The organism is Paenibacillus xylanexedens (assembly GCF_017874615.1).
GTDB classification, from domain to species: domain Bacteria; phylum Bacillota; class Bacilli; order Paenibacillales; family Paenibacillaceae; genus Paenibacillus; species Paenibacillus xylanexedens.
Genome location: NZ_JAGIKV010000014.1, coordinates 55,175 through 112,845 on the forward strand (window position 1 = coordinate 55,175; position 57,671 = coordinate 112,845).

At 43.3% G+C, this 57,671-nt stretch carries 49 protein-coding genes and 7 pseudogenes (2 of these 56 running past the window's edge); 9 read left to right on the forward strand and 47 right to left on the reverse strand.

Annotation, left to right across the window (positions count from 1 at the left end):
• The 10 genes and pseudogenes from J2Z28_RS18595 to J2Z28_RS18630 all read right to left on the reverse strand — a co-directional run.
• Positions 1-538, reverse strand: partial view of a GntR family transcriptional regulator gene (locus tag J2Z28_RS18595; protein ID WP_211083617.1) — the 5' portion only. 128 nt of this gene lie to the left of the window's left edge; the window shows 538 of its 666 coding nt (coding positions 1-538); its start codon is at positions 536-538; its stop codon lies beyond the left edge, outside the window.
• A 521-nt stretch (positions 539-1,059) separates the two neighbouring features.
• Positions 1,060-1,764, reverse strand: a pseudogene (locus J2Z28_RS18600) (formylglycine-generating enzyme family protein).
• 290 nt (positions 1,765-2,054) lie between these two features.
• Positions 2,055-2,627, reverse strand: coding sequence for a histidine phosphatase family protein (locus J2Z28_RS18605; protein WP_211083618.1), 573 nt, complete (start codon positions 2,625-2,627; stop codon positions 2,055-2,057).
• 520 nt (positions 2,628-3,147) lie between these two features.
• Entirely contained in the window at positions 3,148-5,124 is a 1,977-nt protein-coding gene (locus J2Z28_RS18610; RefSeq protein ID WP_211083619.1) for a sigma-70 family RNA polymerase sigma factor, read from the reverse strand.
• 219 nt (positions 5,125-5,343) lie between these two features.
• Positions 5,344-5,526: a hypothetical protein gene (locus tag J2Z28_RS31285; protein ID WP_244988387.1), complete on the reverse strand. Its 183-nt coding sequence runs from the start codon at positions 5,524-5,526 to the stop codon at positions 5,344-5,346.
• Between the two features lie 24 nt (positions 5,527-5,550).
• Positions 5,551-5,793, reverse strand: a complete 243-nt coding sequence (locus tag J2Z28_RS31290) for a hypothetical protein (RefSeq protein ID WP_244988388.1) — start codon at positions 5,791-5,793, stop codon at positions 5,551-5,553.
• Between the two features lie 62 nt (positions 5,794-5,855).
• Positions 5,856-6,020, reverse strand: coding sequence for a DUF2239 family protein (locus J2Z28_RS31700; RefSeq protein WP_342357520.1), 165 nt, complete (start codon positions 6,018-6,020; stop codon positions 5,856-5,858).
• A complete protein-coding gene (locus tag J2Z28_RS18620; RefSeq protein WP_342357521.1) occupies positions 5,986-6,468 on the reverse strand; it encodes a DUF2239 family protein in 483 nt (160 codons plus the stop codon). Before J2Z28_RS18620 ends, J2Z28_RS31700 begins: the two co-directional genes overlap by 35 nt.
• Positions 6,469-7,023: 555 nt before the next feature.
• Positions 7,024-7,224 (reverse strand): hypothetical protein, encoded by a 201-nt coding sequence (locus J2Z28_RS18625; RefSeq protein WP_211083620.1) that lies wholly within the window; start codon positions 7,222-7,224, stop codon positions 7,024-7,026.
• Between the two features lie 9 nt (positions 7,225-7,233).
• Entirely contained in the window at positions 7,234-7,938 is a 705-nt protein-coding gene (locus tag J2Z28_RS18630) for a hypothetical protein (protein ID WP_211083621.1), read from the reverse strand.
• A 525-nt stretch (positions 7,939-8,463) separates the two neighbouring features.
• Between J2Z28_RS18630 and J2Z28_RS18635 the strand changes: the two are divergent.
• Positions 8,464-9,434, forward strand: a pseudogene (locus J2Z28_RS18635) (IS110 family RNA-guided transposase); the annotation flags it as partial.
• 686 nt (positions 9,435-10,120) lie between these two features.
• Here J2Z28_RS18635 and J2Z28_RS18640 read toward each other — a convergent pair.
• From J2Z28_RS18640 to J2Z28_RS18655, 4 genes and pseudogenes are all read right to left on the reverse strand, one after another.
• Positions 10,121-11,108: pseudogene (locus J2Z28_RS18640) on the reverse strand (glycoside hydrolase family 43 protein).
• A 28-nt stretch (positions 11,109-11,136) separates the two neighbouring features.
• Positions 11,137-11,955, reverse strand: a complete 819-nt coding sequence (locus J2Z28_RS18645; protein WP_415841495.1) for a carbohydrate ABC transporter permease — start codon at positions 11,953-11,955, stop codon at positions 11,137-11,139.
• A gap of 31 nt (positions 11,956-11,986) precedes the next feature.
• On the reverse strand, positions 11,987-12,883 hold the full coding sequence (locus J2Z28_RS18650; RefSeq protein WP_105408707.1) for a carbohydrate ABC transporter permease: 897 nt from the start codon (positions 12,881-12,883) through the stop codon (positions 11,987-11,989).
• Positions 12,884-12,967: 84 nt separating this feature from the next.
• Positions 12,968-14,305 (reverse strand): ABC transporter substrate-binding protein, encoded by a 1,338-nt coding sequence (locus J2Z28_RS18655; protein WP_211083622.1) that lies wholly within the window; start codon positions 14,303-14,305, stop codon positions 12,968-12,970.
• Positions 14,306-14,565: 260 nt separating this feature from the next.
• Here J2Z28_RS18655 and J2Z28_RS18660 point away from each other — a divergent pair, with 260 nt between their 5' ends.
• A complete protein-coding gene (locus J2Z28_RS18660; protein ID WP_211083623.1) occupies positions 14,566-15,630 on the forward strand; it encodes a GntR family transcriptional regulator in 1,065 nt (354 codons plus the stop codon).
• A gap of 198 nt (positions 15,631-15,828) precedes the next feature.
• Here J2Z28_RS18660 and J2Z28_RS18665 read toward each other — a convergent pair whose 3' ends face one another.
• Positions 15,829-16,653, reverse strand: a complete 825-nt coding sequence (locus tag J2Z28_RS18665; RefSeq protein WP_211083624.1) for a class I SAM-dependent methyltransferase — start codon at positions 16,651-16,653, stop codon at positions 15,829-15,831.
• 126 nt (positions 16,654-16,779) lie between these two features.
• Here J2Z28_RS18665 and J2Z28_RS31825 point away from each other — a divergent pair, with 126 nt between their 5' ends.
• Positions 16,780-16,968: a cupin domain-containing protein gene (locus J2Z28_RS31825; RefSeq protein WP_415841496.1), complete on the forward strand. Its 189-nt coding sequence runs from the start codon at positions 16,780-16,782 to the stop codon at positions 16,966-16,968.
• Positions 16,969-17,014: 46 nt separating this feature from the next.
• Positions 17,015-17,230 (forward strand): hypothetical protein, encoded by a 216-nt coding sequence (locus J2Z28_RS18675; RefSeq protein ID WP_211083626.1) that lies wholly within the window; start codon positions 17,015-17,017, stop codon positions 17,228-17,230.
• A gap of 3 nt (positions 17,231-17,233) precedes the next feature.
• Here J2Z28_RS18675 and J2Z28_RS18680 read toward each other — a convergent pair whose 3' ends face one another.
• The 9 genes from J2Z28_RS18680 to J2Z28_RS18725 form a co-directional block, all read right to left on the reverse strand.
• Complete coding sequence (locus J2Z28_RS18680) at positions 17,234-17,371, reverse strand: paeninodin family lasso peptide (protein ID WP_211083627.1); 138 nt, start codon at positions 17,369-17,371, stop codon at positions 17,234-17,236.
• 393 nt (positions 17,372-17,764) lie between these two features.
• Positions 17,765-18,511, reverse strand: a complete 747-nt coding sequence (locus J2Z28_RS18685) for an SDR family NAD(P)-dependent oxidoreductase (protein WP_211083628.1) — start codon at positions 18,509-18,511, stop codon at positions 17,765-17,767.
• A gap of 278 nt (positions 18,512-18,789) precedes the next feature.
• A complete protein-coding gene (locus tag J2Z28_RS18690) occupies positions 18,790-19,137 on the reverse strand; it encodes a winged helix-turn-helix transcriptional regulator (protein ID WP_244988390.1) in 348 nt (115 codons plus the stop codon).
• Positions 19,138-19,500: 363 nt separating this feature from the next.
• Positions 19,501-19,776: a hypothetical protein gene (locus J2Z28_RS18695; RefSeq protein WP_211083629.1), complete on the reverse strand. Its 276-nt coding sequence runs from the start codon at positions 19,774-19,776 to the stop codon at positions 19,501-19,503.
• Complete coding sequence (locus tag J2Z28_RS18700) at positions 19,751-20,251, reverse strand: response regulator (RefSeq protein WP_211083630.1); 501 nt, start codon at positions 20,249-20,251, stop codon at positions 19,751-19,753. The genes J2Z28_RS18695 and J2Z28_RS18700 overlap by 26 nt, the downstream gene beginning before the upstream one ends.
• A gap of 845 nt (positions 20,252-21,096) precedes the next feature.
• On the reverse strand, positions 21,097-22,092 hold the full coding sequence (locus J2Z28_RS18705; protein ID WP_211083631.1) for a glycoside hydrolase family 43 protein: 996 nt from the start codon (positions 22,090-22,092) through the stop codon (positions 21,097-21,099).
• A gap of 362 nt (positions 22,093-22,454) precedes the next feature.
• Positions 22,455-22,808, reverse strand: a complete 354-nt coding sequence (locus tag J2Z28_RS18715; RefSeq protein ID WP_211083632.1) for a hypothetical protein — start codon at positions 22,806-22,808, stop codon at positions 22,455-22,457.
• A gap of 517 nt (positions 22,809-23,325) precedes the next feature.
• The gene (gene tnpA, locus J2Z28_RS18720) at positions 23,326-23,799 is read right to left on the reverse strand and encodes an IS200/IS605 family transposase (protein WP_211083633.1); all 474 of its coding nucleotides are present in this window, start codon (positions 23,797-23,799) and stop codon (positions 23,326-23,328) included.
• A 279-nt stretch (positions 23,800-24,078) separates the two neighbouring features.
• Positions 24,079-24,768, reverse strand: a complete 690-nt coding sequence (locus J2Z28_RS18725; RefSeq protein WP_211083634.1) for an SDR family NAD(P)-dependent oxidoreductase — start codon at positions 24,766-24,768, stop codon at positions 24,079-24,081.
• Positions 24,769-24,925: 157 nt separating this feature from the next.
• On the opposite strand from J2Z28_RS18725, the gene J2Z28_RS18730 reads away from it, so the two are divergent.
• Positions 24,926-25,510, forward strand: coding sequence for a TetR/AcrR family transcriptional regulator (locus J2Z28_RS18730; protein ID WP_211083635.1), 585 nt, complete (start codon positions 24,926-24,928; stop codon positions 25,508-25,510).
• Positions 25,511-26,272: 762 nt separating this feature from the next.
• Here the strand turns inward: J2Z28_RS18730 and J2Z28_RS18740 are convergent.
• From J2Z28_RS18740 to J2Z28_RS18760, 5 genes and pseudogenes are all read right to left on the reverse strand, one after another.
• Positions 26,273-27,232: an NAD-dependent epimerase/dehydratase family protein gene (locus J2Z28_RS18740; protein ID WP_211083637.1), complete on the reverse strand. Its 960-nt coding sequence runs from the start codon at positions 27,230-27,232 to the stop codon at positions 26,273-26,275.
• Between the two features lie 36 nt (positions 27,233-27,268).
• Positions 27,269-28,459, reverse strand: coding sequence for a glycine C-acetyltransferase (locus J2Z28_RS18745; protein WP_211083638.1), 1,191 nt, complete (start codon positions 28,457-28,459; stop codon positions 27,269-27,271).
• Between the two features lie 349 nt (positions 28,460-28,808).
• A pseudogene (locus tag J2Z28_RS18750) lies at positions 28,809-28,949 on the reverse strand (GNAT family N-acetyltransferase); the annotation flags it as partial.
• A 135-nt stretch (positions 28,950-29,084) separates the two neighbouring features.
• A complete protein-coding gene (locus J2Z28_RS18755; RefSeq protein ID WP_211083639.1) occupies positions 29,085-30,248 on the reverse strand; it encodes a WxL domain-containing protein in 1,164 nt (387 codons plus the stop codon).
• Positions 30,214-31,257 (reverse strand): COG1470 family protein, encoded by a 1,044-nt coding sequence (locus tag J2Z28_RS18760; RefSeq protein WP_211083640.1) that lies wholly within the window; start codon positions 31,255-31,257, stop codon positions 30,214-30,216. The genes J2Z28_RS18755 and J2Z28_RS18760 overlap by 35 nt, the downstream gene beginning before the upstream one ends.
• A 922-nt stretch (positions 31,258-32,179) precedes the next feature.
• Between J2Z28_RS18760 and J2Z28_RS18765 the strand changes: the two genes are divergently transcribed.
• Positions 32,180-32,632, forward strand: coding sequence for a hypothetical protein (locus J2Z28_RS18765; protein WP_211083641.1), 453 nt, complete (start codon positions 32,180-32,182; stop codon positions 32,630-32,632).
• On the opposite strand, the gene J2Z28_RS18770 is transcribed toward J2Z28_RS18765, so the two are convergent.
• From J2Z28_RS18770 to J2Z28_RS18785, 4 genes are all read right to left on the reverse strand, one after another.
• On the reverse strand, positions 32,605-34,653 hold the full coding sequence (locus J2Z28_RS18770; RefSeq protein ID WP_244988391.1) for a glycoside hydrolase family 16 protein: 2,049 nt from the start codon (positions 34,651-34,653) through the stop codon (positions 32,605-32,607). The two genes, J2Z28_RS18765 and J2Z28_RS18770, sit on opposite strands and share 28 nt — an antisense overlap.
• Before the next feature lie 153 nt (positions 34,654-34,806).
• Positions 34,807-36,348 (reverse strand): response regulator, encoded by a 1,542-nt coding sequence (locus tag J2Z28_RS18775; RefSeq protein ID WP_211083642.1) that lies wholly within the window; start codon positions 36,346-36,348, stop codon positions 34,807-34,809.
• Positions 36,349-36,351: 3 nt separating this feature from the next.
• Positions 36,352-38,190, reverse strand: a complete 1,839-nt coding sequence (locus J2Z28_RS18780; protein ID WP_211083643.1) for a sensor histidine kinase — start codon at positions 38,188-38,190, stop codon at positions 36,352-36,354.
• Between the two features lie 73 nt (positions 38,191-38,263).
• A complete protein-coding gene (locus tag J2Z28_RS18785; protein ID WP_244988406.1) occupies positions 38,264-39,916 on the reverse strand; it encodes an extracellular solute-binding protein in 1,653 nt (550 codons plus the stop codon).
• Positions 39,917-40,114: 198 nt separating this feature from the next.
• Here J2Z28_RS18785 and J2Z28_RS18790 point away from each other — a divergent pair, with 198 nt between their 5' ends.
• Positions 40,115-40,372: a GlsB/YeaQ/YmgE family stress response membrane protein gene (locus tag J2Z28_RS18790; protein WP_036613911.1), complete on the forward strand. Its 258-nt coding sequence runs from the start codon at positions 40,115-40,117 to the stop codon at positions 40,370-40,372.
• Between the two features lie 159 nt (positions 40,373-40,531).
• On the opposite strand, the gene J2Z28_RS18795 is transcribed toward J2Z28_RS18790, so the two are convergent.
• Positions 40,532-41,323 carry an SDR family oxidoreductase gene (locus J2Z28_RS18795; protein WP_211083646.1) on the reverse strand — a complete coding sequence of 264 codons (792 nt, stop codon included), beginning with the start codon at positions 41,321-41,323 and terminating at the stop codon, positions 40,532-40,534.
• Positions 41,324-41,792: 469 nt separating this feature from the next.
• Here J2Z28_RS18795 and J2Z28_RS18800 point away from each other — a divergent pair.
• Positions 41,793-42,014, forward strand: a pseudogene (locus J2Z28_RS18800) (amidohydrolase family protein); the annotation flags it as partial.
• Between the two features lie 71 nt (positions 42,015-42,085).
• On the opposite strand, the gene J2Z28_RS18805 reads toward J2Z28_RS18800, so the two are convergent.
• Genes J2Z28_RS18805 through J2Z28_RS18830 form a run of 6 tightly spaced genes read right to left on the reverse strand, consistent with a single transcriptional unit; the run spans position 42,086 to position 46,529 of the window.
• Positions 42,086-42,505, reverse strand: a complete 420-nt coding sequence (locus J2Z28_RS18805) for an ester cyclase (RefSeq protein ID WP_211083648.1) — start codon at positions 42,503-42,505, stop codon at positions 42,086-42,088.
• A gap of 41 nt (positions 42,506-42,546) precedes the next feature.
• Positions 42,547-43,545: a zinc-binding alcohol dehydrogenase family protein gene (locus J2Z28_RS18810; RefSeq protein ID WP_211083650.1), complete on the reverse strand. Its 999-nt coding sequence runs from the start codon at positions 43,543-43,545 to the stop codon at positions 42,547-42,549.
• Between the two features lie 3 nt (positions 43,546-43,548).
• The gene (locus J2Z28_RS18815; protein WP_211083651.1) at positions 43,549-44,175 is read right to left on the reverse strand and encodes an ABC transporter permease; all 627 of its coding nucleotides are present in this window, start codon (positions 44,173-44,175) and stop codon (positions 43,549-43,551) included.
• The gene (locus J2Z28_RS18820; protein ID WP_211083653.1) at positions 44,172-44,942 is read right to left on the reverse strand and encodes an ABC transporter ATP-binding protein; all 771 of its coding nucleotides are present in this window, start codon (positions 44,940-44,942) and stop codon (positions 44,172-44,174) included. Before J2Z28_RS18820 ends, J2Z28_RS18815 begins: the two co-directional genes overlap by 4 nt.
• A gap of 13 nt (positions 44,943-44,955) precedes the next feature.
• The gene (locus tag J2Z28_RS18825; protein WP_342357522.1) at positions 44,956-45,861 is read right to left on the reverse strand and encodes a glycine betaine ABC transporter substrate-binding protein; all 906 of its coding nucleotides are present in this window, start codon (positions 45,859-45,861) and stop codon (positions 44,956-44,958) included.
• A gap of 11 nt (positions 45,862-45,872) precedes the next feature.
• A complete protein-coding gene (locus J2Z28_RS18830; protein ID WP_211083655.1) occupies positions 45,873-46,529 on the reverse strand; it encodes an ABC transporter permease in 657 nt (218 codons plus the stop codon).
• Between the two features lie 137 nt (positions 46,530-46,666).
• Between J2Z28_RS18830 and J2Z28_RS18835 the strand changes: the two genes are divergently transcribed.
• Positions 46,667-47,023 carry a winged helix-turn-helix transcriptional regulator gene (locus tag J2Z28_RS18835; RefSeq protein ID WP_036673628.1) on the forward strand — a complete coding sequence of 119 codons (357 nt, stop codon included), beginning with the start codon at positions 46,667-46,669 and terminating at the stop codon, positions 47,021-47,023.
• Between the two features lie 197 nt (positions 47,024-47,220).
• Here J2Z28_RS18835 and J2Z28_RS18840 read toward each other — a convergent pair whose 3' ends face one another.
• The 7 genes and pseudogenes from J2Z28_RS18840 to J2Z28_RS18860 all read right to left on the reverse strand — a co-directional run.
• Positions 47,221-48,054, reverse strand: a complete 834-nt coding sequence (locus J2Z28_RS18840; protein WP_211083657.1) for an SPL family radical SAM protein — start codon at positions 48,052-48,054, stop codon at positions 47,221-47,223.
• Between the two features lie 634 nt (positions 48,055-48,688).
• On the reverse strand, positions 48,689-49,216 hold the full coding sequence (gene loaP, locus J2Z28_RS18845; RefSeq protein WP_211083659.1) for an antiterminator LoaP: 528 nt from the start codon (positions 49,214-49,216) through the stop codon (positions 48,689-48,691).
• Between the two features lie 145 nt (positions 49,217-49,361).
• Entirely contained in the window at positions 49,362-50,561 is a 1,200-nt protein-coding gene (locus tag J2Z28_RS18850) for a cytochrome P450 (RefSeq protein WP_211083661.1), read from the reverse strand.
• A 53-nt stretch (positions 50,562-50,614) separates the two neighbouring features.
• A complete protein-coding gene (locus tag J2Z28_RS18855) occupies positions 50,615-51,130 on the reverse strand; it encodes an isoprenylcysteine carboxylmethyltransferase family protein (protein WP_211083662.1) in 516 nt (171 codons plus the stop codon).
• Between the two features lie 103 nt (positions 51,131-51,233).
• Positions 51,234-51,602 (reverse strand): phosphopantetheine-binding protein, encoded by a 369-nt coding sequence (locus J2Z28_RS31830; protein ID WP_425325414.1) that lies wholly within the window; start codon positions 51,600-51,602, stop codon positions 51,234-51,236.
• A 309-nt stretch (positions 51,603-51,911) separates the two neighbouring features.
• Positions 51,912-53,510, reverse strand: a pseudogene (locus tag J2Z28_RS31835) (type I polyketide synthase); the annotation flags it as partial.
• Between the two features lie 246 nt (positions 53,511-53,756).
• Positions 53,757-57,671: pseudogene (locus tag J2Z28_RS18860) on the reverse strand (SDR family NAD(P)-dependent oxidoreductase) (its annotated part continues 1,113 nt past the right edge of the window); the annotation flags it as partial.

The window sequence follows — 57,671 nt, forward strand, 5'->3', positions numbered from 1 at the left end:
TAGCCGTAATAGGTTGTTTTAAAAATACGTATTTAAATCGCCTAATGTGAATCTGAAGAGATGTATTGAATGTAGCTACATAAGGATTATCTGAGAGCTCCACAATATAATTATGAAATTGCTCATCCACCTCCATAGCCTGATAAACTTGTCCATTTTTAATAGAACTTGCGAATTCCAAATTTATGGATCTTAGTTTCTCGATCTGTTCTGGAACAATAGTTTGGGCGGTGATTTCAGCAGCTAAGGCCTGAAGAGCAGCCATCGTTGAATACATCTTAAAAATATCGTTTTTCTCAATATTCGTTACTTTTGTTTCTTTTCCTGGATGCATGGACACGAGGCCTTGAACTTCGAGTAACTGAAATGCCTCCCGAATCGGTGTCCGGCTGACTCCAAGCGATTCAGCCATTTCCGCATCAATAAGCTTTTCACCTGGTTGCAGTGTTCCATCAATAATCCATCGTTGAATCTGAGAAAAGGCTCTTTCTTTTGCGGACATACGGACTGGTAAGGAAAAATCTTTAGGTATTGGCATTGTTTTCATCCTCATTACAATTATTCTTATATGCAATATATCGCATACACGATCGAGAAGCAATTATTATTTCATTTACTCGTTCAATTAAGTTTATCCAGATAACTACCTGTTTTTATTGAGAGTCTGAGACAAAAAAGAGAACTATAATTTAAGAGTCTTTCTTTGAGAAATGTTACATAAGTAATATATTTTAAAGTGAATGTTCTTATATAAAATATTTGGTACTAATGAGGGCTTATGTACTTTTTACTTAAGTACACATCTAATCGGCAATCGGACGCTGTTCTTGTCTATTACGGTAATCGGTACAAGTTCTTGTCCTTGGCTTGGGACAAGAACTTGGTTCCTTAAATCAAAAAAGCCGCTATAATAGCGACTTTGAATGGAACAATGTTTGTGTCTCGCGACATTTGGTGATTCTATAATCTTGCCTTCTGGTCATCAGTAAGTTATATTTTCGGATAGTTGAACACCTACCGTCAGCTCAACGACTTGAGCATACTCGATGTGTCGTTTTCTCAAGGATTTGTAAGTGCTATTCTAAAACCAAGATCATCTATTTTAAAATTGGGCATGCTTTTCCTTCTACTCGTAGAACCATAATTGTTCTCCACTTCAGCCTAACTGCCTCCCCTGAAAACTCTATAGTTCCCATATCGTTCAGCATCATATAGATCCCAGCACCATTCCCAGACGTTACCGATCAAGTCATAAAGTCCCCATGGATTAGGAAGCAACTGTCCTACTTTATGAACAGATCCATTGGAATTTCCTTGATACCATGCAATATGATCAATTCTTGCATACCGATATCCCGTTGATCCTGCTTTACACGCATACTGCCATTCAGCGTCTGACAGTAATCGAAATCCATTCGCTATTTTGTTAAATATTGTGTTCTCACTTTCGTTTGTAACTGTGTAACATTCCATCCTGCCAAGCTTTCTCGATAACTCATTACAGAAAGTAATAGCATCCATCCACGAAACTTCCGTAATTGGCAGCTTACTCACAATCGGCTCTATTTCTTCTTCATGCATGACAAAATGATATAACTGCTGTGTTACTGGATACTTCATTACATGGAATGGCTCTATAGCTTCAGTCCACGTTATAGTCTTTTTACTACTTCCTGGGTTAGATAAAGCGTAATCAGTGCTAAGCCATTTATCTGTATTAAGAAAATCGCGTAGTTCAATTGATCCGCCTTCTATGGGTACCATCAAATCCATTATTTCTTTTAGAAAACGTGCCTTGTCACTTCCGTACTTTTCCAGATCTTATCCCCCCCCCCATTCTAACTTACCGCCAACCAAATTCGACCCAGAAACTGTATTATCCTGCTTAATAGTTGCTAACGACGATAAACTCGTCGATACTTTTAGTGTAGTTCACCGCGTCTAATCTTGAAAGTATCCTATCCGTTAGTTGAATAAAGCAACCAATCACAATGATCGGCTGCTTTTTTTTGTTTTATTGAGCTAACGTTTCCCGTTAGCTTAGTCCACAATAGCTAAAGGTGTTTGGAACAGTTATATAATTGGCATGCGCACTTGTTGTTAGTGTGTGTAAGAATGGTTATAGAAGTATTATCTATATACGTTTTTTGGAAATGTTGCGGCAAAAGATGTTGTAATGACAGCCCAATCCATGCTCCATGACTTATAACTAATATTCTTTTATCAACATATTCTTTAATCAGTTTCTCGAGAAAAGTTAGACCTCGCTTTGCGACCACTTTGAAATCTTCCATACCAAGATTTTGCTCACGCCAATTTGCTCCCCAACGAGTGATACGCTCTTCCTCGGTGGTGCCCTCAATTAGCCCGCAATTAATCTCTCTAATACGTTCATCATTGAATACGGGTACTCCTAAACATTGCTGAATAATTTCGGCAGTTTGCCTAGCTCTCGTAAGATTACTGGAGAATATAACATCCCACTCTTCGCTTGAAAATCTTTTTGCCAGTGCAGTTGCTTGCTCTATTCCTTCTTCGTTTAGCGGTATATCAGATATTCCTTGAGCCTTGCTAAGAGTATTCCATTCAGTAACCCCATGTCTAATAAGACCTATTGTGGTCGCCATACCTCCCCCCTTAATGACTACAATTTCCCCATCATTGCCTAAACAAATAGTACCACATATTGGAACTATACTGCCCGTTAGTTTAATGAATTGAAGGGCAAGATGACGATTAGATACAGGCCTAATCGGTAATCGGACTATATTCTTGTCCTTTCCGACAATCGGTACAAGTTCTTGTCCTTGGCTCGGGACAAGAACTTGTACCGATAAAATAAAAAGCCGCTAAAATAGCGACTTCAATGAGACCATGTTCTTGTCCCTCGACAGCAATATTACGGTTAAACGCAAAGACCGCTTCTCTGGCTTTCTCAAAAACTCCATCGCTCTTCCTGCATGATCTCGCTCGATGACCTTGTATACACGGGACGGTGGATAGGAAGAAAGGATGGGATCGTCCTTCCATAAGGAACCATCGATGGGCATTCTGGAATGGACACCAACCTCCTTCCAATGCTGTTCTACGTCCGCAGGCTTTTGAATGCCTTCCAGCCCTTAGTTTCGGGCTAGATGTTTTTGTTTGTCAGTAAAAAGTATTTTCGTATAACTTCCCCGTATGCGCATCAAGCACTTCGGGCGTCCGCTCGTGCTCGCTACCAATCATTCGATACACTAGTTCGTACGGGGCCTCTTCCGGCCGAGCATTGTGCATCCGTTCCCATTGCAGACGCAGCTTGGCCTGTGCTGTCCATCGGAGGATGGCTGTCTGGTAATCAAATGAAGGCACGGTCTCCAGCTTCTTTAACTGTTCTGGCCTTATGGAGGGGGACATCAAACTTTTGACCCTCCCATTAGAGCGGTCAACAGCTAGTTGATAGCATTCATCCCTGACAGATACGTCTTGAACATATACACCAAAGCGAATGATTTCCAAACGATCTTCGTCGTCAGTCTCTTCAGTTAGAAGCTTGAGATACGGCAACATTTCGGCTGCTAGTCCTCGGACATAGTCCATAGCTACTTCTATACATGCGTCTCGATCCCAGGTTAATGGAGCTAGTTGATCTGGCTTACCATGCGAAACAAAGTCAATCAGTTGTCCGGTTTGGCTGTCTACTCGCGCCTTGACCGTTCCCTCCATCTGATCAGCCCAATAGGCCTTCCAAGACCGGTCATTCTTGGCTGGACGCTCTTCATTCTGTTGCTTCCACACCATCAACTTGGTGTTCGAGCCAATATTTTCGTCTTGTACTAACTGAAATTGGTCGTTGTCTACGCTAATCCACTCTTCTAGGCTTCGTGCGGGCGGGAACTCACCTGGCCACTCGTCCAGAGTTCTTGGGTCAGAGGGGACAGCTTCTGCCCTATAGGCTGTCGGAACTTCCTCCTGTGATGATGCAGTATAGATTAGTCCTCTACTTCGGGGGGCGTAAACAAGATGGACCTGATCGTCACCATCCGTGTACACGGCTTTGTCCAATACGCAATATTCCACATGTAGCAAAAAATTCGCCTTCATACACGCCATCTGTTCCTCTTCTGGTGCGATCATGGTTGGGAGTGCTGGCCCTGGAACGGTTCCGAGGTACCTAAATCCGACCACGCGACCGCTGGGGTGAACCATAATCAGGCATCCCGTCTCAGGAAGCGGCAGCCCCATCGCCTTCTGCTGTCGTGTGTACCCAAACATCCCTTCCATCCACTCCATCTCACAATACGGAAAATCACGCAGTGCGCCGGGATAATGATCTTCCAGGAATTGCTCTGCCTGCTGTTTGAGCTCCTCCTCAGATATCCGTGTCTCGTTGTCCAATGAGGCCCAGGAAATGGCATAGTCTAGCAAGTTGCCGTCCCTGGAGAGTGTGGCAGAAACGGCGTCATCACTCCCCGTTTTAACCCATAAGAATCCCGCTTCTCCCTTCCCTGTTCCCCTCATGGTGTTCTCTTGATAGTCATTGACGATCAGATCATAATCCGGTGAAACGGCAAACTGGTGCTCTGCCTGTTGTCTTAACTGCAGGCGTAATGTATCCAGGTCTCGTTCGAGAAAATCTTGAGCCATTTCGTTGCGCAAATGTTCCAGCCCCTTCCGTAATTGTGTTTTTACAGTACCTAATGGCATATCCAGGAGATGGGCGATTTGCTGCTGGGTCAGGTCCTTCTTATATTTTAAGAACAGGAGCTGACGCAGCTTCGGATTCAGACTGGCCAATGCACGCTCCAGATCCAGGGTTTGATCGATATCATTAACGACCAATGGCTCTTGCGCCTGCGGGTCTTCGCTCAGGTGAATACGCTTGGATTTCTCCAAATGATTGAGCGCCCGGTTCACCACAATTCTGGTAAGCCAGCTCTCAAACGCTTCGGCTTGCTGCAGCGTTTGCGGTGACTCATAAGCCTTAACCAGGGCATCCTGAACGATATCCTCCGCATCTTTGGACTCCCGTACATAATGGCGAGCCACTCGGTGCAGCTTATCCGTTCGATCCTTTATAAGAGAAACGAAGGCATCGTGATCTCCGTTTTGTGCGGCGTTGATTTGTTGCTGTGCATCGATCATTGTCGTTCACCTCCTGTTATATAGACAGCTAACTCGGGGGTTTGGATTTAATTAATGTAACATTATTCTTATAGTTGTTCCCGAATAAGTGCATATGCTGATTATTTAGATATACACCTAATCGGCAATCGGTCTATGTTCTTGTCCATTTCGGTAATCGGTACAAGTTCTTGTCCTTAGCTTGGGACAAGAACTTGTACCGATAAAATAAAAAAGCCGCTAAAATAGCGACTTCAATGGGAATATGTTCTTGTCCCTCGACAACAGGTGTCCAGTCCCTTCCAAGTAAGATACATGATTCGAAAAGGCCAGGAACGACTCTATGCTGCTCTGACGAACTAACATGACAAAATCCCAATGTTCAGCTTCTGGAGCAATCAGGTATTCTCCGCCTTTGCCCATAAAAACAATCTCGCCCCCACTTTCTTATAGGAACGGGAGCGTGTGTTGAATATAACACTGGAAAGCTTCTTCCCCGCTAATGGTTTGGTTAGGGGCGAGTTCAGGGTGAGATGTTTGGTTAGGGGCGAGTTCAGGGTGAGATGTATAGTCTGCGATTTTACGAAAACGCAACAGATTCAACATGAATATACTGCCTTTGATGTTTCGCCGCACAAGTTTCATGCCACTGTTTTGAGTCGGTTCAATGTAACCAGATGATTCAGTCACGTTCCATACCCCACCCCACTTTCCTTCTTTATCTGCTGTTGTGCACATCGTTTACGTGGCTATTAACTCTCTTCCTGTATGAATGCACCCTTGGCTAAAGTCTTAATATAGTCTCTAATATCGGGTGTCCAATCATCAATTAATCCGTAAAAGTGATCTTTATTCCCGGCATACAGTGCTCTCAAAACCTCCTCATATTGAGGGGAATCGCCCGCCATTGCAGTCATAAAATGATAACTTGCTGTGCTGTGCGAACTTTACTTTCGTTTCCCCCCCCGAGCGGCGAGCTTCATCTATCAATCTTCGCAGCGTTACGGAGGCTCCTCCAGGTTGAGCTTTAAGCCAGTCCCAATGTCGAGGAAGCAAAGTAACTTCACCAGACACCACTCCTAGCTTGGGACGGCCAACCCTGCGAGCAGGTTGTTCATGTTCTTTCGTATCCGGTATATATCCAGCTTGGCTGTTTAACCGCTCAAGCACCTCAGCTGTGTTTCCACGGAAATCAATATCTATTGGTTTACCCGTCAAATCATTAAAAGTAAGCAATTGTACAAATTTACTGTCCTCCAAATTCTCTTTCACGGTGATAACAACATGCTGTAATGTACCTTTGGCGAAACAATCTCTTTCTACAAAGGCAGTGCAGCTTATTGAAGTATTAGGTGAAACCTGCATGCAATTCCTGCTCTTTCGTTCCCTTATCAATAATCTGGCCATGAGTCTAAAGTGTCTTAAAAACCGAACATTACAGTTCCCATCCTAAATGTCTATGTAATTCGCTTGGATCAAAAAGATACCGATCCCGTCTTAACAGTTCTACAATAGCTGCTGCTTCCCCGGCTAACAGAGACTTATACTCGTCAAACGTCTCGCCGCCGCTCTCCCAAACCCTTGTCACAAAAACGGCTGGTCCACAAACACTTACAGGAGTAGATCCGAAAGCAAGGGTAAAGTTAACCGGCTTGCCGGTGAGGGCTGCTGAAAATTTGAGGTTAGGGCTGGACACAGCTCAATAGAAATAAACTATATATATTATAAAACAGAAGATTCTATTTTCTGGCATGGGTGTTTGTAGGGGAGAATGCACGTTGGAGGAGATATATTTCATTATTTTCTGAAGATAAGCAGAAAAAAACATCTCCTGGAGGAGATGCTTTTTTCTTGAGTAGAAACATTTGTTAGGATTGCTACTGGGAATCTTTCGTCCTAAAGTGAGGAAGTATAAATATATTACTCTCTTTTTTCAACATCTAATCGCCGACGAAATACCAAAGCCGAGACAGCAAATACAATAAACGATGCTGCTGAAGCAGCGGTAACCATCTTCAACACATTGCCTATTGGAGAGTTAAACAACAGAGCAACTGAGATGATTAAAACAGCACCAGTTAAACCCATCCCCAAAACCGAGATCGCTAAAATCTTGTTCATCAAATCACCTCACAGGTAATTGAAACAAGCTACTGCCCCAGCGATAGCACCACCACCAAGAAGTGCATATGCACCAATACATGCAGCACATATCGGAGCAGTCACTGGTGTCGGTACTGCACACGATCCCCCACACGCGACCGCAATAATATAAGCCGCCGTACCACCAATTCCAAGTACTGCTCCAAGACAAGTTGCTACTGCGCCTACACTATTTGGTTGCACTCCAGAGTTAACTGGCTCTTCTGCAAGCATTTCTTCATCTGTGATATAAGGTCTGTCAGTGTCCACGGATTTAACAACTGATCCATTCAAATACGTCTCAACTCGGAAGTTTCCTGCCTCATTCTTGGTCACCAGCATTTCATTTGTCTGCAATACGGTATTATCCTCATCGAAGAATACTGTTACGTTACTAGGAAGGCTGTAATCCCCATGCAAAGGAACTGTAACAACCGTAACTCCACCGCCAACCGTGTACACACTCGATTTTTCCAAATCAAAAGCAGAGACAGGGGCGATATTCTCAATTTCACCTGCTTCTACTCCATGTAGCGTTGCATCGATCAATTCCTTGGCTTCATTACCTATAACTACAGCAAAATCTTGGCTGTTATCCGCTTGTGCTGTAACACTCAAATTTGGAGATAAACTTAAACAGAAAATAGACAAAATCATTAATACTGGCAAAAAGATTTTTTTCGCCTTTAACATAATAAAAAACCTCCTATTTTTTAATATTTCGTCACAACATTTCCTCTTCAAGATTGATACCATCTGTATGCAATTGCTTAGATACCAGTTCGATAGCATCTGCATGTTCAATGAGGGCTTTTTCTTTCTCGTTGTCCGACGCACCTGGGAGTGTTTTATAGAACTGAATGCTGCTAGGCCTGGATTTGGATTTCTTTTCCTGACCCGAGTTGGTCTCCTGTCACGTTGCCCATTAAGCTGAAGCTTAGGCCAAACGTACCCGCAATTAACCAAGTCTTCTTAAATTTCAATAACATTCACGCTCCTTATAACCAGTTTTGAGGATTTCCCTCACATATATAGACACCTAAAAAGGAAAATAGTTTCCTTTTATTCATTATTTTGTAACAGAGTCCAAAAAAAGTTAGAATAAGCGCCTATATGGACGACACACCGTAGAAACAAATTCCACATACTAAGTAAGAAAATTCGTCTCTAAAGGTATACCTTTACAAACAAAAAAATAAAATTCAAATAAATTGAGAATTATTCTTAAATTCGCTCATTTCCAATCGGTTTCGAAAAACGAATCTCCGTAAAGTGAAAACGGCTGCTGCTGACGCATATCTTTTGGGCGAGCTGTACTATAGAGAGGAATTCGAACCATTCAAAAAAGAGGCGTGCAACTTCTTAATATACGTTACCTGACGCGACAACACGAGTCCTTCTCTAAGATGTGTGTGCAGACAAAGTTGCAATTCCAAGCTGTTCTGGATCAGGTCTTCCCAGCGTATAAAGGTGTTTTTGGGGCTATGTACTCTAACGTATCTCTTCGCTTCTTGCATGAGTTTCCGACCTCATCCTATGTTTTAAAAGTCAGTGAAGAGACACTTAAAATGACAATCAACGCACTGCTATCTTCAAAACGTGGGCGATCAGAGAGGTGGATTAATGAACGGGTTCAACGGTTGATGGTGGCTGCAAAACAAAATCCATTTCAGCAAACTATGTATGAGAGCCACCTCATCAATCTTAAGATCTTAATTAGCCTTATTCTTCAGTACCAGGAGCATCTTGCTATGTTGGAGAAAACCATCGATGCCCTGGCTACTGAGATTGAAGAGTATGATTTAATCCAGTCGATTCCCGGTATTGGCCCTAAAATTGCTGCAACAATTTTATCGGAAATTGGTGAAGTCGAAGGTTTAAATAGATTTGATCATCCTAAGAAACTAGTTGCCTTTGCAGGCATAGATCCCAGTGTTTTTGCTTCAGGTAGATTTACAGCAACCCGGAATCGAATTACCAAATGTGGTTCCAGGCAGCTTAGGTACGCACTAGTTATGGCGATACAGTGTGGCCTAATCCGATCTCGCAACACTCGAATTAAAGAGTTTTACGAACGCAAGAGAGCTGAAGGCAAACCTCACAAAGTGGCATTGATAGCATGTGCGAACAAGCTAGTTCATTGGTTGTATGCCATTTTGAAAAGTAAGAAATCGTTCCGTTCGGTATAATAAAATAATGGTATAACCTTCCAATTAAGCTCGGATTGGAAGGTTATTTGGTATGCTTATTAATAAATATATCACAGGCTCTCGAGTTGTGTTTATCTCGCCATGAAAGTTCCATCATGATGCTATTTAGATATCTACCTAATCCGAAATGACACAATTTTCTTGTCCCTCGACAATAAAAAAAGTCGCTAAGCTGTTTGATGATAACCTTCCCTATCCTCGGTTTTATTGAGCTATCGTTTCCCGAATCTTTAGATTGCAACTTCTTCCATAACTCGCCTCAATTTCTTTAGACAATACATTTGTTTGTTCCCCTAGATATTTCGAGTCGTTAGTCACATTTCGAACATCAACATCATTACTTAAAGCCATTTGTTCGATAAAACCCAAAATTATCACAAGTATTTTTTCCTCACTTTTGGTTAATTCATGGTTAATTTAAGTGTGAACAACATAACATTTTTATAATTTAACGTTATCTCTTTCCTCTTTAAGCAAGGTTAGCCCCACTCAACTCTTCGACTTATTTGTTAAACTATCCTGCCCTTATGATACGGTTCGGCGTATTATCTGTAGAGCGAAATCGAAGGCACCCAGTAGGGTGCCTTCGATGTTCTTACTGTCTCTCTTTGGCAAGTTGGATAAACGAACTCAAATCCATCAACCAACCTTGTTGGGACACTCGTTCATTGTAAAGAACGTGCAAGTGCTGCAACAGAACCGCGGAAATCGGGTCTGCCGTCAGCCGTCCACAAAAGCGCTGTCACAAATGTATGGCGATTCGGATCGTACAGCGGATCTCCTATAATGTTCTTGTACGTTCTTGCGTGAAACACAAATAGCGTCTCTTCGTCGTCCTCTGACACCGTGAAGGAATTATGACCGGGACCATACATTGAGATGCTCTCATCTGTCGAGAGAACCGCTGTTTGCGACTTGCGCCATGAGGAGGCATCGAGCAAATCAGCATCCGCATCGGCTTCAAGTAGGCCCATGCAATAATTGATTGAAATCGGTGGCGCTAGCCGAATAAGAGAGGAATACCAGATTACCCTTGCGAAGAAATGCCGCGCCTTCGTTCACTTTATAACCAATGATCTCCCAGTCATATTCCGGCAGCGAAATCATCGTTTGCGGCCCAGTCAGCGTCCATGGATTGCTCATTTTAGATATATACAGATTAGAGTTACCTCCGATGTTCGGATCCTTTTGTGCCCATACGTAATAACGGCTGCCATTATGCTCAAAGGTAGTGGCATCGAGGGCGAAGCTTTCCCATTCGGTACGAACCTGCCCTCTTTCCATCCAACTGCCTTCGAGCGGATTGTCATTTTCATTCTCTAGCACGTACATCCGATGGTCGAACAAGCCTTCATTCGTTTCCGTCGTGTGTGCGGCAGCGAAATACACGTACCATTTGTCATCAATAAAATGCAGTTCGGGTGCCCAAATATTAGCACTAAGGATACCAGTCTCGCGCTTTCTCCAGATCACTACAGGAGTTGATGTAACAAGCTTCTCAAGGTTCTGGGCTCTACGGATTTCAATCCGATCATACTCCGGAACGGATGCTACGAAGTAATAATAACCATCCGAATGTCTGCAAATAAAAGGATCAGCTCTCTGTTCAATTAATGGTTGAATGTCGTGTGACGCTCGTTGTTGGATTTCCATCTTATCACCTGTTTCATCATAATATAGATTACCCTTTAACAGCGCCTGCAGTCATACCGTCTATGAAATATTTCTGAAAAGCAATGAATAGTATGAAAATTGGAATGATGGAGAAGAAGGAGCCCACGATCAATAAATCATAGTTATTGCCATAAGGAGTTAACAACGTTTTCAAACCGATTGGAAGTGTATATTTACTCTGATCTCCCAACACCATGAATGGCCACAATAGATTATTCCAGCTATTCATACCATTCAATATAGCCATTGCTGCAAACGATGGCTTCATAATCGGCATAATTAGTCTGAAATAAATCGCATACTCGTTTGCGCCATCAACCCGCCCAGATTGAATAATCTCTTTGGGTATGCTTCGTAGATATTGCCTGAAGAAAAATATTGTCGCGGCATTGGCTATACCGGGCAGAATGATTGCCGTATAGCTATTCACCATTCCCAAATCATTAATTAGGCTGTACAAAGGAACCAGCAGTATTTCGAAAGGCACCATCATAATGAGCAAAACACATATAAAGAGGAAGTTCTTACCTTTAAAATGATATGCTGCAAAACCATATGCAACAAATGCGCTTACAAAAAGTGTTAAAACCACTTGAACGATTGTTAAAATCATACTGTTCCAAAACCACACAAAATAATCATGTTCTCCAGTAAACAGAAAGATGAAATTATCAAAACTCATGATTTCAAAATCCAAACTTAGGTTAAGACCATATCTAACTAATGATTCACCTGGTTTAAAGGAAGATAGGGCCACTGCGTAGAATGGGATCATAATTATAACGAATAGTATAATGAATAAACAAATAATTACTATTCTAGAGATGAAATCACTCCTCGTCTGACTTCTGCCCACTTTAATCCTCCTCCTTTTTGAACATTCCACTAAATTTCAACTGCGTTAAATTGATAACCATAGCAATGACTAACAGAACGATACCAACTGCAGCTGCGTAACCCAGCTTATTCTGCTCAATCCCTTGTCTATACAGATATCCAACAATGGTTAAGCCAATATTTTGGGGTGATTTGTTACCGTTGAACATCATCAGGCTCTCGGTAAACATTGCTAAACCTGCATAAACACTAATTGTGGTAACATATACCGTGGTCGGCTTCAATAATGGCATTGTGATCGTTCTAAACTTCTGCCAAGCAGATGCACCGTCAATTGAAGCAGCCTCATAATATTCATTGTCAATGCTCTTCAAACCCGATAGATAGTAAAGCATATTAACGCCTGTCCATCTCCAACATGCGAGGATTAACAGTGCTGCCATACTCCAATTTCCGTCTTTCAAAAATTTGATAGGCTCTACACCAAATAGACCTAGGAAACTGTTCATTAATGAACCTTCCATCTCACCGAATGTAAGGCGGAAAATGGTACCCGCAACTGCGACAGATGTCAATGCAGGGAGAAAGAAAGAAGATTTAAAAAACTCTCTTCCCATCATTAACTTACTGTTGATCATAACGGCGAATAACATGGGAAAAGGAATCAACAGCACTAAGGTTCCTAACATGTACACAATGCTATTTTTAATAGATGTCAAAAACACTTTATCAGTAAGTAATTTCGAATAATTTGCTTCACCAATCCATTTAGGATCCTGTCCCAGCATCCTATCTTGAAAGCTCATTACGAATGAATTTACAAGCGGAAAAAACCAGAATATCAAAAATATGAGTATAAATGGCAATACAAAAACATAAGGTGCAACTTTTTGAGAGTATACAAATTTCTTTATCATATTCTCAATCTCCCTTGACTATGGTTAAACCTGCCGACCTCTGTACCTGCCGACAGGTTTAATCAAATCATTTACTTATTATATTTATTTCAATTCTTGTTCAATTGCTGCTTGTGCTTCATCCAACGCTTCCTTCACGTCTTGGCCATCTTCAAAGATAGCATTCAAAGTAACCGTATTGAATATATTGCCGATGGTTGGTGAAGCTTTAACGGACTTAATCGCTCTAATTTCGTCTTTGATTTCATTCAAAGTATCAAATGCATTTGTTTTAAAGTATTGGACGTATTCATTCTCAGGGTTTTTCGTAACTGCATCATCTTTCCATACTTCCATGTTGATTGGGTCAAATCCAAGTGTATTCCAGATTTCTGTAGTAGCTTCTTTCGAAAGCTTAGCAAAGGCTACAAATTCTTTTGCCAACAGAACGTCTTTACCATTCTTAGTAACAACTGTGCCAGTACCGCCTAAGCCAACGGAACGAGGATTACCTTCTTCGAATACAGGCAATGGAGCTATTGCATACTTACCTTTAAGGTCTTTCATTTCGTTTACAAAGCGGGACATATACCACTCAGGCATCAATGCACTTGCGTAGTTGCCTTTGTTATATTCACCTTTTGCTTCTTCTGTGTCGGGTTGTCCGCCAGGGATCGTATGAATAACATTGTTCTTCTGCAGATCGACTAACATTTCATACGCTTTAATCATTTCAGGCGAGTTCACTTTTGGAGTACCATTTTCATCTGTAAAATCGGCATTTTGCTGAGCTAGTAGCAGCGATGCTTGCCACGAAGCTGATGTATCAGCAGTACCTAAGTACTTGCCAGTCTTTTCGTAAACCTTGATACCTGCTTGTTTGTAATCTTCCCACGTTTTGATTGTCTTGTAGTCAACACCTGCTTGTTCGAGAATTTCAGTGTTGTAGAAAGCAAGCGTAGCACCTACGTGATAATCAAAGCCATAAACCTGATCGGCTTTGGAGTAAATCTCGACACGTGAAGGAACAACAACGTCTTTGTATGGTGCAAATACATCATTCAAAGATTCCAGGGGAACGTTGTCACCTTCCAAGAATTTAGGGAATTGACCAAGCTCAATATCCGCGATATCAGGAGCACCTTTTCCGCTTGTAACTGCCAATAAGAGCTTGTTGTGCATATCATCGTAAGGCATAACCGTTACATTCAACTTAATCTGTTTGTCTGGGTTCTGTTGGTTCCATAACCCCAGCATTTTATCCAAATGCTTGCCGTGCAAATCTGCGAATGTCCAAAATGATAATTCTGTTGCATTCTCACCGGCATTAGCGCCTAATTGTTGTGTTTCCGTTTTTGAACCAGAAGGATTACCACATGCAGTAAAAACAAGTGACATAATAAGGATTGTAACGATGGAGATTAAAGCACTGCGTTTTTTCAATTGTTCGTCATCCTCTCTTTTTGTTATGCATTTGAAAAGTCGGCTGACTAGTTAGTTCTGTTAATTTAAGCGGTTACAATCCATCTTGGCACCACCATCCTTAACATAATTCTAACCTTTCAAAGAAAAGACCCCTTCGCAACAATTTCTCAGATTCCATATTGTAAGCGCTTTACATGCCGTATTATAATATATATGAAATAAGCTTTATATAACCAATTGATTATAAAATCATAAAGTTTATGGGAAGATGCTACTCTTTGAAAAAGCTGGCGCTCTACAAACAAATTCGAGAAAACATTATACAGAAAATTAAATCAGGGCAGCTTCGGCCAACGGACCGCATTCTTTCTGAACAAGAACTAATGGACGAATTCAGAGTAAGTAAAATAACCGTCAGGAACGCCCTAACCCTACTAGCTGACGAAGGATTAATTATACGCGTACAAGGCAAAGGCTCATTCGTCTCTTCTAGTCTTGTTGTTTCTAGCATCAATTTCTCGCCATCCCCAAGCAGCGCGTGCTCCATGCCGCTCATCGGCTTCATCATTCCGACGATGAGAACCCCTGTCATCCAGAAGCTCGTTGACTACACGGAACACTTCCTACAAGAAGCCGGCCTCAGCATGGTACTAAGCATCACGCGCGAGTCCTCCTCTATCGAATCAAACGTCATTCGTACACTAACGGAGCTCGGTGTGAAGGGGTTGATCGTTTTTCCAACAGAAGATGAGAAGTATAACGAATCATTACTGCGTCTGTCGCTCGATAAATTCCCGTGTGTGTTCATCGACCGCTATCTGCGCAACATTGAGACGTACACCATTACATCCGACAATTACGGCGGTGCGTGTAAAGCTGTATCCCATTTGTTATCCAAGAGTCATCAGCAGATTGCGCTCATCTCACCTGAAAATGCCAATACAGCCGTCGAGGATCGCACGCTCGGCTTCGAGCAGGCGTACACAGATCAAGGCATTTCGATTGACAAGAGCTTGTGGTGTCACATCCCTCTCGACATTCTACGCAGCGAGCAAGCATTGGACTATGTAAGCAACTTCTTGCAGAACCACAGTGGAATTTCGGCAGCCTTTTCCTTGACTGAAGAAACAGCACGCCTTACATCCGCCGCTATCAGTCTTCTGAACGTTCACTCAAATATCGACTTGCTATCTTTTGATAATCCACATCTTTCAGGCGTAGCTTATGTGCAGCAGGATGAACAGGAAATGGCACGAACAGCCGTAAAGCTGTTACGTGAACAAATGGATGATATCTATTCTCCTAAGAACGCCGTTATTCCCGTGCAACTCATCTTCCCTTGACACGACAAACGTTGCAGCCTACACAATGATCTTGTCTTCAGCTTGGGACAAGACTTGGTTCCTAAAAACAAAAAAGGCACCTCTGTGGAGAGATACCTTTACCTATATTATCCGCAAGACATGTTTCTGGCTGAGCAACGGATAAACATTGAATAATGCTGCAGATTTCAAACACCATAAATAAATTTAGTTGTCATTTTATACAGCCTCCCTTTTTCGCAGTACCACTACGATATCTGTCTGAGGTACAAATAAATTATAATTCGTTACATGCACTTGTCTCGTTTCGGTTACTGATTCTATCTTTAATTCAGGAGGAAGACAGCGCTCTATGTGAGTAATTAATGTTTCTTTGGTAAATCTCCAAATTACACCATCAATCGAAGAGTTCGCCATATAACCACCGTCCGTTACAGAACCTGAAAGAGACTTGAGAACAACCGGGTCCGCAATAATGATAGATCCACCGTCACGTAACAGTCTGCAGCTCTCTATGAAGGCTTTTTTGTGATAGCGAATGTGATGAAAGCTTCTTGCAAACAAAATCATATCGCAGCTATGATCAGGTAAAGAAGTCGGCTTATCAATGAAAGCATGGATATAAGAATTAAACCTTCCCCACTTCTTTCCAAGTTTTAGAGCATTTAAATTCGGATCCATGTTGAGAAAACGAACATCCTTCTGCTTGCGAAGATACTTGTTCAATAAACCTGTACCACAGCCCACCTGAAGAACATCGCCCTTTAAAGGGGGTAAAACTTTGTAGACATTACGAGGAATAGGGAAATTTTGAACGTACATGGCCAATTCGTAGAAAATCGGATAACGCTCTTGCAATCGAACCAATTTACTGGTGTAGAAAGGATTCCGCTTTTTGTGACGTTTAAAATCCCATTTGTTCAAATAGTAGACAGGGGTTAACAGCAAGAACAGAATAATAAAGACACTTTGGACGCTATAAATTCCAAGTTTACTAAAACGATCATTGGAATTATGAGACATCATTTGTTTAGAAGTATTCAAAATGATCACTCCCCTCTCACAACGCTATAAATGGTGTAGAACCTGTTCTAACATAATAAACGAGTATTTTTTGACTCCTTCACCCCCGTCCATTTGAAGCTGACAAAAGAAGAGCCGTTTACGATGATGCATCACCATGATTTTGTTGAAATCGCTTATGTATATGAAGGAGAAGGGCTTTATCAGATTGGGGACCAATGTATTTTGGTTTCCAAAGGCGACTTGTTTGTCATCCCCCCCTGGTGTATCACATGTGTTTCAACCACTGGATTTGATAGAATAGGCCCCGTTATATATTATGAACTGTCTGTATAAGCCGTTTTTGGAGAAATCATTTTTTCGTGGAGGCCTCAATTGGACAATGTTTGTCGAGCGGCGTAACGAATTTCGCAACGTATTCGAACAAATGTTACATCAACAGGAGGCTGATGCTACGCCTTATTTAGCTGCTGCTCAATATCAACATAGTCGTCTTGGTTTGGAATGGTACAATGTTCTTGTCCCGCGTCTGAGCATCGAAAAAGCCGCCCACAGGCGACCTTTTGAGCAAGAATACGATTTTCAATTTGAAGTATGATCATCAGGACGATGGATCATATAGGTCTGCATCATGTTCTTCGATCCAATCAATTTGCCTGTATCCATAGCCAGCCATCGTTTGCTGCACATCCAGCACCTCTAATTCCGGTGCCTGCCAAGGCGTTTTTTTCGTTTCCATCGGTGGTTCCCTCCTTTCTACAAAAACTGGAACCAAGATGCGAGCACCCTTACATTACTTGTGCGATACAAACTTTTTGAGATACGATATGTATCTTTGTGGAAATTATAAGACACAATACGTATCTAAGTAAACAACTATTTCATTCCTTTCTATGGGTTAAGTATTTCCCTGTAGCACTACTGACCCAAGTTAAAGCCCACTCGCCTCTATATAGTGTTTTTATTTTCTTTTGAGCCTGAACATCTCAATTTTATCGGAATGGTCTTGGTGGTCAAACCCTCGTTCCCTCCACCCGCATAGCGGGTGTTTTTTTGTTTCGCGCGTTTCATGCACTCAACTGGCTAAAGCCATAATAAAAAGGCCGCTGATTAAGCGGCCTTTAACGAATGCTTAGATTTGTGCCATTCCACCATCTACGAATAGTTCGATGCCGTTGACATAGCTGCTTTCCTCCGAGGCAAGGAACATCACTGCACTGGCGATCTCCTCTGCTTTACCAAGGCGGCTCAATGGAACGGTATCCTTAGCGGATTCAAGGACTTGATCCAACGCCTCTCCAAACAAATCGTCGTAAGCCGGCGTATGGATCATTCCTGGGCTCAGTACATTAATTCGTATTCCGGTACCCTTTAAGTCCATAACCCAGTTTCTCGCCATCTGGCGGAGCGCCGCTTTGGTTCCTCCGTACACGCTAAACCCTGCATCGCCGATCGTAGATGCCGTTGAACCCGTAAGAATGATGGAACCAGTCTGGTCCGGAAACAGCGGCAGGGCCTTCTGGATGGTGAAAAGAGTACCCTTTACGTTTACATTGAATGTGATCTGGTATTGCTCTTCTGTAATATGGCCCAAGGGCAGGATGCTGCCAAGTCCGGCATTAGCGAAAAGAATGTCCAGATGCCCTTTCTCCTGTCTCACCGTTTCAAATAGTTTGTCCAGATCGTTTAGATTTGATATGTCACCTTGAACGCCAGTGACCCGTTCCCCAATCAATTTCACCGCTGTGTCCAGCTCGTTTTGTCTGCGTCCAGTTATGAAGACATACGCCCCTTCCTCCACAAAACGCTGTGCCGTAGCAAGTCCGATACCGCTTGTCCCTCCAGTGACGACCACGACCTTACCATTGAAATTCCCCATGATTTCTGTCCTCTCCCTCTTGAGGCCGTATGGCCTATATTAGTACAGCTATAGTAACCAAACCATAACAACGCAGCGATTTTACTTGTGTAAGATGTAATTCCATCGTACAAGTGACATTATGTATCAAACATATCTAAAAAAGAAGTACTTACTTTTTTGTTATATAGTAACTAAAAGGAAACAATTGTAAGGTTGTTGGGCTAAATCTCTTCTATAGCCATTTATATAAACGAAAACCCCAAGGATATCCCTGGGGTTTTCGTTTTATACTATTTTTAATCCGTGTGCAAAATTTCGAACTCATCCTGTGCGAATGTTTCCTCTGCATATTTTCCACCCCAGTTGCAAAGATTCTTCAAAATAGATTCAAGAGATTGACCAAGTTCAGTAGTTGAATATTCGACTTTAGGGGGGACTTGATTATACACTTTTCTATGTATCAGTCCACTCGTTTCCAGGTCTCGAAGCGTTTGAATAAGCATTTTTTGAGTAATACTTGGTATGAGTCTCTTTAACTCGCTCGTGCGCTTTGGACCTTTAATCAAATAATACAAAACAAGCCCCTTCCACTTCCCTCCGATAATGTCCAACGTAACCTCAAGGTCACAATAATATGTTTTCATATTAGTAATAACAGCCTCCGGTTCTATTTATTACTTTATAGCTACTATATAATTAAAATGCATGTACACTATTAATTAAAACTCCAATTCATGATAGCATTTGTTGGTTCTTAAGAACAGTTCTAAAACAGTTATATATTCAGACCATTCAGTAGCTGGTCGTATCCTGAAGGATAACCTCGACAGCTTCCTTACGACGCGCCCTCATAGCCTTTGCTCCAAAACACGCAAGGTGCTGGGTCATTCAGGCAGGTTCTCAGCAACAATTTGGGCAATCGCTTTATCAGACGCATTGTATTTTGACAAAAGCTAAAATGGAGGTAAAGGCATTAGAGCCCTTACCTCCTTACTATTTTGCCACTTCTATTTACATTTACTGCTGCTTGACGTATAGGAACCGGTCCACATCCCTAGTTTAGCCTCAATCATATTCTGCTTCAAAAGTTCCTCCGGAGTCAAAGAATAGTTTCCGATCAGAGATACCAGAAAAACGCGGTTAAAACCGGCTAAAGGCAATTGCAAAGAGTCTGCAAGCGATAAGACTGCAGGAAGTTGGACCGGGTTGGCGACAGTTGCACCCTTGAGGACAGTGATCTGCCGGGATAAGCCGGATTCAGTCTCGTACTCCGTGAACTTCACCCGGAAGAGCCTCCTCTTCCAGTCTGTCCGCCTTAATCCGATCGAGGATTTGTTTATAGAACACGTTGAATTTTTGCGAAAGTACCTGCTGTCTCTGCTCGTTAGCAGCAGTCAGTTCTTTGGCGACCTTAGCAAGGATATCCTGCATGGATTGCATACTCATGGATAACTTGAGAATATATCCGCTCGTCCCGTACTCAAGCGCCTGCTGGGCATATTTGAACTCATTCATACAATTAAGCATAACAAACCGGCTTATCAACTCGTTAGACCGGGCATTTCTCAGCAGTTTTATCCCATCCATACCGGGCATCATAATATCTGTGATAACAAGGTCAGGCATGTCCTCTGCCATCGATTCTAACGCTTCTCTGCCGTTTGAGGCTTCTCCAGAGACAGTGTAACCAAATAAATCCCATTGAATGAGTTTGCGCCGAACGAACACCTTATCTTCTACCAATAAAATCTTCCACATGTTCGCCGCCTATGATCTTATTAGATAAGCCTTACTACGCCTCAGCAAGTGTTTAGATGATTATCAAATCGGCAAAGGCACCAAGTTCTTGTCCTGAGAGAAGGACAAGAACTTGGTGCCTTAAAACAGAAAACCCGCGCTGGGTGCGGCTCTAATTGGACTATGATCTAGTCCTCCGACAAAACTTGTTGTACATTGGACAAGAACAATGTTCCTTAAGCTTAAGTTCCTCTTTCTCACCTTCTGATTAGCCTCTCATCTTGTCAGTTATCACATAACATCGTGAATATTTTCTTGTTTAAGTGCATGTGATCAATCTTTAGATGTATTATGTCATTCAACAACAAAAGTTAAACAGGCATCACAATCCATACAAGGGTTTTCAACTTTGGTTAGCATATGTTTCTGTTGCTATGTTTGGGAAACTCTTATTTGTTCAATTTCGTTCCATTGAGGTACAACTTACTTCTACACTTTTTTCTCCTGCAACTCTCAACCAATCAATAAAAAAGTTTGCACAAAATTGAGCTACTATCTTTTCTAATATCCAGAATAATGCGTTCTTATTAATCCCCCTTCACTTCTCATTTGATGACTAACGATTTGGTCTGCAAAATATTCTAAGTGATCTCTTATGATTAATGATAATGGTCCTCTATAGAAAGAATCATTTTCTACTGTTCTACACATAGTGTCACAGTAAAAATATTTTTTGTTCAGCAGAGATTTTCTCCAAGTTTGAGTGACACAACTAATCCTCCTATCAAAAAAGCAGCCCCGTCAGGAGCTGCCTCATGTATTATGCCTTATATTGTAATCTTATCTGTTTCCGCTAACCAGCTAACTTACTCGGCACCCGGATAAGGATTGATCTTCTGGATCGTTCCGTCTTCGTTGTATTTCAGCTCGGAATATTTAACGCAGCGCTTGTGGTTGACGCCTTCCGACAGGGAGCTGTCGTGATAGAACAGATACCACTTGTCTTCAACTTGCACAATGGAGTGATGGGTTGTCCAGCCGATAACCGGAGAGAGAATCTCGCCCTTGAACGTGAATGGTCCCATCGGGTTCTTGCCGATCGCATATACGAGCTTATGCGTGTTTCCTGTAGAGTAGGACAGGTAGTAATAGCCGTTATATTTATGCACCCATGGGCCTTCAAAATATCTCCGTTCCTCATCCCCAGCCAGAATCGGATTCCCGTCTTCATCGACAATAGATATCTCGGCAGGTTTGCCTTGGAAGGATAGCATGTCGTCGCTAAGCAGTGCAACTTGCGGTCCAAGCGCCGGCTGGTCAGGAGCAGGTCCTTCTGCATCTGGCACGAAGCTGCCGGTCTGCCATTTCTCCAACTGGCCACCCCAGAGTCCGCCGAAATAGATGTATGACTGATTGTCGTCATCCACCAGTACGGCCGGATCGATACTGAAGCTACCTTCCATATAATTCGGTTGCGGTGTGAACGGGCCTGCCGGAGACTCTGATGTTGCCACACCCAGACGGAAGATGTCGTCATGATCCCGTGCCGGGAAAAACAGGTAATAGGTATTGTTCTTATAAGCGGCATCTGGTGCCCAGAGCTGCTTGGAGGCCCACGGAATATCTCTCAGATGCAACGCTTCGCCGTGATCAACCACCGGGGAATCGAAGTTGTTCATCGAGAGGACATGATAGTCTTCCATTTTATACTGGTCGCCGTTATCGTTGCTCGGCTCGTCATGATCGAGGTCATGGGAAGGATAGATGTAGATTTTGCCCTCATAGACATGGGCGGACGGGTCAGCAGTGAAGATGTGGGTTACGAGCGGTTGGTGGGGCTTAGGTAGTTGTTGTTGATTCATAAGGCATCTCCTTTGGTATTGGAATAATAAAATACTTCATATAGGGATTACGGTAATTCATTGATTGCATCCTCAGAATTAAAAGCAAGCGTTTACAACCTCTAATGTTATTGTATAAGCCCCGCTTATTCTTTCCTAGTACACATAATAAAGATCTTCCCCCGAAAAAATGTACAATTCCTGCCCATCTCATAATTATTATATTCTACAATGAAGTGATCTTTTTTGCGTTGTCTTGTCGCACATATTATTTCTTCTCCTCTGGATCGCAACCATTATATGTCTTCACAAGTTTTTGAGCTCGTAAGCTTTTTTCTCGAAGTTCTACCGTCTCACGTTCGTAATACACTTTTCCTTTATTATCACTGCACTCTTTCGGAAATATTTTCACTTATTTCTTCAGGATTTTCAACACCAATGATCAACTTTGATATTTTGAACATACCAACTTTCAAGCTATTCAAATCTAAATGAAGAGTTTCAAGCTCATTTTCAAAAAAGTGGAGTTGAAAACCACCATTTGATCTAAATAACCCATTTCTCTTTTCTCCTAATAAAGCACCATATAGTTTAAAAGCATTGGGTATTGGTCTACCTGTTGTTATTCCCTCGATTGAAGAGTATGGAATTTGCAACCCTTTATCTAATTTTATAAAGGGTGAGTTTCCAAAGTCGATATTTACGTAGGTTTCCATTAATTGAATTTTACGTTCCATATTTTGATTCCCCCATTTTCTTTTCAAATAATCCATTTATTTCATAACCCATAATTACATATAATACCACAGACACCTCTTTTATTCATGAAAGTCTAAGCACTGCCCTCCGCTCCTTCGCGGGTTACGTCCTCCTTGTTATATTCCAATTCCAGTCACCTATTAAAGAACCTACGCGTGTAGCATGTAGTGCTTAAACAGGAACTTATCTTTAACCTAAACACTAAGAAAATACTACATTTTCACTGGACAATTAGTTTATTTTTCCTACACATTTGTTAAATGAAATTGCATGAAACTTAGTTAGGTGTTTATCTAATCGGTAATCGGTACAAGTTCTTGTCCTCGACTCGGGACAAGAACTTGTACCAAAAAATCAGGACCACCCGTCCAACGGGTGGTTTGCTCTTGGGGTATAACCCCCTGTTGCCAAACTGCGCCTAAAGACGCTACCCTGACAGCAGGGCTGTTCAGGCTCAGTGTTATTTGCCTCTTTCACTTACCAGTTAAACTGGTTTTACTTCTTTTTGCTTCGATTACTGCTGAATGGATCTTCGTATTCTTTTACACTCAGCTTATCTACCGCCTGATCATGTGCTTCTTGCTCACGAATATACTTTCTTACTGTTGTTTCATTTAAGCCTACTGTACTCACATAGTACCCTTCTGCCCAAAACTTTCGATTGCCGTATTTATACTTGAGCTGGGCATGCTTCTCGAATATCATTAGTGAACTTTTTCCCTTTAGATATCCCATGAACGTGGAGACTGCCATTTTCGGTGGAATCGCTACCAACATGTGAACATGATCGGGCATCATGTGACCTTCTATAATTTCTACTCCCTTGTACTTACATAGACGTTTGAAAATTTCGATTAAATCTTTTCTCACTTGATTATAGATTTCTTTCCGTCTATACTTCGGGGTAAATACAATATGGTATTTGCACATCCACTTTGTGTGAGCTAGGCTATAGCTCTTGTTTGCCATCTAAGACCATTCCTTTCTTTTGAGCCTGAACATCTCAATTTTATCGGAATGGTCTTGGTGGTCAAACCCTCGATCCCTCCACCCGCATAGCGGGTGGTTTTTTGTTTCGCGCGTTTCACGCACTCAACTGGCTAAAGCCATAACAAAAAAAGAAGTCGCTCCTATAGCGACTTCTTCATCTCTTTCAAGCGTTTCTTGGCACAAAATATATGCCTAGATCTCAAGCTCATCTACTTGGTTACAACTTTATGTTGTGACCTGCTAAAATCATCACCAATTTTAAAACAGAATGGTTTCGGGGGTAACACCCTTAGGATACTCTTCCTCCCATACGTTTTTCTCTACATAGGCCTGGTACCACATCTCGGCAATTACATTCGGATCATCAATTGCGCCAGTACCTGACTCCTTGATCAATAAACCTAATGAGCGGTGGCCCACAAAAATCCCTTGGGCAGACAATGAAGTATGAAGATTAGCAACATAATTGCGTAACCCTGAAAGAGCAATACCGATATTCCCCATCATGGACACAGGGTACATGGCGGATAATCCTGAGGTAAAGAGCAAGGCTCCCTCTTTCCTGGTGAGCATATCAGGGAGAACAGCATTGACGACATGGATGGCACTAACCACGTTCGCCTCAAATGCGTCCCTGGCGTTCTCCGCCGTTAACTCCAATACAGAAGTGGGAGGATAATTGCCTGCTGTTGGACTGAATTCCAACACATCAATCTGACCATACTTTTCTTTCATGTTGGTCATAGCCTGTTCAATCTGTTCCTTGTTAAAAATATCTGCTACGAAATAAGATGCCTCGATACCATCCGCTTTCAGTTCATCCACCATATCTTGCAGTTTTGCAACATTTCTTGCAACTAATGCCACTTGGAAGCCGCGCTTGCCAAAGCTCTTCGCAATAGATAATCCTAATCCCTTACCTGCACCAATAATCGCCAGTGTTTTCATTTATGATTCTCCTTTTATGAATGAGTTAGTGAGTTCAATTGACAGTTGTAATTGTAAAACGTACACTTAAAGGACTCAATGGTTGATATAATTCAATGTGTTAATTAAACATCACTTTTGATAAATCCGACTATTATTTATGGAGGGGTAGCACGAATTGGGTAAAGATAAAGTGGATCTGCGCATTCTCAAAACGCGGAAAGCCATTAAAGAAGCGTTTCTAAGATTAGTACAAACCAAAGGCTATGAACGAATTACTGTGCAGGATATTGCCAAAGAAGCGATGATAAATCGCAACACATTTTATTTGCACTATGTAGATAAACCTCAATTCATGGAGAGGTTATTTCAGGAAAACGTGGAGAGTTTAAATGCTTGCTTAAGCCTGGAAGTGAGTTCAATTCATGAGATGGATAAAGATATGTTTGCGACCATGTTAAAAACGATTTTTGACGATATTGAAGCCAATATGATATTTTTTAAGACAATGATCACTCAAAATATTTATCCAAACTTCTCCGTATACTTGAAAGAGGCTTTTAAAACGATCATTTTTTCGGGAATCGGCGATCATCGCCACGATGAGAAGATAAAAATTGGCATCGAATACATGATATCTGGATTGGTAGGAGTAATTTGTCTCTGGATAGTTGAACCGGAGAACTACAGGGTAGATAACTTTATCGAGCAACTGAGTGAAATTCACTATTCTAACATGGTTGACTTGCTGAAGGATACTTGATAATAAACTAGTATGATCTGAACAGAAAGGCTATTCTTGCCGAATCTGATCTGGCTCGACTCCCTGCTTAGATCTGTCAGAACTAGGCAGGCATAGAATAATGTTTGCAGTCAGATACGAAGATAACGGTACTGTCCTTACTCCGGCGTTCTCAACGCTTTCAGGTACCATGAGCCTGTCATGAATCCACATGACAAAAGCTAAGTGGCTATAATGCGAGTCCGATATACTTTGAATCAACTTGCTCAATGGGTAATTTCCACCACTACAAAGCAGAATATCCCCGTTAAGTATAAATCCTCATACATCTTCATATTTGGACACGAACATTTGAATTACTACCTCTGCCAAGAAGCCACAATTCGTGTTCCTAAGCATGAGCATGAGATACCAAGAGCCAATCTACGAAACCGACATCGACAAGTTTGTAAGCACATATTCGCGTCCCGATGGTTGGCGCAGATTGATTGGTCTTTACCGGAAAAACGTTATTTCTAATAAAAAAATCGTTATTCACGCGAATTCTTAAATTCATGTGCTTTTTTCTTGCCACATGATCTTCATCATGATGCTATTTAGATATCTACCTAATCCGAAATGACACAATGTTCTTGTCCTTAAAACAAAAAAAGCCGCTGTAATAGCGACTTTAATGGAACAATGTTCTTGTCCCTCGACAATTTCGTTCTGTTTTTGTTTTTATAAGTTCCCCTTTCTTGCTTTTTTTAGCGATGTCACTCTTCGATCGAATTCATAATAACTTTAAGCCTTGCGAAGCATTTGTCTCTCGCTTAGCTGTGAAAGCATATCCTTCGTCATGGCCTTCAGGTCGTAGCGAGCATGAAATCCCCATTCTATTTTCGCTGCCGTTGCATCAATGGAATGCGGCCAGCTATCGGCAATCGCCTGTCTCTTCGGATCAACGTCATAATCGAGGATAAAGCCTGGAAGCTCATCCCGAATCGCCGCAGCGATCGCCTCCGGATCCACGCTCATTGCGGTGACATTAAATGAATTTCGGTGCATCAACCGGGAAGAATCCGCTTCCATCAAATCGATGATAGCGTTCAGGGCATCCGGCATATACATCATGTCCATGTTTGAGTCCTTGGCGATATAAGATGTATACCGGCCAGCCGTCACGGCTGCGTAATAAATTTCCACGGCGTAATCCGTCGTTCCTCCGCCGGGAGGCGTCATATAAGATATCAAACCCGGGAATCGCAGTCCCCTAGTATCCAGGCCGTATTTGTGAAAATAATAATCACAAAGCAGTTCGCCGGACACTTTGTTCACGCCGTACATCGTATTGGGCCTCTGGATCGTATCCTGAGGGGTATTGTCTTTCGGAGTCAAAGGACCAAAAGATCCTATGGAGCTTGGAGTGAAAAATTGGCAGCCGAGCTCCCTGGATATTTCAAGTGCATTCATCAATCCACCCATATTCAAATTCCAGGCAAGCAGCGGTTTCTCCTCTGCGGTAGCCGACAGCAGCGCAGCCAAATGGATGACGGTATCAACTTCGTACCGCTTGGCGATTTCGAACATCGCCTTATCATTCGTCACGTCCAGCAGCTCGAATGGCCCCGATCGGGTAATTTCGTGGGCTGATGACCTGAGATCCGTAGCAATGACGTGATCCGCACCATAAATTTCACGTAATTTAACAACTAACTCAGAACCGATTTGGCCCAGTGCTCCGGTCACCAAAATCTTGTTCATAAGACATTCCTCCCGAAATGTACTCCCGCGAATGAGCTAAATCAACTTCATTTCCTTGCCAACTTTCTCATAAACGGAAATCACCTGGTCGAGCATCTCCTTGGTATGGGCAGCTGTCGGCATGTTGCGTATTCTTCCGGTTCCTTTCGGAACCGTCGGAAACAGGATTGCCTTGGCGTAAACTCCTTCTTCATAAAGCCGTTTGCTGAACTGTTGGGTGGTTACTTCATCGCCAATGATACAAGGTGTGATCGGCGTTTCGCTTTGGCCTACATCATATCCAAGCCGGCTCAAGCCATTTTTCAAATCATTGCCGTTCTCCCACAGCTTCTCGATCAGCTCTTTGTCATTCATCAAAATGTCGACAGAAGCGCTGCAAGAAGCGATTGCAGCCGGAGGTAGCGATGTCGAGAACAGAAACGGACGGCTTCTCAGCTTCAACCATTCGATCAGTTGTTTTTTACCCGCCACATAACCGCCGACAACGCCAATCGCCTTGGAAAGAGTACCAATTTGAAAGTCAATGTGGTCTGACAATCCAAAATGCTTCACGGTTCCCGCACCTGCTCCGAGAACGCCCGAACCGTGGGCATCATCCACATAAGTAATCAGATCGAATTCTTCTGCTATTTTCACGATTTCAGGCAGCTTTGCTATATCACCATCCATGGAGAAAACCCCGTCGGTGATGACCATAATTTTATGGTACTGACCGGATTCCTTCGCATCTTTCGCCTGCTGTCTTAAATCATTCATATCCGAATGCTTAAAGCGAATCACCTTGGCTCTCGACAGGCGGCAGCCATCAATAATCGAAGCGTGGTTCAGCTCATCTGATAAAATCGCATCATGCTGGTCCATTACCGCGGATATAGCAGCCATATTGCAGTTAAATCCCGATTGATACACGATAACGGCTTCCGTTTTTTTGAAACGGGCCAGTTTTTCTTCAAGCTCAATATGAAGATCCATCGTACCATTAATTGTTCTCACAGCCCCTGCGCCTGCCCCGTATGTCTGCGACGCCTTAACTGAAGCATCAATCAGGCGGTGATCTGTTGCCAGTCCCAAATAGTTATTGGAAGACAAATTGATTAGGGACTTTCCGTCGATACGAATAACAGGACCATTTGCACCCTGCAGCGTATCGATGACGTTATATAGACCTTTAGTCTTTAGATCTTCGATGTTCGAATTTAAAAATTGGTCCAATGCTTGACTTGACATTCCATTCCCTCCTCGATATACGTATGTCCTCGTACAGGAGACATAGTATTCTTCAAAAAAACCTTGTTATAAAAGGAAATAAACTAATTTAAATGTATCATCATTTTTATTTTTTGTACACATGTGGCGGACAAAAAATAAAAAAATCCGCAAAAAAAAATAGCGATTGCTTCCCCCATTCTCGGAAGCATTTAGTCGTTGAACTATCCTGCTCGTTAGTTAAAACGAAAAGCAGCCAATCACATTGATCAGCTGCTTTCTTTTCCTATTATTGAGCTAACGTTTCCCGTCTTACTATACTCTATAACGTAAAGCTATAAGGACGCAGTACTACTCATATTCTAAAGAACTAACTGTTTGGGTTAAAAATCGCGAGTATCTGATGATCCTCCCATTTTCCATTAATATGAACATTCTGTCGAGCAATGCCTTCTTTTTGAAAGCCAACCTTCTCAAGCACTCGAATTGAAGCGATATTATGCGTTATTGCCCTGTTAATAAAGACAAAAAGAAGTAACCCACTCACTGATGTAGCCTTGAGTTGGGTTACTTCTCTTCTTATGCAAAATTGTATTATATTAAAACGGTAGGTAAGGAACTCAACTCTGAGTTCCTTGCCTATTTTTTAAAGCCCAGTCCCAATCACATAGTTAACTGTAGCTTTGTATACTCCTGATCGAGTACCAACCATCTGACCCACTTGGATGTTACCGTCACCTTCTTTGCTTACTACCTCTAGAGTTTTAGGTACGGTAAGATGATTTTCTACTCGATAATTATATGATCCCGATCCAAATCCCGGATCAGCACTAAGTATAGTTTTACTTGCACTACTCAGCGTAATACTTCCTGTGTTAGGTCCATAAGTTGGATCTACGGCCTGACCAGATACATGTGTAAGTTGTGTTGTTTGCAACGTTACCGCAGAGGCAGGTAACTTTAGAACAATTGTAGCATTAGTACCAGAAGGATCTACGAGTTGTTCACTCATGAAATCCGTTAAAGATACCTTTAACTTCCATCCTTTAGCTTCCCCAGTATTGTCTGTCACGGAAGCGTTACTTGAAGTCTGGCTAATCATTGTTTTATTGTAGTCCAATTCCACATCATTAAATGAACCTGACGATATGTAAAACTCGAGCTCTCCTCCAATAACTCCTACTTGAGTATCTCCTGAAACCGGTACAGTATTGGACGTTGAATTAACTTCTACGTTATCTATAAATAATTTATAAGAGCCACCGTCTTGAGAAATGATTGAATCAAATCGAATTTTGAAATTAGTAGCACCTGCTGGTGGAGTTGCTCTCAGAATGAAGTCTGAGTATCCTACTGTTGCTGATGTTACAGGACTGCTGGTTACTTCTCCTACTAACGTATCGGCATTGTCGTAAAATACGATTGCATAGTTAAGACTTGCATCTGCTATATTTACGATTTTACTTTTAAACTTAAGAGTTAATCCTTGACCTTGTACGATTGGATAACTATCGCTAATTACTCTAAGGTTATCTCCGGCAAGACTGGCACCGTTTTCTGCTAAAATCTGAGCCTGACTTCCTTCGTATGGATCTTCACCGGTGACCGCTGCTTGTAGGGACTGAGGGATATTACCTATTGTCCCAAAGGACCAATTCGCACCAGAACCTCCAGCTGCAGGACCCTCGAATCCTCCATTTTGAATTAAGTTCGTTGCTGCTGTTGCTTGACCTGATCCTATAACAGACAGTGCTAATGCTGCTGATAACAAGATGTTAGGTAACTTCTTTAACACGTTCTTCTTTCTCATCCTTTTTTCTCCTTCTTAAAAGCAATATTATTATGACAATCATTAAAAGTATAATGATCGATATAACTACGATGATCCAAATCCAGAACTCTTTAATGAATGCCCAAAATCCTAAATCATAGGGGTTACCTACGTTATCAGCTTTGTCCATCGCGTTCATTAGATCTGCAGTGGTTACTTGGAAATGATATGTACCTCTTAAAGTTGCTTCATCATACTTAACTTCATACTCTAATTCATACTTTCCAGGTGTTAGAATATTGGGCACATTTAGATCGTAAAGACCCGTTGTTTTAACATACACAGAATCCATAGTGTAAGTCTCTTTAACAAGTACAGTACCGTCCTTGGCTTTCAATATTAAAATTCCTTGAGGCTTCTCAAGAATAGTACCTTTATTTATGTGAGGTACAAAAACGGTTAGCAATCCATCATTATTGAATGTATGAGATAACTTTCCTATATCCATTTTACGAGTGGATTTCTCGATATCCACATTCAATACAACTTGCAAGGGTAATTGAGTGTTGAAATTGGTTTGTGTGCTCATGCCAGAAGTTACGGTCGCTTCTTCAGCAGGAGTGAATTCCTGAGACACTATCGCAGCTATGTATTGACCAGGTTTAGTATCTTTTGGGACGTTTACAGTAAATACAAATTCTTTACTTTCATTAGGTTTTAACTTTACTTTTTCAGGAGTTTCTTTTATCCATGTTCCAAATAAAGATGGAACATTCTCTTTAAGTGGATATGTCCAACCCCCTCTTAGATCGGAAAGTACATCCGTGGGGTATATTGTAAACTCTTTTTCTTTCTTACTAACATTATTTACTTTTACCTTTACTTTTACTTCGTCTCCTGGCTTAACGGACTTCATAAACCCGGTAGAACTTTGGGAGTTTTCAATAGAAGCTGTAAAGGAGCTTATGCTATTATCTGCGTACGTCCTTGTTGAATACATGATAAAAGAAACTAGAATCATCAACATTAGTATTTTAATTTTATTCATTTGACATATCTCCTAAAGCATACTGAATGAGAACCAAATGAAGTGCAGCTACTGGTCTCTGTCAACATGTGTTTTACTCCTCATAAAGCAGCTGCCTCGTATTCTTATTTTCCTTTGCTATACGTCGCTTCGCATCACGGAGAATGAAGTCTCGCTGACCATCTGTGTCGTCAGAAAACACGGTTCTATGAATGACAATTAGCTCTAAAAGCTTTTGTGTCTTTGGATTTTTCATCGACTCTATGTAAGAGACGTTCTATAAGATGGTTTTGCTTATTGATCGCTCCAATTGATGGCTAAGAAAGGGCGATTTGGTTTTAGTCATTTGTTAAAACAAATGCTCTGCTTCTGCAATCCTTTTATGATCCTTGGGTTTCTGAGATAAGCTGCTGCTGCGCAGCGAAGCCTACGAGATCAATACATTTTTCTGGTAGACTTCCCATGATTGCATCCTCCTTCCTAGATTTCATAATGGGCCTCACGTACCTTTCATTGGTTAGGGAATTGTAGTAATGTTCTTCAATAAGAAAAAATTACTAGAATAATATTATCACAAGTTTGACACTAAAACACCTGACTTTGTACACTTTTCATTAATTTTTCAAATTTGATTATAGCTAATTTGAAATAAACAACAAAAAAAGTGTTCTATTCAATAAATAAGACAAAAGAACTATTATGACACAATAGCGTTGATTGAACAAACATAAATAAAGATATTATGATTGAAAACATTAAGTAGTGCATTGTGAGTCCGCAAGAAGATCTTACAAACCTACATAGAAAAAGTTCTCTGACCCGACATGATTCATTCGATTTACTGTACAGATTTCAAAAAAATATCTCAATAACGCATGTGCATCAATCCGAATGCCGTATACTCTAAGGATTAACATGGTTAATTGGATCATTGGCAGCATAAATGTACAAATTTGAATCGATTGGCTCAACATTAGTTAATAAAATGACCATTCTGTTATACGAGTCGTTCACAGCACCATTAGGTCCATTTACATTGGTTAATTGGCTCAAAGCGTCAAATATAACAACTGATCAATCGGACGAAAACTGCGGGTTTGCTAAAGTGGATCGCCCCTTGCTGCTATTCGTTATTTCGGGATGTTCATTTAACGAAGCTAATAATAAGCCGCTTTTCCTCGTGAATGTAGATGCACCAACTGAGGTCATAATTAATGAACCGATTACTGTAGATGCCTTCTTACGGAATAATTCAGGACTCCTCCTGGCAACAAAAGGTTGTGACGGCGGGTACAACATCAATTCAAATGAACAAGCCGTTGATCATCACCAGATCAACGGCTTGTTCATTGCGAAACTACTGTTTTATTACTGTTCTTTATACACGCGTACATAATCCACTTGCATAGTCGCCGGGATATCGGAGGCGTTCGGGGTACGGCCGCCGTCAAAGTTTCCGCCGACTGCCAAGTTCATAATGAGGTAGAACGGCTCATCGAAAGGTGCATTCGGATTATTCGGTGCAGCTGCGGAATACCACTGCTCGTTAGTGACTTTATAGAAAAACTTACCGTCTACATACCATTTAATATTGTCCTCTTCCCAGACTACCGAGTATACATGATAATCATTGGCAAAAGTTTGCCCCTCAGGGAAGTGATAATCGCCGCCCGAATACTGGTTCCCGGGCCATTGTCCACCAAAGTGTATGGTACCGCTTACTGATCCAGGCAGACGGCCTCTCGCTTCCATAACATCAATTTCTCCTGATGCAGCCCAAGTGCCGTATACCGAATCTTTTGGAAGCATCCACAGTGCTGGCCATACACCATCACCTGTAGGAAGCTTGGCACGAAAATCTACTCTGCCGTACTTCAAGGACAGTTTATCCTTGGTGTTAATCTTTCCCGAAGAATACTGTGCATACCGATTTGGATCCTGCGGGAAAGATTTGCTATCGTTCATGGCTTTGATATTCAGCTTCCCGTCCTGTACATAAATATTTTGAGTGCTGTTCGTGTAGTGCTGCAGTTCTGCATTTCCCCATCCCCAAGTAGCGGGATCGTTGTTGAGATAATATCCTGTTTCATAGTTCCATTTGCTTGTATCCAGCGTAGTTCCGTTAAACTCATCCTGCCAGATGAGGTTCATGCCCGCGATAGCCGGGTCGGTTGGTGTTCCGATTGAGATATCCTCTTGATCGGATACATCAGGACGCGGGGCATTTGGATTGCCGATGAAGGTATAGTTGACGAAGTTGTTGCCAATATTTCCACCCGCCTGTCCGTTCAGCGGATATCCAATACGGATCTGCATATTTTCTTGGATTGGCTGGAACCAAAGACCATAGATATGATCGGCCCAGTAACCCCACTGGTTGGCATCGGACATATTGTTATACCCATTACCGGAGTATGCAAATTTGCTCTGGCTGGAGTTACTCAAATCAACCCATTGCCCATTAATGTTAATCTGGTATACAAAATTGTCCAGTTCCTTGGCGATTGGCGCGCCCCCATCAATTTTGGGAAGCGGAACCCCAATGGAACCATTCGCATCTGCTGTGAAGGTTGTTCCTTCGTATGGCGTAATGATATATGAATTTCTTGTAGGTTCATTAAACGTAATGGTATAAACAAGATTAGCCGAAGAAGTCTTTGATTCTAATTTGACATTGATCGACTCCTTTACGTTAAACCAGTACCCACCGCCGCCATCAGTGAATTGGCCAAAATTGTGATCGTAGATCCAGCCGCTGGCTGCGTTATTGTCAATATCAATCCAGGTACTGCTGTTTACAGGTTTGACATACACCTTCAAATCATCCGCAACAGCTTCATAAGTGACCGCAGGATTATTGTTGAACGTTGGATATGTAAAGCCTGCACCGCCTGTGAAACTTGCTGTGATTTGTGGACCTTGTGTCGGATTTATCGCTGTGATGGTTGTTTTGTTGATGTTTTGGAATACAAGTTGATACTCCAGCTTAACACCATTCGCTTTGGAGAACAGTTGAATCTCGGTTGTTGCGGAGAGGGTGAACCAATAGCCATTGAAGCCGCCATCGCTCCAGTGCCCCCAGTTTTGGTTATAGATATAACCGCCTGCCTGGTCGATATCAACCCAGTTGTTGCCCACTTTTACATTAACGCCTACATCACTGTAAACATCATTCCATGTCGCGGAGCCTCCATTGAACTTAGGCATAACAAATCCGTAGCTGGCCTTGCCAACCCCTGATTTTGAAATAACAGGCCCGTCTGCTGGTGAGAAGTACTCCATTGAGGTTACGGTAGTTCCCGCTGCCTGAACCTTTGAAGCTGGCAGTATGCCAATACTAGCCAGCATCACAACCACAAGGAACATACCGAGTACCTTTTTCATAAACCGTTTCGACGTAAAGTGAGATGGTTTCATGATTGCCCTCCTTTGATAGGATAATAGTTTCTCCCAATCTATGCGTATAAAGGTAATCGCTTACATCGGGGAACATCTTTATTCTATCGAATAGGTTCATTTGCTGAAAAGGTACAATTGTTTTTGTGGTATCCCATTTTTTTGGCTTTTGATTCAATCTGCCTTCTGGCGCATCATTTGTCGGTACTCTGTGGGTTGGATCTGCATCACAAGTCGGAACGCGCGTGCAAAGCTTTTGTAGCTTTCATATCCAACCATAGCAGCCACCTCCACAATTTTATGATCGGTTTCGGCGAGAAGCCGCCGTGCTTTATCCAGACGCACATCTCGTAGGTATTCAGCAAAACCTTTACCAATATTCTTCTTAAATAGATTTGAAAAATAAGCATAATTAAGCGATACATGATTGGATACCATCGCGAGGTCCAGCGGTTTGTGGTAACTCTCGTGTATAAAACGAATAGCTTCATTTAGATCCTGCGAATGGCGATAGCTGCACTTATAGTCATAATATAACTGATTCAGCCGAAGCAGCTGCTGTTGCAGTGCTTGTATATAATCACGCATCCCTTGATAATCAAAGAGATTACGCAATGATTCAAGGTCCAACACTTCTTCCCCCATATAAGGGTGGATAACTCGTTGGTATTCCTCCATCATCTGAACGGTGGCGGCGCAGAGCTGTTGGGTATAGCGAATAGGATAACGTTGCAGCACCTTTTTGTGAAATATTGCAGAAATACCCTGAGTAATTGTTCCGCTGTTATCTGTTCCAATCGACTGGAACAGTTCATATAAGTTTTCATAGGGAAGTTGCCACTGCTGTTCCATATGCTCAATATGTGCTGGGAAGATACTGTACTGATCAGGAAACAGGTAACTGTGGCGATAGAGCTCAAGCACTTGGGTATAGCTGTCGGGTAGTTCTTTTAACCCCTGAATCGGGTTAGTCATGGCTGTTATGGCATCGATCTTTGCTTCCTTGAGCGCTACAGGCAAAACACTTGGATCAATGGACGCATCTACCGCAAGGATCAGGTATGGGCGATGTTGCAGGCAAATACAACCTTGTCTGCCAAACACACGATAAGCAATGGCTTCCATGCTATGGGCGCTGTTGGCTCCGGGCTGGTTCATGCAAACATCTTCCCGCAGCAGGGCTAGCCGATAATTACGCCATAACGCATCATTTTGTTCCTCAATCTGAAGGATCCATGCGTCATCACTTAACGCACCTTGCATAAACATTCTTAATTCTTTACGATCGGTCTCTTGGGCGAGGCGGGATACACGCTGCATATTATGCGTAAGTGCCTGCCGTGTCTGGATATCTTGCCATACATGCTCCAGGGAATGTTGCAGATCCTCTCGCTTCAAAGGTTTGAGCAAGTAACCCTTTGCCCCAAGCCCGATCGCTTTTTGGGCATATGTAAAATCACTATAACCGCTAATAATGAGGTATTCCACATCCATGTATTCCTCTTTGGTTTGAGCCATGAGTGCCAACCCATCCATATCCGGCATCATAATATCGGTAATAACAATGTGAATGCAATGCTGCCGCAATAGGCACAGCGCCTCAATCCCGCTCGCGGCACAGTATATGTTGTTCAGCTCCAGAGGAAATTGATGCAGCATGGCCTGCAGGCCGTCACGAATGTGTTTTTGATCGTCCACAATCAGGATATTCATCATGCTCTACCACCCTCCAAGATTTACATTTTCCCAAGGCAAGCGTATCGTTACGCAGGTATATGCACCTTGCACACTATCAATCCAAAGACCGCAATTCTTGCCATAATGAAGCTGCAATCGCTTATTCACGTTTTCCAAACCAAGCCCGCTCCTGCTAGTAACCATCGGTGTATCCGATTCGCTCCGCAGTACTGCCTGAAGACGGTGTAACATCTCAGGCTCTAACCCCTTTCCGTCATCTCTTATGTTAATGAAAAGCAGACTGTCATTCTCCACAGAAAAGGTAATCTCTATAGTTACCCTGCCGCCTGAAGGTGCCCCGTGGTGAACTGCATTTTCAACGATGGGCTGCATACACATCTTGGGAATGGCGTAGCGAAGTATCTCCTGAGGAAGATCCGCCGTCATAACGATACTGCCGCCTTCCATAAAGTTGATAAATTCAATATAACTTTGGATATTGGCAAGCTCCTCACGAAAAGCAACGGTATCGCTACGCCACTGCATGCTGTAACGAAGCTGGGAGCCCAATGACACCAATGAATTGGCTATAGCAGGCTGCCTCTGTACCTCTGCCACCATACGGATCGATTCCAGGGCGTTATATAAAAAATGAGAATTAATCTGCGAATGTAGGGAGTGCAACTGTGCGTTTTTGGCAATTAACTGCTTATCCACGACCTGTGTCATTAGACGTTTGACCTCATGTAACATGTTATTGTAATTCACCGCCACCTCATCGATTTCATCCCCTCTTTCGTTCTCATCAAGGCCTGTATCAATCATTGAATCCAGCTCGCCTTTCCGTACCTGACGCATGGATACCAGTACGCTGTCCAACCGCCGGAAAATACGCCGCGTCGTTTGGGATACGAGTAACATAATCAGCAGCAATACACATAATGTAATCGCTACCACAAATGTATACCAACTGCGCGGCCCCTTCATCAATGCCTGATGGGAAGCAATCTCGACCACATAAGTGTTCAACGGAGCGATGTATCGATACAATGCATAGAAGCTCTGATCTCCCACCTTAACCTGAAGCGGGCTTTCCTGCGGCAATATATCCAGCTGTCGATGAATACTGCCAAGGATCTCCTCCATCCTCTGCCCGTACTTCTCAGAAAACTCATGCTGGGGATTGTAAACATACTGAGGAGGATCGCTTGCGTTCATCAACACCGAAAAGAAGTCCCCCTTGCTCTCCTGGAGCAGGTCGCTGAAAAACATGCTGTGCGGGACTCGCACTTCCATAATACTAGGGCGTTTTTGTTCCTGACCTTGAAGGCGAACCAGACGATAGTAGGATAATGTGTGTTCACCATCCCTAAAAGAAAATAAACGGTAAGCCGCACCACCTTCGTCCCGAAGCTTTACCCAATAATCCTGCGGCCAAAATTTCTTATAATGATAGATTTCAGGCCAGATTTCATACAAGTTTGGGTTATCAACGTAAAAGCTAAGCTCACTGATCATCGCATGGCTTTGAATGATATTAAGCATTTGCTCAAACTGGTTTTGCTTAAACTTCACCAGACGCAGTCCATCCACAAGCATATTGGAATGAATAAAATCCACAAATGACTTTTGAGTAAGGGCTGTATTGGAAGCGTTCTCAATCATATCCATTCTTCTGCGCAATTGTTCATTCAGCCATGAAACGTGGCTGTTGCCCGTTGCCATAGCATCCTTATATAGCTGGGTTTCTTGCATGCGGATATACACAAAGGATATCAAAATAACAGGTATGGCTATCATCAGGCTAAATGCCAGAAACAGCTTTTGGGAAATACGGGCATTGCGATAAAGCTTCCTCAATCTCGTTAGCAGGTATTTCATTCTGATGTATTCACCACCTTTGTTATACCATATATTACTAGTTAGCTGATAATTAACAATGTAGTAGGAATGGTTATCTGGCTATCTTGGCTTTCCGCAGTTCCAGTTCAGCTTGGCGATATTCCATCACCTGGTTAAAGCCGTAGTTCACACGACGTATCAGAAAATTCTCAAAAATTTTGTCAAAGGCAGCTTCATCCTTCGCTGTAAGCAGTTCTGGCAGCACTTCTTCCCAATTCTGAGAAATACGTGACCAGGCTAACGCGATATCGGAATCCCCTATAGGATCTAGGCCCTTATAGATGCCGCTTTCCAGGTCGGCCTGTTGGTTGGCGAACTCCTCCATTTGCTTAATGGATGTGGCATTCTCTGGTCTCCACTTGTTAACGAAAGCAGGGTTTCGCAGCATCCAGTAGGTATCCATAATGCCATATTCCTTTTCCAGCCGCTCCCTATCCGTGTCATGCAACTGAACCATTGCCGCCGTCAACTGCGGTTTGCCGTTCTTCATCGCCCAGGTTTCACCTTCTTTGCCCAAAAATAAATCCCTTTGGCCTTCTTCGCTGGCCAGATAGGTTAAAAATCGGATGGCCCGTTCAGGGTTTTTCGTGGATTTGCTAATCATCGTAACCATCCAGCCATCCATGCTGCCGGGAAACAGTTTGGCGGATTCCCCCCTGCTACTCCGGGGTCCATCTACAGCAATATAGTATGAACTCTGATTCGTAAGGACTTCCAATTTCGAATTGAGGTCCGATATGTCTGTCCATTCCCGAATCATCATAAAATATTGGGCATGGTTGGTTTTTTCCTGCACCTGTGCACTGGAGTCGACCAGAAAATCAACATTAATCAGGCCTTGCTCGTAAGCGATACGAAATGTTTTCAGCCACTCAATATAATCCGGATCTGTCATTCGGTCGTATACTTTACCGTTCTGTTCATGGGGGATCGCAAGCAGATTTTGCAAATATTCGGTCATCCCATAGGATGCATTCCCCTGTGCCCAGAACGGACTGATTAGCTGGCCTTTATAAACAGAATATTGATTCTTCAGCAATTGCAATGCATTTAAAAAACCTTTTGGTGTGGTAAGGTCCGGTTTGTCCATCGACTCATACAGATCTTTACGTACGAGAAAGGTTTGGTTCGCTCCCGTCAAGCCGGTTGAACGCATCTGTTCGGGACTGTACGCATCATTGGGAATGACATAGGTATGGCCGTCTTCCTGCCGATACCATTGTAGAGCACCATCACCTGCTACCTTGTAAAAGTAAGGATCATACTGGTCGGCTAGCTCATCCAGGGCATAGACGAGATTACTCTCCCGAAGTTTGTTAACCGCACTCTCCCAGGAGCCGATGGTTATCAGATCCGGCAGACTACCAGTCGTCAACATACGTGATAACATCTCGCTTGGTTCACCAGTTGATACTTCAAATTCGATATTGACCCCTGTTTTTTGGGTGACATATTTGGAAGTCAGGCTCTCACCCCAAGTGTGCCCGTACCATTCGGCTCCAACGAACCACGTTAGATTCACGGGGGTGGTATCCAGCTTCCATGACGGTTCTTCCAGATTCAGATTAAGGCTCTGTATCTGCCCCGTGAAGTCAACCTTTCTCGAAGCACCCTTATCTTCCGCTTGCTCTGACTCAGAACAAGCAGTCAAGCCTGACATCATAAACATCATCAACAAGGCTGTAATAAAAGGACTTCGAAACATAAACACCTGAGCGCCTCCTTTCTATACTGGCCATCTCCATCCCCATCTGCACCAGCATTCATACTAGTGGTGGTACAACCGATTTTACTACCCTTGGATTAAAATGGAAATGGTTTAGTGGTCGATTCGCAGATGATCCGCAACATTCCCCCTAACGAAACATAACTTGTAATAAATCAATGGAAGGGAGACCAATTCGTGTATTTAATCTGGATACTTATTGTCGGTGGGCTAATTGGCTGGTTAAGTGGAAATCTGATTGGACGGGACGTGCCGGGAGGCGTACTTGGCAATATCATTGCTGGCTTTGTTGGATCGTGGTTAGGGTATGAACTGTTGGGACCGAGGGGGCCGGTGGTGGGTGGATTTCATATCATACCCGCGATCGTTGGGTCGATCATTGCTCTCTTGATTTTCTATGCTCTGGCGCGCGCTGGAGCGTTTCGAAGACGTTAAAAGGCGGAGACGACAAGTTTTACCCAATTGATTGGGTATTGACGTAAAACTTCTTTCGCCACCTTTGCATCATCTTCTTCACAAAGCATAGTTTCCACCCGGTAGTCGAATAAAGCCGCCGATCCTGTTGATCGGCGGCCTCCTTTGGTTTTATGGAAATTAGAAACCACCTCTAGAATGAATGATTTGTCCGGTGATCCATTGGGAATCGTCGCTTGCCAGAAAAGCAATCAGACGGGATACATCTTCAGGAAGACCGATCCTGCCCATCGGAAATCCCGGTAGCAAAGCTTTTTTCACTTCTTCTGACATCCAACCCGTATCGGTAGGACCGGGATCAACCGCATTCACAGTAATGTGAAACGGAGCCAGTTCAGCAGATAGACATTCGGTATAGGTGGAGACAGCGCCTTTTGTTGCGGCATAAGCGAGATTGCCAGGCATCGGCCCCTTACCTTGACCGGACGTGAGGTTGATGATCCGGCCGCCACAAAGGTCCTGATGGACGGCCAGTTCAACCTCCAGCATACGCGCAAATTCGGCCGATAGCATGAATGTACCTCGAATGTTCATGGCACAGTGCGCATCGATCAATGATGCATTTAATTGACGGAAATCAGCTGCTACACTGTAGGTAGCGTTGTTGACGAGAATGGTCGGCAGCCCGAGAGCCGATCGGCATGCATCAAGCAGTTGCGCTGGAGAATTGGGATCGGTAAGATCGACCTCCATATGCGCTGCCTTAACGCCATAGGAGCGAAGTTCTTCGGCAAAGAGATCCGGCCAGTTTTTTTCAGCATCCCCCGGATTCTCTGTTTTATCGTAATCGTACAGATGGGTATAGAACACATTAGCGCCTTCTTGTGCCAACGTGCGGCAGACAGCGGTTCCAATACCTCCGGGGCGGCTTGTGCCTGTCACAATAGCGGTTTTTCCGTATAGTTTGGTCATTTTATTACCTCCGTTTAATAAGGGAGGGAGAAAACCATTTTTCATTGGAGATGGAATTATCCTAGGTATAACAAAAAGCGGATACATCAAGTATCCGCGCCCGGGTTTGATTCAAACGGTTCCTCGCGTCCCTTGAATGATTGCAGATCGGCATCACAAACGAGGCGTGTGGTTATAACCAAAACACCAAGTCGAGCAATCCAGTTTAGATAATCATTACAAGGAAGTCCACATTGTCCGGCGAGTCCCCTTTCCTACATCTCCACTTCAAATATTACGAGTCAGACTCAATTACTGTCAAGATAAATACATGGGATTACATTTCCTGTGAAAATACCTCCTAGCGTTGAAGCTGGTCTCTTGATCATAATCCATCCTTTAGTCTGTTAATCGCTCAAAAGAGACTCACTTCTACACTTAGATGTTTATCTAATCAGAAATGGGAACATGATCTTGTCACACGCCACCAGTTACACCATGCTTGGTGTTAAATTCATCGATTATTGGTAATCCGGCATCGGAATCGGCTAATGATCCACGCAATATGGAGAACAGCTTTAAGAATGTAATGGATCTTCACCGTGCCGGAGTTGATATTCTTGTAGGGACGGATGTCGCACCGGTTCACGTTCCGAACCTTGGTGGCCTTGCTCATGGGGCCAGTGTTCACCACGAAATGCAGCTGCTGGTGTTAAATATTCTAAATAGTTCATAATTAACGGGTTTTTGTTGCCATGCCACATTCAATTTATAGTGGCTTAATTATGCTTTTGGAATTGCCCCTATTTGTTGAAGCAAGCCAAGCATATCGGGTTGACCATACTCTTCAATAATTTGACCATTAGAGATCCGATAAAAATTCATTGCATTTACTTCGATTTTTTTGCTCGTTGGTGGAAACCCGAGAAACTCTCCGTCTTGTGTGCCCTTCATGACAAAATGAGCTGCTACTAGATCCTCTTCTGCTACCAGCTCCTTAACAGTCCATTGTATATCGGAAAAACCAGATCTCATCATATGAATTATGGAGAGATAACCACTTGGACCATTCATTGGTTCTTTTTGCATAGGTACATAAAAAACAGCATCTGGAGAAATCAATTCTTCAGCAAGTTCTTTGCTTGCCGTATTAATGAAGTTCGTGAAACGATACATCAATTGTTTGTTTTCTGTAATCGTCATATTTAAACCCCTTTCTATTTTCGTAAGCTATTATTTTATCTTTAGGTTGCAGAGAAGTTATCATTCGTCTCTACAATGTCATTGGATATAACGATCTTACCGTTTGCGGTGTTACTTTCCATTAAAAGATGTGCTTTTCCAATCTCCTCGAGTGTAAAGACTCGGGCAATAGGTGGGACTATACCATGTTTTTGGATATGCTCAAATAAAGAGATCAGTGTACTTTCTTTGATAACTTCACTGGTGAACGCTGTAAAATACACACCTGTGGGTATATCCACTAAAGGTTCAAAGGCATCAAGAGTCCATTCATTTCCTAATATTCCTGACATGCAACATATCCCTCGTTCTGAGATGAATTGCAAGGACTCCTTTACAGTCGTTGTACCAACCAACTCTAGAACCTTGTTCACCCCATTTGGAGCAATAGCATACACCTGTTCTCTCAAATGCTCATTATCGAGCAGTGTATAGTCTGCTCCAGCTTGTTGGAGAAGTGCAAATTTCTCTTTGTCTCGAGTCGTTGATATAACTGTTGCTCCTATACTCTTAGCTAGCTGAAGTGCTGCTAAACCTACGGAACTTGTCCCACCACGAATAAGTAGCATCTCTCCTGAAGTCAATTGAAGACCTTCAAATAAGGATGCATACGCGGTATAATACATTTCCGGTATCGCTGCAAGTTCAGTCCATTTCATATCGCTAGGAATAGGATACACTTGGTCCGAAGGTATAAGTGCATATTCAGCATAACTTCCGTCAAATGCACGGCCTAACCCTCCCATTAATGAAGCGACAGTCGTTCCCTTTACAAATGTGCTATCTGAAGGGTCTTCAATCTCCCCTACGCATTCGATCCCAATAATACGCGGTAATTGAACGGATGGTGAATGCCCCTGTCTAGTAAACATTTCGGAGCGATTTATTCCAAACGCCCTGATTTTTACAAGTACCCACCCAGGTTTGACTGTAGGGATAGGTACTTCTGTTATCTGTAGTTCTTGTGGGGTACAGACCCTTTCCAATATAACTGCCTTCATTATTTATCTCCCCGATCTCCAATGTATTCGTTTCTCCAACAGCATGAATATTGCGTTCGTCACAATGGCAAGTCCTGCGGACAATAAGCCCCCCCACAAAATCTTATCGATATTCATGGTCCGTAATCCATCATTTAATATCGTACCTAGCCCTCCTGCATTAATGAAGGCAGCGATGGTTGCCATGCTAATGGTTGTTACAGAAGCAAGTCGAAGGCCAGTAAACAGAGGCTTGATTGCCAAGGGTACTTGGACTTGAAGTAAGATCTGAAATCGGCTCATACCTACCCCTGTAGCAGCTTCAATAACAGATGGTTCAACATGATTCAAAGCTGCAATGAACTGACGTAGAAGGATATACTGGTTATAGGCAATGAGCACGGTAATGGCTGTCGTTTTCCCCAATCCAGTCACAGGGATCATGATTGCAAACAAAGCCAAGCTCGGAATGGAATACAAGATTGAAAACAAGTAAATGAGTGATCTAGATATCTTATCAGAGGCCAGAGCTAAGATGGTTAAGACGATTGCAATGATCACAGAGAGCAGCATGGTCAAAATGAGGATCTCCACATGCTCCAATAATGCATTTACCAACTTATCCGGATGTTTAATAGCATAGTCGATCATGTTAAGTTCCCCCAGAAGCGTTCTTGCTCCTTCGAAGATTGAATGAGTGAGTACACAAAATCATCTGCAGGATGAGTTACAATTTCTCTTGGGGTATCAAACTGACAAACCTTACCCTGATTCATAATCATAACCCTGGTTCCCAGCTTGAATGCTTCATTAATATCATGAGTCACGAACAAAAAGGTTTTTTTCATTCCCCCATGAATCTTTAAGAGTTCATCCTGGAGATTTAAGCGCGTAATGGCATCCAAGGCCCCAAACGGTTCATCCAGCAGCATAATATTGGGATCGGTTGCTAATGCTCGCGCAAGACCGATTCTCTGTTGCTGTCCTCCGGACAATTGTGAAGGATAACGTCGTTTGAAATTCTCTGAATCTAATCCAACCAAAGCTAACAATTCTTGTACCCGCTCTTCGATTTTCTTTTTGTCCCATTTCAAAAGACGAGGAACGGTAGCAATATTTTGTTCAATATTGATGTGGGGGAACAAGCCTACTTGCTGTATAACATAGCCAATTTTTCTTCTAAGTTTTACAGGATCAACTCGAGCGATATCCTCGCCAAATATTTTAATAATCCCGTGGGAAGGATCGTTAAGCCGATTCACCATCTTCAATAAAGTTGTCTTTCCTGATCCAGAGGAGCCGAGGATGGTAATAAACTCCCCTTCACTTATCGACAAGTTCACATGATCAACTGCATATTCATTGGAATCTGAATATGTTTTGCTCACATCATGGAATTCGATTGCTGTCGGATTCATGTTAACGCCATCCTTATTTAATGGAATCATAAAATTCTTTTGCCACATCTTCATATTCTTCTTTGTCTACGTCCACTTTTGCGTTTAGTGCGGTTACGGTGTCTGTATCCAATACCGAACTAACCTTGTTGATCACTTCAGCGATGCCGGGGTCCGTTGAGAGCACATTATCACGGATAACAGGCGCCAAGTTATAAGGCGGGCATACTTGTTTGTCATCTTCCAATAGGGTGAACTCGTCTTTGTTCACCAACTGACCTTCAGTGGTATATGCGGGCGCAACATCAGCCTCGTTGTTTCTAAGCACTTCATATTTCAAACTGTTATCATATACTTTGGATGATTTCCAATTGAGCTTGCCGTACACTTTCTCTAAAGCTGGAATACCGTCAGCGCGCTGGTCAACCTCTCCTTGGGAAGCAAATCGAATCTCACCGGCATGTTTTTGCAAGTCGGTAATGGTCTTGATCCCTAATTTTTGTGATACTTCCGTTCGAATAACGAGACCCGCTCCATCATTTGCTTTTGAATAATCGAGCCATGAGATATTGAATTGCTTTTTGTACTCTTCCTTAACTGTTGTATACACTTCATCCGGATCTGTCATCAAATCCATCTTCAAAACGGCCAACAAACCCGTACCTGTGTACTCTGGGTACATATCGATATCGTTATTAACTATCGATGAATGAATGATGGAACCCGCAATATTGGGAACTCGCTCTACCTGGTACCCCGCACTCTCCAAAGCCAAAGCATATAGCTCCCCGACAATTAAATTCTCAGTGAAGTCTTTTGAACCAATTCGTATTGTCGATCCATTATTATTCGTTTTATTACCACATGCGCTCAAAATTATGGACAAAACAAGTGTGATTGAAATGGTTAAAAGCAATTTTTTCATTATGTTCTTTTTCATTTGTGTGGACCCTACCTTTGCAAGAATTTATGTCTAAACAATACACGTTCAGACAGATCTAAAATGAAGCCTATCCCAATAGCCAGAATCGCTACTGAGATACCACCAATTAAAAGTAAATCCGTTCGATTGAGTCCTAAACCGGTAAAAATGATCTCTCCTAATCCACCAGCTCCAATTTTGGCAGCCAAAGTAGCGCTGGCGATAATTTCAATCGCAGCGGTTTTAATCCCTGTCAAAATCAATGGTCCAGCCACTGGAAATTGGATTTTCCATCTGATTTGTCGTTCAGACATCCCTATACCTTGTGCAGATTCAAGTAAAGACATGGACACACTTTGTAACCCGGATACTGTATTCATTAAGATAGGAGGGATTCCTAAAATAATGAGAGCGACGAGGGCTGGCCTAATTCCAGTACCCATGATAGGAAGCAACAGAAGTAAGATCGCTAGGCTGGGAACAATTCGTAATGTTTGAAATAACGAAAGGATCCATTTTTCGGAACGACCGTATTTAGTTGATAAGGTACCTAATGTAACTCCGATAAGTGTAGAACCCATCAATGCCAATAAACTGATCTCTAAATGCTGTCTCCAAGAATTCAAGAACGTTAACATATGATTCGAAAAATAGTCACTCAGTTGCATCCATAAACTTTCTTGCAAACCCCCTCCTCCTTTCATTCATTTTCATTTGCTTTTTTTATCGACAGAACTATAATATAAGCAATGTAGTGGTTTTGAAAGTAGGCACCTTTTTGTTGTATAGGAACCTAATAGTAACTATTGGAGGCGATAATGTAGTGATTCCAAAAAAAGATTTGCCGTTGTGTCCCGTGGCAACGACAGTTGGCTTGATAGGTAACAAGTGGAAGTTATTGGTTATGAGGGATCTTTTGAAGGGAACTCAACGATTCGGAGAACTTCGTAAAAGTATCCCGGAGATCAGTCAAAAGGTTCTCACTGAAAATTTACGTTCAATGGAAGAGGATGGAATTGTCATTCGTACTGTTTTTGCAGAAGTCCCTCCGAGAGTCGAATACAGCTTAAGTGATTTAGGAAATTCACTGAAGCCAATTATATTCTCAATGGAAACATGGGGACTCGGGTACCAGAAACTCAATGATGAACTTCCAAACGATATTCATCAGAGTGAATGATGTCAAATTGTTACTCCACGGTCATTTCAAAATAGAATAAATTCCTCTAAATCTTCAAGTTAAGTCAATGGAGGACTCATGCGTCCTCCATTTGATTTGTAAGAGAAAGTTGATCTTCGAACACCAGTTTCTTCAATATTTCTATTGCATGAAGAAAAAACGGGCAAGATCCTCATTAAATGAATGGCTATTTAAAATCAAAATGGATATGCACTGTTTTTGGATACATGAATAATTTCAGATGGAAACCTTGCCTTAAAATATTTTTCGACTTTCAGATGAATTCTTTTCTCGTACCATTTCTCCCAGCCGTTCGCCTCAAATAATTGTGGCATCCCTAACCGCTTAGATCTCATCCCCATTTGACCATCACCAATCAATAGCGTATCAATCCAAATTCGATCAGTTATGCCTTGTAACATGTTAGCGAAATTAGGTGAAAAAGGTAGCACAGGGGAAATAGATACTTGTGTATGTATCCCTGCATCATTTATCTTTTTCAAGGCTTTAACTCGTAAATCTATTCCAGGAGCATAGGGCGAAAAAATTCGTTTCACGTCTTCGCGATCTGTCTCGATTGTCATTGAAACCATAATTCTACATTTTTCCTTTAATTTCAGCAGTATATCAAGGTCTCTGGCAACCAGCGGGCTTCTAGTTTGAATTTGAAGTGAATCTGGTGGGTTTTTATCCATTTCTTCCAATAGGCTTCTTGTAATGTTTGCCTTCTGCTCTACAGGTTGATAAGGATCTGTGGCTGATGACATGAATATACTTATGGGTTTATTTTTACGTCTTAGAAGAGAGACTTCCCTTAGATAGTTTTCTGCTGCATTTTTTTTAACATCCACCCACGATCCCCAAGGAATATCCTTAAACTTTTGAATAGGCATCTCCCTGACGTAACAGTATTCGCAAGCAAATGCACAACCCGTATAGGGATTTAGTGAATGAGTAAAACCAATATCTAGATAACCTTTTACTTCACTTAATATTTTCTTAGACACAATGTCTTTGATTTCAATTGGCATGACGCCACCTTCCCCCTCAACTCTTTTTTGAATCTCTACTTTAATCAGTCCATTGTTTGATCATACTATTCATATTTTCTGCAACTCCTTCGGGATAATCTTGTACGAAAAAACGATTGCTACGTAAGTTCGGATCCATTTCACCCCCGCAGACACGACATTTCGGAACAAGATGTGTTGAAATTGCACAATCTACAGTCTCTTGCAGTGTTGACTTCATTAATACGTTGTAAATAACTTTTGTTCATTACATACGCCCCTGTTTTAACCGCCTTTCGTTTTATCTTAAAATTTCTCATGATACTTGAAAAGTAGGCACCTTTTTATTAGATAGGAACCAGAATGTAACTATTGGGTGTTTTGTTGTATTGGTAACTTTCCGCGTTTTAAAAATAGTTGTTTTAACGGATTCGGCTCAATACAACGCGTTGGTTTATCTGCCCGGGTTTATCTCTTCTCAAGTCATTTGGTTCAAGAAATGTGAAACCATCCTTCCAATGCTGCCTATTCAAGTATTAACTACGTATGCTTGTCAATAAATCAAAAAACCCGTTGATCATGTATCAGATCAACGGGTTTCAAAATATACTTTACATATGCCTCAACTGTTTATTGTAACGCTCATCCAGTTAACTCAAGCAAGTGAGACATTGACGCCAACATCGATCAATTTGACCTCGTTCAGCAACTGCACCTCAATTTTGGCCCTTGACTTGCGTTTATCAATTTTCCGTATCATCGCTTCTTTGCCGAGCAGTGGTCCAGACGTTACTTTGATTTGGTTTCCACCGAGAATGATATCTGAGTATCCCATTGTTCCGTTGTCACCGCATAGCTGGATGAGCCAGTCCATCTGTTCTTTGGGAATCGGAGTGAAAAAATTGGCAGCCTGATCATGCTTGTGAATGCCGCCATTGACCATATACAAAATATATGGCGTTTTTTTGATGTTGTAATATAAATCGTGAATCTGTCCGGTTTGGATAAAAATATAGCCTGGAAACAATACTTTGGTGCAATGACGGGTCTTTCCCTGCTTTCGTTCCGGAATCATTCGTTTGGGTACTAGACAACTCAAGTGCTGTAGCGCATAAAATCGATCCATAAAAAGTTTAATTTCTTCTTCTTTCCCACTCTGTACAAAAAAGCTGTACCAGTTCATAGATTCCCCCATGATCTTTTTTATGGGCAATTTCAAACCCATTCATTATGTACTATTATAATAAATTACATTTAAGTAAATAAAAAGTGCCTAGGGTCACGGTTCACCCCAGGCACTTTTTACGTCTTTTCACCTAACAGATTGATCAGTCTTGAAGTTGAATGGATAAATTTTTCAGCCCGTATACATTGCTGGGGTTGACGTCGACTTCATATTCGGGATGCACTTGAAGCCCGGGATAGGTAGTTAGCATCGCTGTCAGCGCCGCTTTGGCTTCCATTCTGGCCAGATGGGAGCCCATGCAAAAATGTATGCCTTTACCCAGAGCCAAATGGGGGTTATTCTTTCTGCCAAGAATGAACTTATCGCCCTCTTCAAATATGTTCTCATCCCGGTTCGCCGAACCGATCCAATTGACAACATAGTCGCCGGGCTCCAGTACTTTACCGCCAATCTCTGTGCGTTTGAGCACTTTGCGAATCGCGCGCTGCAAAGGAGAACGGTAACGCAACATCTCCTCGACAGCGGATGGGATCATTTGCGGATGCTGCGCCAGTTCCTTAACCAGCTTATAATCATTGAATGTGTAGATGGAGTTGGTGATGAGACTGGTGGTGGTTTCATTTCCTGCGATAAGCAGCATGACACAGCTTGCAATCAGCGATTCGGGAGACAGCTTTTCTCCATCTTCCTCTGCCTGTGTCAGGTCGGATATGATATCATCGGCTGGATTACGCCGTTTCAGTTCAATGATGTCCTGAAAATAGGCCACAAGCTGTGTACTCGCCTGTGCCTGGAGCTGATAAATGCGCATATATTCTTCGGGCGTATTCTCCTGGGGAGCCAGCGTCAGTGTGTTTGCCCAGTCGCGGAATTGCTCGCGGTCGTTTGTAGGAACGCCGAGCAACTCGGAAATAACAATCATCGGCAGCGGGGAGGCAAAATCCTGCACCATATCTATTTCGATGCGTCCTTCGATCGATTCCATCAGCTCCTGGACAATCATATCAATTCTGGACGCCCAAGAGGACATCGCTTTTGGTGTGAATGCTTTGGCTAACAGCGCGCGGCCGATGGTGTGCTTGGGTTGATCCTGAAAAATGATCGTATCCTGAATAATCGGTGGAGCGAGCACCATATTGGAGAAGTATTCCTTATCCTCAGCAACCCGTTTGACATCCTCGTATTTGAATACACTCCAGACATCCTCTGTTTCGTTATAATGAACCGGATCTTCCTGACGCATTTTTTTGTACCATGCAAATGGCTCATATTTCTCCGCGTTGGTCTTAAAACCTGTAACCAAATTCAAATCGGGAAAACTGCTTCTTTCCTTGATATTCATGCCAATCGCTCTCCTTTATATCCATATGTGCAGAGGGGATGCAGCCCGTTTGCCTAGTACTGAGTGAACGTTTGTTTCATCACTTTTTCCTCCAGATTAATCCGGTTGAACAGTGTAATGAGATGAAGGATAAACAAAGGCACAAATACAGGCCAGGCTTGAGAAATCAGCGCAAAACCGATAAGCTCAGGAATAATGTTCAGGTAATAATTGGGATGACGCACCAGCCGGAACAGTGAGCTTTGCACCAGTTTGTGGTCTCTGGCAATGTATAGCTTGTATGTCCAAAAAGGGCTGAGTTTGCGAATAACATAGATAAGACAGCAAAGGGCAAACACATACACGACAAGACCAATTACGGTCAACACATTAAACTGCACATCGTAAATAAAGGCGTATACAATGCAGCTCAGATAAATCAGGTTTTGCAGTACAAATAACACTTTGCTGTTCAGGTTGCCATATTCGGTGCCGCCTCCTGCAACAATCTTTTTCTCGTTACGCATGGCAATAACAACCGATGGTATACGAATGAGTGAGATTACAATTAACAAAAATCCAATCCACATGGTGATCCGCTCCTTCTTCTCGCTTTTTATATTGGCAAATATCGATTACATGCATTTCCTCGCCCAGACTTTATCGCTGGAACTTTATTCAACTTGGTACTAATCAGGGAGTATCCGGTACCAGTTTCCTCTCGTGTTCTGGATGCATTGGGTTCAGGGAAAGGCTGATGACGTCCTGCAAGGTATGGCATTTATTCAGATCATTCATACCAATTTCAGAGGAAATCCGGGCCTGGAGGTGATGAAGAAGCTGAAGCGCCAGCACAGAGTCCATTCCGTAATCTTCCAGCGAACGATGCTCGTCCATGTTGTCTGGTGGGATCCCCAGCAGAGCTGCCATGATGCTTCTGATCTCACTTTCAACCGAAGGATTCGGGGCCGTTGATTCGATAGCTTCAGCTTTGGCAACGGGTACGGTTTCAATCTCTTCGTTACTTGCTTCGAATGAATCTTCCGTAACTGTATTCTTCATTCCAACCCAGTATTTCTCGGGTGTAAACGGATAGGTTGGAAGGGATATCCGCTCTGGACGATCCTCTGTATATAACAGCTCCCACTGGATCTCTACGCCTTGCACCCACAGTTCAAGCAATTTATGGTATTTGCGACGTATAATCCATTTTTGCAGCGCTTCTCCGAGTTCTTCATCCTCTCTGAATAGTGCTGCCGTCCGTTTGTGAGCAGCAGTGGAGGCGAGATGTAGCTTGTGACCTTTCGCAGATTCCGATAAACGTTGCACATGTACGGAATCATCCGAATCGGTCCACAGGTACGCTTCCTGAACATAGCCGTCCAGCAAGGATTTTAGCTCTGTAATCGATGCTGCTATGAAGCCTGCACGGTATTCCATCGCTTGTCTTCCTGTCTGAAGTGTACAGGCAATGCGGCGAAGCTGTTGAGAAGTATCCTCCTCATTGCGGAGCAGGACAGCCGACAGCTGGATCATCTGTTCCCTGAGCCGCTCCTTGCTTTTGGCCGATAGCACGATAGCAACAGGAGCCAACTCGGATTCAGAAACGGACACCTCATCATGCTGTCGTGGTGGTATATATTCCTCCAGAATAACGTGGGCATTGGAACCCCCAAAACCAAAAGAGCTCACTCCTGCCCTACGGGGCATTTCGTTGCCATTGCTGTCTTTGAGTCTCTCCCATTCCTGCTTCTGTCTGACAACATAGAACGGGCTGTTCTCAAGCTGGACATACGGACTGAGCTGCTCCGCATGCAGGCTGGGAACAAGCTTGCGGTGTTTCATCTGCAATAACACCTTAATTACTCCGGCTATGCCGGAAGCAAGCTCCAGATGACCGATATTTGTTTTGACAGAGCCGACGCCACAGTATGGGGTTGACTGTTCTGGAGTGGAAGTCTGCCCTGTGGGTGATAAGCCTGCCCTCGTCTCCTGAAATACTGTCTTGAGCGCATTGATCTCAATTGGATCACCAAGTGGTGTGCCTGTGCCATGTGCTTCAATATAATTTATAGTGGAAGGATCAATTCCCGCCCGAGCATACACGGAATTCAGCAGCGCTGTTTGTGCCTTAGGGTTGGGAGCAGTAAGTGAGCCTGCCTTTCCGCCGTGATTTTCCCCGCTACCGCGGATCAAGCCGTAAATGTGGTCATGGTCGCGCTGAGCATCACTCAATTTCTTCAGAAAAATCATTCCAACCCCTTCGCCACGGCCGTAACCGTTTGCCTCGCTTGAAAAGGTTTTGCAACGCCCGTCCGCGCTAAGCATGCCCGCTTTGGTCAGACTGATATGAGCATCCACGGACAGGATCGTATTTACACCCCCAGCTACAGCCGTCTCGCAATCCCCATTTCGAATGGCTTGAACGGCCCGATGAATGGCGACCAGGGAGCTGGAGCATGACGTTTCGACAGGCTGGCTAGGACCGTGTATGTTCAGTGTGTAACTCATCCGATTAGGGCCGACAGATGGAACAGTGGCTGTGACGGAGTATGCCTCGACCGCTTCATTCGACTGGGCCAGCATGACGTTATATCCGCTGCTGCCTGTGCCAATGAACAGTCCCATGGCCGACCCTGACAGGTCTGAGGGTGCATAACCTGCATCTTCAATCACTTTCCACACATGCATCATCAGCAAGCGCTGTTGCGGGTCCATGTGCATGGCTTCCTTGGGAGAAATGCCAAAAAACAGTGGGTCGAACTCACTGATTCCGCTCATAAATCCCGCATATTTTACGTTGGTTTTGCCTTTCTCTCTAAGCGGATCACCCATATAATCCTGCCAGCGCCAGCGTTCCTCTGGAATCTCCGAAATGCAGTCTTTGCCATCAAGCAGATTATGCCAAAATTGCTCCGCGTTATCGGCCATCGGAAACTTGGCGCTAATACCCACAATGGCTATTGGCTCGGGGGAAGACAGCTGGTCTGAACCCGAATTAAGCTTGCTGCCTGTACCTGCATGGGAACGGGCAGATCTGTGTTTCTCTTCTTCTGAAGCCGTCGACCGCAATGAAGACTGCAACGGTTCTTCCCTTTCGGATGCTCCTGGCACAGAATGAGACATATCATTCAGCAATTCGGGTTGAGGTGTCGTTCTGCTGGCAGAAGGCTGTTTCCACTTAGTGGGATGATTTTGCAGCAAATGGACCGCCAACTCGCGAATAGTGCCATGCTCAAAAAAGATGGCGGGTGTCAAACCCAATCCATGGTCGCGGTTCAACCGATCCGCGAGCTCTGTGAACAGAATGGAATCAAAACCGTATTCTGCCCATTCCGTATCACTGTCCAAATCGAAGATACTGACTTTTAACAGGGAAGACACCGTTTGGGATAATAAAGCTAGAACCTGTTCTTTCCCCTGATTTTCCTGAAATGAAGGCGTCATTGCAGATCCCGTAACAGGGTTGGATTTTTCATTCATATGCTGAACAATGTCCGCGTCTTCAACTTCAGAAGGGGATTTTTCCGCACGGTGCAATTGCGATCCCTTTTCCCTCGTTGTCTCTCCAACTGATTGATCTTCAGCCTGAATCCAGTAACGATTTCTGGCAAAAGGATACGTTGGTACACGAACAATAGTTGGCTTCTTCTGAAGATCACCATACAAGGCCGTCCAGTCTATCCCCTGTCCCTGCTCCCACAAGGCAGCCCATTGATGAAGCCTCTCCAGCGAAGGATGATCTTCCAGTAAAGTCATAGTCATTTCATCTAATTTTTCACTGGAATGTTGTTGTAATGATGACTGGCTTTTCAGGAACTGATCGATCTGTTCCACCAGTTCACTGTGGCTGCTGCCCGTCCAAGCAACCCTGTATTTCATGTCCGTTCTTCCAAGCTGAAACGTGTAGGCAATGTCTATTAGGCGCTCAGACAGACCACCGTTCTCCAAATAAATACGAACCTGGCGAGCGTATTCCATCAATCTTTCCTGTGTTCTGGCTGAGATTGGAAGAACCACTTCACCATCCTCTGAAACTTCCGCTTCACCGGAATCCGCATCTAATGCAGAACGATCTGCCCATGAGACGGCAGTTGGAATATATTCCTCCACGATCAGATGTGCATTGCTCCCGCTTGCGCCAAAAGAGCTCAACCCGGCACGAACAGGCCACTCTGCATAGCGCCCATTCTGTTTTCCATGACGGCGCTCCCAGCGCTCGGTTGTCTGCTGCACGTGGAAGCAGGTGTTCTCAAACGGAATCAGCGGGTTCAGCTCCTCAGCATGCAGCGAAGGAAACAGCTCCCTGTGCTTGATTTGCAGGATAAGCTTGCTTAGCCCGGCGACGCCTGCCGCTGCCTCTAAATGTCCAATGTTGGACTTTAGGGAACCGACAGCACAGTTTTGGCCCGGATTGCGGCTGTTTCGAAAGGCTCGCTCCAGCCCCTGAATTTCAATGGGGTCACCCAGTGACGTTCCGGTTCCGTGGGCTTCAATATATCCGATGGTTCCTGGCTCAACGTTTGCTGCCGCGAGTGCATCTGCAATGACTTCCGATTGGGCCACTGGATCTGGCACCGTCGTTCCGGATGTTTTGCCAGCATGGTTCAGAGCCGAGCCCTTAATGACGCCATAGACCGGATAACCTTGCTTGCGGGCTTCAGCTACCGTTGTGAGCAGGACAGCGCCTACCCCTTCACTTGGCACATAGCCGTCCCCATCCTTGCCAAAGCTGCGACATTTTCCGTCCGATGACAGAAACTTGGCCTGTTTCAGAAATACATACTTATGGGGATGGGTGACCAGATTCACACCCCCTGCTATGGCATAATGGCTCTGTCCATGTCGAATGCTCTCGCAGGCCAAATGTATCGCTGTCAGGGAGGATGAACACATACTGTCTACAGCGATGGATGGACCATGGAAATTCAGATGGTAAGAAACCAGATTGGCGATGGCTGAAGCGTTGCTGCCCATGGCCGTAGGAGTGCCTTGCTGCGTCATGGCTGCGCCAAGCAGTTCATAGTGGTTCCAGAACACGCCAGCAAATACACCGACATTCCTCTTATCTGCTGATGCATCATGATGCTTGTCACGTTCAATAGCAAAGCCTGCATCCTCACAGGCTGTCCAGGCCGCTTGCAAAAACAAACGTGCCTGTGGGTCCATCCTTTCGGCTTGAAGCGGCGAGATTTGGAAGAAGGCCGGGTCAAAGTCATCGATCACGTCCAGAAATCCGCCAGCCGGGTAATATTCAGAAGCGGAATACGGAAGATGCAGTCCCGCCCAGCGGTCATCCGGCATGGGCGTGATACAATCTCGTCCCTCCTTCAATATCCGGGCCAATTCGTCCATGTTGTTTGCCGAGGGATACCTTCCCGCCATGCCAATGACAGCAATATCTTCCGGATCAGATGGCGGCGGCAAATGAATGGCCATGTCGTCTCCCATAGCGGACTGAATGCGGGATTTATTCCCGTATACAAGTACAACCTGCGAAACATCCTGTGCAATAATCCGGTCAATAAGCGACATCCCCTGAGCCAATGGCAGCGGCATTGAACCTGAGGACGTATACATGCTGCTGCGAATATGATCATTCACTTTCATGCCGCCATCTGCCCATAACGGCCAGTTAATTGTAAACTGGCGCGGAATTGCCCCTTTTGTTCCACCTCTCTCTTGATGATTCAACAAAAGTCTGTCCATACAGCTGTTGGCCACAGCGTAATCAGCCTGCCCTTTGTTGCCTACAATGGCTGACAGGGAGGAAAACGCAACCGTGAACTCTGGCCTAAGATCATTTAAGGCCTGCTCCAGATTCCAGAGTCCATCCATTTTGGGCTTTAACACCTGCTCCAGATCGGACAAAGGCTTTTGCAGCATCAACTGGTCTTTGGCAGTTCCTGCACAGTGAAATACCCCCGTGATTCCGCCATACTGATCCCGAATCTGCAGGACAGCCTGCTTCATCTCGGCTAGAACGGTTGTATCGGCCTGAATATACATGGCTTCTGCACCGTTGATGTGCAGCGGATTCAGTTTGCGCTGAATGTTCTCACTCAGCGGAGAACGCCCGACAAGAACCAGCTTGCATCTGCATTGACGGGATAGATGAACGGCCAGCGCATACCCCAGCCCACCCATGCCGCCGGTAATAAGATAGATTCCGTCAGGCTTATAGTGTTTTTCCAATGCGGGCCCCGGAACAGGTATCTCCACCAGCTTGCGAACATGCCGCTGAAGGGAGTCTCCTTTGTACCATATGCAGACAGCGGACCCTGATGAGATGTTTTCGGCTTCGAGTCGAAGCTGACGAATCAACGTCTCATCCATGGAGCTTTCATGCAGATCCATTCTGATTAATTGAGCTCCAAAGGCTGGAAGCTCCATCGCAGCCGTCTTTACCAGCCCTTCAAATCCGTGAATGTATCCTCCCGTGTCACGGGAATCCGACAGCACTTGAAGAACGATTCGTCTGCCCGCATTTGGGTGAATTGCTTTTGCCTGGATCATTCCGTATAACGCGGTTACCTTCTGGCGGTACAGATCAGCGTCCATGGACAAATGATCAGGCAATTGATGAATCTCGTATACGTCAGACTGAAGCTCCATCTTGGCAGCAAGAGCCGGATAGTTGCCATAGAGAACAACGATCCGGTACGGGGTGAGATCGGACTGTGGCATTTTTCCATCTGCTATCGTGTGTCGGGCAGATTCAGCCTCATGGATATCCTGTGTTTCAATCCATTTAGGCTCATAACACACAGGTTCTCCATTTTCCTCGATTTCTCTGGCTGTTGCTGGTATTTCCGAATGCGTTGCAGGTTTTTCATCAGTCGAATGACTGCTTTGGGACGGGAGCGTATTCAAGTTCACACGTTCCGACACCGCTGCTGCCTCATTCCAGGCGTCGTAACAATGGGTATGCAAGTATTCGGTCAACGCCTGCACGGAAGAGTGCTCAAACAGCAGCGTTGGATAAAGTTCCATGTTCACCCGGTTTTCCAGCCGTTTCACCAGCTCAAGCAGATGCATGGAATCTAGTCCCTGCTCATAGAAGCCTGCCCGCTCATCCACTGCCTCAGGTAAAATGTGCAGCATGCGTGCGATTTCAGCTTTCACATACGC

Excerpts from the sequence above, each read along its gene's own strand:
- J2Z28_RS18715 (WP_211083632.1), bottom strand. The coding sequence starts at position 22,808 with ATGGAACGTAAAATTCAATTAATGGAAACCTACGTAAATATCGACTTT.
- J2Z28_RS18810 (WP_211083650.1), bottom strand. The coding sequence starts at position 43,545 with ATGAAGGCAGTTATATTGGAAAGGGTCTGTACCCCACAAGAACTACAG.
- J2Z28_RS18740 (WP_211083637.1), bottom strand. The coding sequence starts at position 27,232 with ATGAACAAGATTTTGGTGACCGGAGCACTGGGCCAAATCGGTTCTGAG.
- J2Z28_RS18745 (WP_211083638.1), bottom strand. The coding sequence starts at position 28,459 with ATGTCAAGTCAAGCATTGGACCAATTTTTAAATTCGAACATCGAAGAT.
- J2Z28_RS31285 (WP_244988387.1), bottom strand. The coding sequence starts at position 5,526 with ATGGGCAAAGGCGGAGAATACCTGATTGCTCCAGAAGCTGAACATTGG.
- J2Z28_RS18825 (WP_342357522.1), bottom strand. The coding sequence starts at position 45,861 with ATGAAAAAGAACATAATGAAAAAATTGCTTTTAACCATTTCAATCACA.
- J2Z28_RS18755 (WP_211083639.1), bottom strand. The coding sequence starts at position 30,248 with ATGAGAAAGAAGAACGTGTTAAAGAAGTTACCTAACATCTTGTTATCA.
- J2Z28_RS18630 (WP_211083621.1), bottom strand. The coding sequence starts at position 7,938 with ATGTTAAAGGCGAAAAAAATCTTTTTGCCAGTATTAATGATTTTGTCT.
- J2Z28_RS18775 (WP_211083642.1), bottom strand. The coding sequence starts at position 36,348 with ATGATGAATATCCTGATTGTGGACGATCAAAAACACATTCGTGACGGC.
- J2Z28_RS18685 (WP_211083628.1), bottom strand. The coding sequence starts at position 18,511 with ATGGGGAATTTCAATGGTAAGGTCGTGGTCGTCACTGGAGGGACAAGC.
- tnpA (WP_211083633.1), bottom strand. The coding sequence starts at position 23,799 with ATGGCAAACAAGAGCTATAGCCTAGCTCACACAAAGTGGATGTGCAAA.
- J2Z28_RS18650 (WP_105408707.1), bottom strand. The coding sequence starts at position 12,883 with ATGATAAAGAAATTTGTATACTCTCAAAAAGTTGCACCTTATGTTTTT.
- J2Z28_RS18605 (WP_211083618.1), bottom strand. The coding sequence starts at position 2,627 with ATGGCGACCACAATAGGTCTTATTAGACATGGGGTTACTGAATGGAAT.
- J2Z28_RS18690 (WP_244988390.1), bottom strand. The coding sequence starts at position 19,137 with ATGAAAACATATTATTGTGACCTTGAGGTTACGTTGGACATTATCGGA.
- J2Z28_RS18820 (WP_211083653.1), bottom strand. The coding sequence starts at position 44,942 with ATGAATCCGACAGCAATCGAATTCCATGATGTGAGCAAAACATATTCA.
- J2Z28_RS18610 (WP_211083619.1), bottom strand. The coding sequence starts at position 5,124 with ATGATCGATGCACAGCAACAAATCAACGCCGCACAAAACGGAGATCAC.
- J2Z28_RS18700 (WP_211083630.1), bottom strand. The coding sequence starts at position 20,251 with ATGTGGAAGATTTTATTGGTAGAAGATAAGGTGTTCGTTCGGCGCAAA.
- loaP (WP_211083659.1), bottom strand. The coding sequence starts at position 49,216 with ATGAACTGGTACAGCTTTTTTGTACAGAGTGGGAAAGAAGAAGAAATT.
- J2Z28_RS18805 (WP_211083648.1), bottom strand. The coding sequence starts at position 42,505 with ATGACGATTACAGAAAACAAACAATTGATGTATCGTTTCACGAACTTC.
- J2Z28_RS18620 (WP_342357521.1), bottom strand. The coding sequence starts at position 6,468 with ATGCAGGTTTCACCTAATACTTCAATAAGCTGCACTGCCTTTGTAGAA.
- J2Z28_RS31700 (WP_342357520.1), bottom strand. The coding sequence starts at position 6,020 with ATGACTGCAATGGCGGGCGATTCCCCTCAATATGAGGAGGTTTTGAGA.
- J2Z28_RS18780 (WP_211083643.1), bottom strand. The coding sequence starts at position 38,190 with ATGAAATACCTGCTAACGAGATTGAGGAAGCTTTATCGCAATGCCCGT.
- J2Z28_RS18625 (WP_211083620.1), bottom strand. The coding sequence starts at position 7,224 with ATGAACAAGATTTTAGCGATCTCGGTTTTGGGGATGGGTTTAACTGGT.
- J2Z28_RS18680 (WP_211083627.1), bottom strand. The coding sequence starts at position 17,371 with ATGGAAACGAAAAAAACGCCTTGGCAGGCACCGGAATTAGAGGTGCTG.
- J2Z28_RS18725 (WP_211083634.1), bottom strand. The coding sequence starts at position 24,768 with ATGAAAACACTGGCGATTATTGGTGCAGGTAAGGGATTAGGATTATCT.
- J2Z28_RS31825 (WP_415841496.1), top strand. The coding sequence starts at position 16,780 with ATGCATCACCATGATTTTGTTGAAATCGCTTATGTATATGAAGGAGAA.
- J2Z28_RS18785 (WP_244988406.1), bottom strand. The coding sequence starts at position 39,916 with ATGTTTCGAAGTCCTTTTATTACAGCCTTGTTGATGATGTTTATGATG.
- J2Z28_RS18795 (WP_211083646.1), bottom strand. The coding sequence starts at position 41,323 with ATGACCAAACTATACGGAAAAACCGCTATTGTGACAGGCACAAGCCGC.
- J2Z28_RS18815 (WP_211083651.1), bottom strand. The coding sequence starts at position 44,175 with ATGATCGACTATGCTATTAAACATCCGGATAAGTTGGTAAATGCATTA.
- J2Z28_RS18705 (WP_211083631.1), bottom strand. The coding sequence starts at position 22,092 with ATGAATCAACAACAACTACCTAAGCCCCACCAACCGCTCGTAACCCAC.
- J2Z28_RS18855 (WP_211083662.1), bottom strand. The coding sequence starts at position 51,130 with ATGTGGATTGGATTTTTGTTAATTGTAATCTCACTCATTCGTATACCA.
- J2Z28_RS18840 (WP_211083657.1), bottom strand. The coding sequence starts at position 48,054 with ATGCCAATTGAAATCAAAGACATTGTGTCTAAGAAAATATTAAGTGAA.
- J2Z28_RS18765 (WP_211083641.1), top strand. The coding sequence starts at position 32,180 with ATGTACAAATTTGAATCGATTGGCTCAACATTAGTTAATAAAATGACC.
- J2Z28_RS18675 (WP_211083626.1), top strand. The coding sequence starts at position 17,015 with ATGTTTGTCGAGCGGCGTAACGAATTTCGCAACGTATTCGAACAAATG.
- J2Z28_RS18760 (WP_211083640.1), bottom strand. The coding sequence starts at position 31,257 with ATGAATAAAATTAAAATACTAATGTTGATGATTCTAGTTTCTTTTATC.
- J2Z28_RS18770 (WP_244988391.1), bottom strand. The coding sequence starts at position 34,653 with ATGAAACCATCTCACTTTACGTCGAAACGGTTTATGAAAAAGGTACTC.
- J2Z28_RS31830 (WP_425325414.1), bottom strand. The coding sequence starts at position 51,602 with ATGAAGAATACAGTTACGGAAGATTCATTCGAAGCAAGTAACGAAGAG.
- J2Z28_RS18850 (WP_211083661.1), bottom strand. The coding sequence starts at position 50,561 with ATGAATATCAAGGAAAGAAGCAGTTTTCCCGATTTGAATTTGGTTACA.